This is a genomic window from Acinetobacter legionensis, from assembly GCF_048551735.1.
In the GTDB taxonomy this organism is placed as follows: Bacteria; Pseudomonadota; Gammaproteobacteria; order Pseudomonadales; family Moraxellaceae; genus Acinetobacter.
Window position 1 is genome coordinate 1 of the sequence record NZ_JBIMBV010000026.1, and the last position, 55,194, is coordinate 55,194.

Consider the following 55,194-nt stretch of genomic DNA (forward strand, 5'->3'; position numbering starts at 1 on the left):
ATGCCTTGGAATGAAACTCTTTGAATATTGATATTTGCTCTGCGCTTAAATCAGCTTTAGCCTTTCTTTTTACAGCCTGTGATTGAGCGTCTTTGATTCGTTTACGCTCTTTATCACTCTGTCTTTTTGCTTCAATCTCAGCTTCAGTTTTAGTTCGCTTAGGTTTTAATTCTTTCTTGGCCTTAGCCTCTGCAATTGCCGCGCCCATTATTTGTTTCATGTGCGACTGAGCATTTGATTTATTGAACTCTTGCTTAACCTCATTTGAAACGCCATAAGGCACATGTTCAATCTGACCGCCACTGCTTAGAAAGTCTGACAAATCCCAAGCTGAACGATCTTTGATATAAAGTGATTCGCTGTTGGCTCCTGTTTTCATACCAACTCCCCTTGCATCCGTTGATCTCCCCAATTGCACTCAACCAAAGTCAGTCCGCCCTGTTGGAATCTTGACCACAGACGATCACCCAAGTCTTCTTTGAGTTGTTTGAGAGTGAAATTTGATATCAGCATTGTTGATTTCATTGCGTCATAACGAGCGTACAAAACCTTATGAACAAGCTCTTTACGCTTCTCACGATCATGCAATCCATATTCATCAAGAATGAGTAAATCGTACTGAGTGAACTCATAAATCAATGATTGCTCTGATTGATCTTTAGTGTCTCTATCCCAAGCGTTCATGATCTTTTGAGCCATGATTTCACTTGTGATGTAGCGAACGTAAATACCTTTGTTCAGAAGCGTTCTAGCCGTTGCACAACTCAGATGTGTTTTACCTGTACCTGTTTTGCCCGACATAATGAAATTACGTTTGTCACCAGCAATCATTAACTTGGCAAAAGCCACACTTTGAGATAAAGCATTTTCTTGCCCTGGTAATGCTGGATTCACGTTGTAATTCTTAAATCCTGAATCTCGATGACGATCAGGAATCATTGCACCTGCAAAATGATTATCACGAACCATCTTGTGAACTTCTTTGTGATGATCTTGGTTCACTTGATCAACATAGGCTTTAGCGCAAATAGGGCAAATTTGATTAGGCCCTGCTTGTACCTTTTGAACATTGTGTTCAGCGCAATATGCACTTACTTTTTGAAACTCCATTGAGGTCATAGCGTTCATATGAAGTCCTCTGGTATTTCAACATGCTCTACTTGACCAGTGAATTGAGGGATGTCATCCCAAGCATCGTTGACGTTCAGATTTGATGGTCGAACATTTGAATTTGCTTTTTTGTTTTTAGAAAAATCGCCTTTCACCCATTTCACAAAGTTTGAATACATCTTTGAGTCACTTACTAAATCAGATCGAATTTGTCTTTCGTAGTGAGCATTGACTTCAAGAAGTGTGTTTTCCATTTCAGTATGAGTTAATGATTTTTCACCTGCTCTCTGTAACCAAGAATTCAAAGAATCTAAATTTGGTTTCCAAAGATTTAAGATTTCATCAACTGAGTTTTTTGGCGAATTTTCTATTGTGTGTGTTTCTTTAATATTTTCTTTAAGTGTTTCTTTATTAGGGTACCGTTCAACGGGACTGGTGTAGTCCCCTTTGATGGTACTAGTCCCGTCCCGTTTAGTGGGACTAGTCATGTTTGATGGTACTAGTCCCTTTTGACGGTACTGGTCAGGGGTATAAAAATACTCATTTAAGCATCCCTGACTACGGTCAACTTTGATTAGTCCAATCTCTTCTAAGTCTTTGATACACGCCATCACCGTGTCACGTTTCTTAATGCCACAGTATTTTTGAAATTGTGTAATGGCAATTGTGTGCGATATACGATCAAAACCTACAGTTTGACGTACTATTAACATTAGGCATTTAAAAGCTTTATCACTTAATTGCGCCATAATCTGGTCATCAATTAAAGAGTTAGGCGTTTTTGTAAAGCCCTCTTCTTTCTTCGACATAGCTTGTCGCTCTTTTTTTGGAAACTGAACCAGCTCTCCTTGTAGGATCGGCGGTTCATGTGCTAAATTTGTTTTCATATTCATTGGTCCCAAAATTGATGAATGGAAACCACTCCAGTTACCGCTGGCAGTGGTTTTTTTATTTAAATAAGATCCGCATGTATTCAGGCGAACTAAACGCATTACTCAAATAAACTCGCGTTGCTTCCGCAATTTCTTGAGAACAATAAACATCGTTAGCATTTACAACTTTCAATCCAATAGAACTCAACAAAGATGCAAAAAACTCAATATCCGTCAAGTTGTTGGATTTCTTATCATTTTTCATTCGAGATAATGTACTTGCATCCACTCCAAGTTGTTCCGCAACCTTTCCTTGGTTAGAGGAATTAATTGCTTTCAAAATGAGCGATGCGTTATTGCTAGCGCTTGCGTTCTCTTCAATTGATACTTTGCTCATGGTGGTTCCTAAGCGACATTTGTAGTTTGTTTATGCTGATTCCATAAAGTCTCTAGATTTCTACCCAGATCGTATGAAAGACGTTTTCCGCAAGCTCCTCGCTCCAGATCACTTACATAATTTTGTGAGCAACCAATTTCAGTGGCGATATTTGCTTGTGTTAATCCCTGTTCTTTGAGATCAGAGATCATTTTCTGCCATTGATTCATATGAACCTCCAATATTTTTATTAAATATATAGGTTTTCCGATATTTATACAATAGCCAAACCGATTGAAATATGTATCAGAATTCCGATAAAGCAAGTTGAGATAGATTTATGAGCACTTTGGGTGAAAATTTAAAGAAATTGCGTAAAGCAAAAAAAATGACCCAGAAGGTATTAGCGCAAAAGTCTGGAGTTAAACAGTCAGTAATTTCTGAACTCGAAACAGGCGTTGCTAAATCAACAGGTTCTATCCTTGAGTTAGCTAGTGCCTTAGGTATTACCGCTGAAGAACTTAAAAAAGGAGTGGTTAGTGAGTTTGATAACAACGTTGCGCCTATCACCTCAAAATTAATCCCTGTTTTATCATGGGTTCAAGCTGGCTCCATGACATCCGTAGAGGAAATAAATCCATTAGAAATTGCTGAATGGTTGCCACCTTTAAGTACTGATGATCCTGATGGTTGTTTTTATTTAAAAGTTGTTGGTATTAGCAATTCCCCTACTTACATGGAGGGTGATTGCATTTTGGTTAATCCAAAATTTCAGGTGTGCGACCTCCTGTCTGGGGATTTAATTGTTGTTAGAAACAATACAGATGCAACTTTTAAAAAATTAGTCATAGAGAGTGATGAGCGTAAGTATTTACAGGCGCTTAACCCCAATTTTCATCCAAATATTATTGAGTTTGAAGATGGAATGGAGTTGGTTGGTTTGGTGATCGATGCTTTTAGACCGCTAGGTGGTTCTCGCCCAAAACGCGTAAGAAGAAGCTAAAGAGGAATAACATTATGATTGCAACACTTAATAAATACAAAACTGCGCTAACGATTAATCGTCAAGAATTTAAATTGGCCTTAGGTAAGATTGGCGCAGGAATTGATAAACAAATAGCATCTCTTAAAAAAGCAAAGCAAAGTTATGATGCTGCGGAAATAGCCCGTGAGGTCATTACTGAAGCAAATATATTTGAAGCAATTATTGAAGGCTTTAATGAAGCAGAAGAAACCAATCTAAAGCTGACTGACATAACAAATCTTGAACTGGCACAAGGATGGATAGATGAGTTTTTGGAAAAGTATTCAAATGAATAAGTGTTATATTTGCAATAAAACCTCAAATCACCTATTTTGTGTAAATTTTGAAAATATAATTAAAAGCAACTCATATGTTCTTTAAGTTCAACAAGTTTTTCATTAAATTGCCTTGTGAAAAGCTATATACTATAAGCAATTTTTAATCTAAACAATAAAATAGGCCCATGGAATGGAAGATATAATTTTTAAAAACTTTGAAGAGGCTGGACAAACAGTTTTAAAATTTTTATCTCAGAAATTTGGATTCAATTTATGGATGATTACCCGTACCGAAGGAGATAATTGGATCGTCCTTCAATGTGAAGATAAAGGATATAATGTTTCACCAGGGCAAGTTTTCTCATGGGCGGATTCATTTTGCTCTCATATGGTTTTAGGAAAAGCTCCTAAAATAGCCCCTCATTCAGAAGAAATACCTTTATACTTAAATGCACCAATAGCAAAAAAAATTGATATTAAAGCTTATATTGGTCAACCACTTATAAAAGAAGATGGAACCTTATTTGGTACTCTTTGCGCAATTGATCCTAATCCACAATCCGAAGCACTACTACAGGAAGAAGAATTAATTAATCTTTTAGGTCAAATTTTAAGCTACATCTTACAAGTTGAATTACGGGAAAATGAACAGAAACGTCAAAAAGAGTTTTTTGAAGCCGAGGCATTAAGTGATTCCTTAACAGGCTTATTTAATCGCAGAGGATGGGATCAACTTCTCGTACTAGAAGAAGCCAGATGTAAAAGTTATGGTCACCCTGCTGCAATTTTTATGCTTGATCTTAATAATTTAAAAACTGTAAATGATCAACTTGGACATTTAATCGGAGATGATTTAATAAAAACTACAGCAAATCTACTAAAAAATTGTGTCCGTAATAATGATATTGTGGCTCGAATAGGTGGTGATGAATTTGCAATTCTCAGCATTGAGAATACAAAGGAGGGGGCAAAGCTTTTATTTGATAGAATTCAGGAAATTTTTACAAATGCTAATATCAGTATCGCTGTTGGCTTTGCAATTCGTAATCCCTCTTATAGTTTATTAGATGCTGTCCAAGAAGCTGATGAAAAAATGTATGAAAATAAGCGTCTGATCAAAAATTAAGTTTTAATCACTTTAATAAACTCCACTTATCCTACCCATTGTGAGTTTTCTTTCCCCTAACAAAAACCTAAGAAGAATCTACTTTATGGAAACTGTTTCATTTTTATGCCTATTAACCCTTTCTATACTCGGATGTGACAAACCAGAGCAAATTTCACCTGAACGTGAACAGCTTCTTGATGAATATAAAGAAGTGGATCTAAAAATTACATCGTATCTTGGAACTCTGGCAGCACCAACTACACCGATAGAAGAACGCAAAAAAGTTATTTGTGAGGAATTTCCTATTACCTACAAACAAGAATACCTTCCGATTTATCTAAAGCTAGCTGAGCCTGCAGATGTTGATACAAGTAAAGATATTCTAAAAACAATCGATTCGTATAAAGCTAGATACAATATTCAGTGCTAGTACCAAATTATCAAAAAAAACCCACCTTGCGTGGGTTTTCTTTTGTCTATTAAATCATAAAAAATCCAAATAATATCGGAATAAAAATAAAAATATCGGATTAACTATTGACTAATAATATCGGAAGTGCGATATTTATCTCACACAAACAAAAAAGCCCCTTACTTTCGACGGACAGGGACTTTTACCAAATGGCGAGGTAATTATGTCACACAAAAAACCACAACGTCTACTGACGATAGATCAAATCGTTAAACGAGCATTTATTCAAGATGTATTTCTTGGCTCAATCATCTTCTTTTTAATCGGCGCTATGTTTTATATCGCTTTGGTAAGGGGGTGAGTATGGAAGCTTGTACTTTTGAGCGCTTCAATAAAGATACCGAAAATCACGAACTCACAATCAATTTAGATCAAGGCTTATTTCGTGATTTAACAATCAAGCGCCCTAACTCAGTTAGTTATTACTACAACATCACTACTCGCCCAGGATTATTAATGATTAGTGGTGACATGGGTTGTTATGTGTTTGAACGTCTTTCAGACATGTTTAAGTTTTTCCGTGGTGAATCTGATGAGATTAATCCGTGCTATTGGTCTGAAAAAATAGAGGCTGGCGAATTCAAAAGATACTCACCAGAAAAAGCACGCGATGCCCTTAATCAAGAATTTGAAAACTGGAAAGAATGTACAGATTTTGATGAAGAACAAATAGCCGAAGAAAAAGAATATTTGGATCAAATCGATACAGATGACGAGTTTGAATTTGTAGAAGCAATTCGTAATTGGGTGCCAAACAATGATGGCGTTCAGTTGGACGATTTTTGGGAATACAGCACTAATGATTACACCTTTCATTATATCTGGTGCTGTTACGCAATCGTGCATGCAATCAAATTGTATGACGCAGTTAAGGAGCCACAACAATGAATATGCCCTTTACTCTACCTCAAACAATTAGTGCACCATTCAAGCTTGATGACATCAACCTAGAACATGGTCAAGCAGATTTCTACACATGTGATGACGAATATTGCTTAGAAATTAAATTTAAGGCGCATTACTTCAAGAATAGTGATGATTTTCAATCTTGGAAAGATGCAGATATTGAAGAACTTTGCGACATCAAAGCATACAACGAAGATGGTCCACTCAAGCATTTCTATATCAATCCTTTGAACTTAGAGCTACTCAAAGAGTCAATCGAAAAAGCAGTATGGGAGCGAATGATATGAACATTCAAGTTAACACCCAACTGATTGAGTTAGCACGGCTTAAGGCTGTTGCTACTCGATTGGTAAATGACTTGGTTGAATTGTCTGATGAGCGAGACACTGTGACCAAAGTAGATGGAAATTGGATTCATATTGATTTTGTTGGTCGTGGATCTGAACAGTTTAATTTGGAACTTTCAGATGCTTATTCAATTCAAACAAGAATTAACTATCTGACAGATAACATTAATAATTTGTCAAAAATCAAAAGCTACATCTTGGAATGCTTAGCAGCTTAGGAGAAGAACATGAATGCACCAGTAAATACAAATCCGTTTCTGCCTACATCACCACAAAACAGCGCTGTATCAACGGTTCAATCAGATGTTCAGCGCTCAGTTGCAGAAGTTCAAGCTGCTCTAGTGATTGCTAAACAATTTCCACGTAACCCAATTGAAGCTTATGACCGTGTTATGAATGCATGTCAAAGACCGGGTTTAGCTCAGTCTGCAGTATATTCATATTCTCGTGGTGGATCATCTATTACAGGCCCATCAATTCGTCTTGCTGAAATGTTAGCTCAAAATTGGGGAAATATTCAGTACGGCATTCGCGAGCTATCTTCTGAAAATGGTGAATCGACAGTAGAGGCTTTTGCTTGGGATGTTGAGACAAATACTCGTCAAACTAAAGTTTTCCAAGTGCCTCATAAACGCTATACGCGAAATGGATCTAAAAAATTAGAAGACCCACGCGATATTTATGAACTTGTTGCAAACAATGGCGCTCGTCGTTTACGTGCTTGCATCCTTGGGGTGATACCGGGTGATGTTGTAGATGCAGCAGTTGATCAATGTGAAAAAACAATTCATGCCTCAGCAGATACATCACCTGAGGGAGTTCAAAAATTAGTTGTTGCGTTTGAACAATTTAATGTCACTAAGGTAGACATTGAGGGTTTTATTCAACGTCGAGTTGATGCCATCACCCCTGCTAATGTTGTTTCCTTGCGTAAAATTTTCACAAGCTTACGTGATGGTATTAGCTCACCAAAAGACTGGTTTAAGAATGCAAGTGCTGAAAAATCAGAACAGTCAGTAGCAAAGCCGAAACTTGATGACAAAGCTTTTGACGATGCTTTAGAGCAATTAGCTTTAAACGCAATTGAAAAATCATACTTGTTAGAAGGCTTTGATTTAACAGATGCTCAAAAAATCGCTGTGGAGGCTCAAGGATGAAACTATTCCGTGCGTCAAGCCTTCACAAGCTAATCGGCGATCCTAAAAAGAAAGGTGAAAGCCTTTGTGATACTGCTAAAACTGAAATCCGTTCGATAGTTAAAGAGGATTTATTCACGTTCAAATCGTTCACAGGCAACCAGTACACGCAAAAAGGTAACTGGCTTGAAGAAATGGCAATTGAGTTGTCAGGAAAGATGCGCTTTCGTGCTTATCAAAAACATGTTGGCCGAGTTGATAATGACTTGATCACTGGTGAATGTGATGTGCTTGATCTTAAAAATAAATTGATCATCGACACAAAGTGTTCATGGGATATTGGTACTCACCCATTCTTTCAAGATGAAGCTCAAGACAAAGTAATCAAAGCTGGTTATGACATTCAGATGCAAGCTTATATGTGGCTTTACGAGTGTGAGCGTGCAGAGATTGATTTCTGGTTGTTCCCTTGTCCTGAAGAGTTATTAAAGCCTTACGAAGATCAAGAACAATTAATAAATTTGGTTTCTGAAATTGATATTCGAGAACGTTTAACGACTGTAGTCATTGAGCGTGATGAATCAATCATTCAGAAGTTTAAAAACAAGATTCCCCTCTGCCAAGCTTATTACGAGAAACTTTATGCAGAACGCAAACGAGGGAGATTAGTAGCATGACCCTCCTAAAACTTTACTTTCAACTTTGGCAAATGGCGTGGTGGTTGTGATGGAAAAACAAAATAAGCAAACAAAAATGAAACCTATACGTTTTGATGATACTTGGAATTATTCTGAGAAAAAGCTTGCTGATGGTGTCTTAACTACTAAGGCAATAATGTGTGGTGACTATTCTGAACATGGCCGGAGCTACTACTCTGTTAAATGTGGTTTTTGTTCAGGCTATTTTGATGCCTTCAAATGGTCTTTACGTGGTGGTGGTAAAAGATGTCCACACTGCCAAGCATTAATGGGTTCAACATTTGACATGTATCAATGGGAAAAACTTGTTAATAAGGAAAAGGTGGCGTGATGGAAATTAATAAAGAACGTGAAGCTTTTGAAGCATCTTTAACAAAAATGAAAATTCATAACTTGCGAGTAGGAACAATATTCGACACAGAAAAAAATGAATATTTTGCTTCTGATGTTTTGCATCCAAGTGAAGATCATATTGTTAGGTGGATTAATTTTAGTTGGAAGTTGTGGCAAGAGAAAACCACCCCTGAAGGGTTTGTACTAATGCCAATTAAACCAACTGAAACAATGGTTATGGCTGTTGCTAAAGAACATGAGGGTGATGCTTTTTTACCATACAGCATCTATGACGCTTATGTGAAGCAAGCATTGATCGAAGCACGGGAGCAAAGTCATGACAGCCAAAATACTTGACCCTTGCTGCGGATCTAAAATGTTCCACTTTGATCATCAAAACCCGAATGTAATGTTCGGGGACATTAGATCTGAAAATCATATTTTGTCTGATGGACGCTCAATTGAAGTTAATCCTGATATTAAGATGGATTTTCGAAATATGCCTTTTGATTGTGGCCAATTCAAATTAGTTGTATTTGATCCACCACATTTGATTCGTGCCGGTAAACAATCTTGGTTGGCCATGAAGTATGGAAAGCTTAATCAAGATTGGCGTGAAGATTTACGGAAAGGGTTTGAAGAGTGTTTTCGTGTATTGGCCACAGATGGAGTTTTAATTTTCAAATGGAATGAAACTCAAATCAAAGTCGGTGAAATTTTAGAACTAACAAATCAAAAACCAGTGTTTGGCCACATTAGCGGTAAACGAGCTAACACACATTGGATTTGTTTTATGAAAGATGGAGACAACCATGAATCAAACTAAACAATGCATATGGACAGAAGATCCTGACGGAAATTGGTGGACTGACTGCGACAATGGTTTTGTATTTACTGAAAATTCTTCACCAACTGAACATGAATTTAAGTTTTGCTGCTTCTGTGGTGGTGAATTGATAGAAGAAAAGGAGGAAGGTTGATGACTAAAACTTACGAAATCCGAACCCTTTCAGATTTCTTTAAAGTTCCAAATGATCGGATTGAAGATTGCTTAAAAGAGTTTGCTGTTGGTTTGGAATTTTTAAAAGCAAATCATGAACTCATGGGGCTGGAAAATGGGCAGATGGAATTTTTTAATTGGACCGATGATGGTAAGAAAAACATTACCGCCGATTTTAAGTTTGGCAAAGATGTGATTCGATCTGAAGTGACGGAGGTAGACTGAATGACAATAAGGCTTTTAGATATTAAACAAGTTGAACAAAAAACCAGTTTGTCTAAGCCAACTATATATAACTGGATTAAGTCAGGCTACTTCCCTGCTTCTAAATTGTTTGGACAAGGTAAGAGACAGTTAGCGCGTTGGAAAGAAGAAGAAATTGACGACTGGATTAAACAGCATTACACTTAATTAAAAGCCTCTATATAGAGGCTTTAGTTTTATTGGCACTTTATATTTTAGCGGTATATATAACGGTATTATATTTATGTGCAATTATTATAATCATATAAATCAATATATTAACATATACATTCGATTCCCGCAGGGCGCACTATTGAAAAAGCAAGAAGTGAAGGTCTCTTTTTTATAAAAATTTAATATAAAGCGATTTATATAACCTGATAAATTTATATTTCACTCCAATTAATTGTTTAAATTTCACTAAATCCATCAATTACTTAAATATCTAAATTTTATTGTTTTATATCTATAAATTTGTAATATCCCTCTAAATAATCACATCTTTATATATTTTTCTATATTCTCGCAAATCAAAAAAAACTACATAGTTCATTTTTTTTTTACTAATTCACCCTCTAGAGTATTTACTCTTATTTTTTATATGCTATTTTGTAAATAGAAGTAACTTTGAGTTGATTATTTAAGTATCAAAATTATTTCTCATTCAAAACTTAAGTACTTCAAAGTATTCATTTTATTATATTAGGGAAAAATTAAAATGAAATTAAAAAATTTATCAATCGCGATAATTGCTGCAAGTTTGCCAATGACTGGTGTTTTTGCCGCAGCAATGGATCGCTCAGGCCAATCTATTTCGGCATTCCTTCAACCTAATAATTATTTTGAAGCTGGTATTTCAGTTTTAGACCCGACTGTTGAAGGCCGAGAAGCTGGCGATACACCTAAACCATATCGTGAAATTGATGATATGGGTGGGGATTATTACTTTCCATCTGCCGCTATTAAATTACAACTCACTGATCAAGTATCATTCGGTCTATTGTATGACCAACCATTTGGCGCGGATGCAAAATACTCTGGTGAAAATGCATTTGTCTCTTCTAATGGCGATACGGTATTACCTCAAGATAGATTGACAGCGCTTCGTGCTAGTACTATTGCTAAAAATGTAAATTCACAAGTTGTTGACCGAGCAACACAGCAAGCAATTGCGATGACTGGTTCTCCAACACCACCTCAAGCTGTAATTGATCAAATTGCAACGCAAATTCGAGGAAATGCAAATGCAATGGCTTTGATCACAACAGGCGTAACACAAGCTGTAGATAAAGGTATTGCAGGGGCTAATAGTACACTGGGTAAAGGCAGTACTGAAGTTAAAGTTGACACCCAAAATATTTCAATGATTTTTGGTTTTCAACCTATAGCTAACTTGAACTTCTTTGGTGGTGGTGTATACCAAACCATTAAAGGAAATGTAAGCCTTCGTGGTCAAGCATATAGTTTATACAATGGCTATGATGCTAACATCAAAGAAACTGGCGGTGTAGGTTGGTTAGCAGGTGCTGCTTATCAAATTCCAGATATTGCCTTAAAAGCATCGGTAACTTACCGCTCTGAAATCGATCATGATGTCAATATTAATGAATCGATTCCTACGCTTGGAGCATTAGCATTACTCGGTGATAGCGGAGCTGCTGCTGCACAAGCAATTGCCGCTTCAAATGGTAAAACGACAATTACGACACCACAGTCGGTCAACATTGATTTACAATCAGGGATCATGGCAAATACAGTTGCATTTGCAAATCTTCGTTGGGTGAACTGGAAAGACTTTTCAATCCGCCCATTAAAGTTTGGTCAAGTTTCTGAAGCAGTTGGTCCAATTGTTGGTCGTCCAAACGGATTTAACCTCGTTGAATATTCTGATGATCAATATACAGTGACAGCTGGTCTCGGTCGTAAAATTAATGACCAATGGGCAGGTAATGTCTCAGTGGGTTGGGACTCAGGTGCTGGTAACCCAGTTTCAACTTTAGGCCCAACAGAAGGTTATTGGAATGTAGGTTTAGGTGTTCAATATAGCCCTACACCTGCGACTTTCATTGCTGGTGGTGTTAAATACTTCTGGTTAGGCGATGCTAAAGCACAAACGGGTGCTCAAGCAGGTAGTGATGCCTATGTTGCAGAATTTAAAGATAACAATGCAATCGCTTATGGTTTAAAAATGGGTTATAGATTCTAAGAATCTATACTGATAAAAAATCCCACTCTAAGTGGGATTTTTTATCTTAGAAATTTAAATTTTTAAAAATCATAAAAAGAAACTTCACCTGTTTCTAGAGAATATTCAGCACCAACGACTTTCAATTTACCTTTTGCAATTAAGTTTTCTAAAACAGCTGAACCATGGCGCAATTGATTAACAGAGGCAAAAACATTTGATTTCACTGCATGCATAGATAACTTTTCTAAATCATCTTTCAATTCAGTTTGCATTAAAATTTCAACTGACGGACGTACACGATTCACAATTGACATGAGATTTGCAGAAGGAGGTGTGTTGGGATTCTTAAGTGCTTCAATCGTTGAATGAATCGCACCACAATGGCTATGCCCTAAAACAACAACCAATGGACAACCAAAACTATCTGCGGCAAATTCCACACTCCCCACTTGCGATGGCGCAACAATATTACCTGCAACACGAATCACAAATAAATCGCCAAAACCTTGGTCAAAAACCATTTCTGCTGGGACACGTGAATCCGAACAGCCTAAAATAATTGCAAATGGCTCTTGATTGTCCATCATTTCAGATCGTTGCTGATGCGTCAAAAATTTAGTCAGATTTGTTTCACCATGTGCAAAACGTTCATTACCCTGTTTTAATCGTTCTAAAGCTTCTTGAGCGGTTAGCATGTCTTCGTTCCATTGTGTGGAGATTTGCATTATTTTAATGCCGTAAAATTTGAAAGTCACTGACTAAAAATAAACTCTGTTACAATTTTTGTTATGCATGGTTTATCTACCAAAACTTAAACAATATGTAGACATAACTCACATTTTCAATAAAATTATTTAACCAAACTACAAAATAATCTTTATATTAGTTGAGTTAGAAGCTTAAAGTATGGCAAAAAACTTACAAATAAGACTTTCTCGGCAAATGTTGAAAAAATTATGATCATGAATAATATTTTTACTTTATATAATGCCTAGTCTTTTACTCGGAACCCTATGCATGTCTGAACTGTCCCATAAAAAAACTCTTCATTTTTTAAACAGCATATTGTTAAGTTTGACTGCGATCGGTGTATTGTTTTTAACTAGCCACAATGCAACCGCTAGTACACCAGAATATGTGGATTATTTAAAAATTGTACAAGAAGAACGTGCTTGGGCAGGCTTAAGTTCTAAAACATTGCGTGTAGGTGATGTTATTTGGTCTTATAGTGAAGGTGGGTCTAAAGATAAACCTACTGTTTTACTGATTCATGGCTTAGCCAGCAGCCGTGATACATGGAATGATATTGCGCAGTCATTAACCCCTTATTATCATGTCATTATTCCAGACTTACCTTCTGCTGGAACTACCCAAGTCCCAGCCAATTTTGATTTATCTGTGCCGAATGTAACAGAGCAACTTAGACGCTTTATTGAAGCCGCACATATTCAAGATAATTTAAATATTGCAGGACACTCATTGGGTGGAACCATTGCAATGTTTTATGCTTCGCAGTACCCTTTTGATACTAAAAGCTTATTCTTGATGAGTACTGGCGGTATTTTTAAGTCGACAAACACCAATTATCTAAGAAATCCTATCTATCTAAAACAGTTATTGATCACCCAAAAAGGCGATTTGGATTTTGTAATGAAAAAGGTGATGTTTAATCCACCTTTTACTGCCCGTGTAATTAAAGATGAACAAGAAAAGTTATTTATTGCTAAATCTCAAGACACTGCCAAAATTATCAATCAAATTGATGCCCTCAATCGACTATATACCCCTGCAACCTTTACCACAATGTTAAAAAACATTGAGGCACCCACCATGATTCTTTGGGGTGAACAAGATCAGATTGTAAATGCAGATGTTGCAAATGAATTAAAGTCGGTATTAAAACGTGCTGAAACACCGATTATTCTAAAACATGTTGGACACATGCCCCTACTCGAAGCACCTGAACGAGTTGCAGATCAGTGTTTAAGCTTTTTAAATAAGGTACAGCCCTTGCAAAATCCATTGTCTGATCAAACACATGGACAAATTGAGCTCAAAAAATGAAAAATCAACTTATTGAACAATTGATCGAAGCCCAACTTGGCTTTTTAGACCAAGAGTTTTCACAGATAGATACGCTTAAAATTGAGTTTACTGAATTTTATCACTGGTTTAGAAAACAGCCTTTAAAAAAAATTTGGTCTTTTGCACAAATCCATGATTTATTGTTAAAGCAAATTTTAGCAACGCCTGCAAATAACTTTCTCATTGAGCAAATCGCTGAACATATTCGTTTTGCATTGATTCATCCAAGTAACGATGAAACCTTAATTGAAGATATTATTCCAGTCACCACAATTGATAAAATTGCCCAATATGTCGCAAGTAAATCACGTCATCGTCAAGCCTTGATCAAACGTGTTGTCAATAATCCAGCCTTTTCAAGTATGTTAACCCAACTGATTCATCACTCTATCCAGGATTATATTGATAATTCGGTCATGAATAAAAAAGTCCCGGGGGTGGGACGTTTTATGAAGATGGGGAAATCAGTTTTAGAATCGGTTACCGACACTAATTTAGATGATACGGTTAAGCATTATCTGCAAAAAAATATTATTAAAATTAGCCAGTTGAGTGAACAAGTCATTAATCAACAATTTGATGACAATAAACTTTATCATTTTCAAGCCAATTTATGGCATAAAATTAAAAAAGTACCGATTGCTGTATTGCGTAATTATGTTGAAATTAACGACTTACCTAAAACTGTGGGTATGGGGCATGAGATATGGGAACATATTCGCCAAACAGATTATTTAAAGAAACAAGTACATGATGGTGTACTGACTTGGTATGTACGTAATGAAGAGCGACCTTTTGATTTAATTTTAAGTGATATCAACATTGATGAAGCATTGATTCAAAATCAATTACAACAGTTACTTGAACCTGTTATTCAACAGATGCTTGCTTCTCAACACTTAAAAAGTCGTGCACGGATCTATTTGGAAAAATTTTATTATTCCGATGAAACTTTAAAGATTCTAAATATTGAAAAAGGCGTATAAAGCGCCTTTTTCATAACTAAACAGATTTAATGCAATTTAATCTAGCTTTAGAACTTATAAATTAAACCCAAATTGTAACGGCGGCCATCCAGTACATAATTATAAGTCGCTGTATCTATGCTTTTATCAAATAAGTTATAAATACCAGCATTAAACTGTAAGGCATTAGAAGGTTTATAGTTTAGACCAACATCAATCATTGCATACGCTGGTCTACCATCCCCCATAGATGTGCGACTTAAATAGTCAGAAGTTTTACTTCTTACATTTAAGCGGCTCCACATCCCAACTTGATCATTTGTTTGCCAATCTAATGTGGTATTAAACATATGTTTCGGCATTTCATTTAATGGCTTACCTTTAAATGCACCACTCTTTTGTTCGGTATCTGTAAATGTATAATTTGTTGCCCAACGAACATCTGGCGTGATTGCCCAACCCAGAGTTGCCTCTATACCACGCATATTTGCTTTATCGACATTAATACGTTGACTGATAAAGTCAAAGTTTTGACCTAACCAAGAACATCCCATAGTTCCAGAGTCTCCTTGACAGGTACGAATTTCAGTAATTTTATCTTTAAATTCACTATTAAATACGGTAAAACCTGCATCTAAATTGTCATTATTATCCCAGTTAATTGATGCTTCATAATTAATACTTGTTTCTGGTTTTAAATCTGGATTACCTACAATCATACCACTCGACTGACCACCACCTGTTGCTTGTCCCCACCCTGCAACAGTGGCACGTAAGGCCGGAGTTTTATAACCTGTTGATACCCCACCTTTGACAATCCAATTATCATTTAAGGTCCAAACACCATAGACTTTCGGGCTAAAATGATCACCAAAATTTTCATCTTTGTCATAGCGTAATGAAGCCGTTACCGTGAATGGCTCTACAATATTCCACGCATCCTCAGCAAATAATGCCCAGCTATAGCGGTCTAAATTGGTTAATTTTGAGCCACCAATGACTAACTGATTGCCAAAATCCTCAAGCTCTTCTTTTAAATAACTTCCCCCAAAGCTTAAAGCATGGGAACCCAGATTGATTTGGTTCAAAGTATTAAATGTTGTATTGATTGCTTCCATGCTACGTGATGGATTTTCATTTTCCTCACGTTGAATATAAGAATGTGTCTTTAAATCGCCAATTTCACCACGATGAGTCAAACTATATTCGGTACGATAATAATCTGTATATGAGTCTGTTGGGAGCTTACCATTTCGCCCTGGTACATTTGCAATTGTTTTACCTACAGTTTGATCACGGTTTTGAATTGATCGCTGATATTCGAGGTCAATGGTATGCTCAGTACTTGGCGTCAAACTCAGTGTTGCGCCACCTGCACGTATACGTTGCTTATTATAGCCACCAATGATGTCATCTTCATTGCGTTGTGAGAATGTTCCATTCGCCTTTAAACCAAGTAAATTACGGATTAAAGGACCAGAAACATACAGATTTGCTTGATGGATATCCCCAGAATCTCTATTTTCTTGTAGTGTCGTATCTAACTTAACCGAACTTGTCCAAGTATCTGCGACTTTTTTGGTAATAATATTAATCACACCGCCCATGGCATCTGAACCATATAAACCAGACATCGGGCCACGGATCACTTCAATACGTTCAATACTTTCAATACTGGGCATCCAACCTTGCTCAATACCCGAGTTATCACTATTTGGTCGAACTGAACGTGTATTGACCTTTTTACCATCAATCAAAAAAACCGTATAAGCACTTCCCATACCACGAATACTGATATCACTTGAACTGCCACCACCTGTTACGACAACCCCAGGAACGTCTTTGAGTGCATCAGTTATATCTCTATACGCTTTTTTATTAATGTCTTCTTGAGTCAATACAGAAATAGATGCGGCAGCTTGTTTCACCTCTTGCTCAAAACCACTTGCTGTCACAACAATTGTTTCTAATTTAGTTGACTCTGTAGACTGAGAATTAGTTTTATTAGAAGGTTCTTGTGAATCTGCTGCATAGGCAGTACCCATCATAACGGTGATAATGGAGAGAGATAACGCAGATTGGATGATACGGTTAGTAGACATAAGGTATTCCAAAGAGGCTCAGCAATGAATAGACAATGAAGATTTAGATACAATGTGTAATAAAACACCACAGCATTATAAACAATATTAATAACTATTCTCATTTTTATTAACCATTCGGTTAATATTTGGACGTTTATGAGTATATCTTTAAGTTTTTATTCTATTTTTTAAGATTCATTTAAGCTTATCAATATTTAAAAATACAAAAATAAAATTTAGCTATGTGACAACCATAAAAAAACCTCCGAAATCCGGAGGTTTTGAACAACAGTAAAATATCTACATTGATATACAGACTATTTGAAATAAGCACCTTCTGCTTGACTGTGATCAGTCTGATCGACCACACGACCTAGTTCAGGAATATGCTCTTTAAGCGTAGTTTCTACACCTTGTTTTAACGTTACATCAATCGCAGAACAGCCTTGACAACCCCCACCGAATTTTAATACCGCAGTTAAACCATGTTCTTCATCTTCTACTACTTCTACTAGTGCACAGTTTCCGCCATGCCCTGCCAATCCAGGATTAATCTCTGCCTGAAGAATATAAGTAATTCGTTCTTCCATAGACGCATCTGGACCAACACGTGGTACTTTCGAGTTAGGTGCACGGAAAGTAAGCTGCCCACCAAAACGGTCTTTGTTGTAATCAATTACAGCATCTTTCAGATATGGAATCGACGGTGTATCAATAAATGCAGGGAAATCAGGATAATCTTGTTTGTAATCTGTTGGAGCAATTTCATCAGGTGCACTATATGCCATACAACATTCAGCACGTGGAGTACCTGGATTTTCAACAAATACACGAACGCCAATTCCTGGAGTATTTTGCTTCTCCAAAAGATCTTTTAAATACTCTTGCGCATTGGGAGTAATCAATAAATTTGGAATTTCTTCTGCAACCGCAGTATTGGTGTTCTCAGTCGACATAACTCTATCCTCAAGCTGAAGTCGGTATTTTAACTGAAGATGAGGCTGAATGAGTGAAAATCAACTAAAATTGTCGGAATTAACTTAAAAAGATGTAAAAAATATAATCTATGCAAATTTTAAAATAAAATATGTGTGTAATAAATGAATATAAATCATACACAAATTGATATTTACTACATTTTAGCTTATCAATAAATTGCGTTTTAAAACGCACAAAATGACACCAATGAAACTTTTTATAAATGAAATAATAAGCTTAATTTTAGATGTTTTCAGCACTGATTTATTTAATTTATACGACCAATTTATCTAAATTTTGTCAGAAAATGCCACCCAAATATTGAATATGGCATGGATAATGTATACATCTGTATATTAATGATGAAATAAAACGAGATATTTTGCATGTCCAGTTCAATTGATGGTTTACAGTTTCCAGTTCATCCAAAGACTCAAAAAAGTAGCAGCTCGCAAGTCGGTAAAGAAATCATTGCAGAAGCACTTTCCTTGGTTGATCATCTCAGCGCACAGCAAGCTTTAGATGAAAAAAACTGGCGTAAAAATTATCCAGTTTATTTTAAGGCATTGGTCGAACATGGCATTCGTTCAAGTCATAACGCCATCACTATTGCCAAACAAGGCTTGCACAAAGCCCAACATAGCTTTGATTTCTTTAGAGATGGACAACGCTATTCTTTAAAAGATATTGGTACAGTTCCAGTATTAGATAAGATTCAAAGCGTTAGTTTTAAAGGTCATTCAGATGCTGAAGTTGAATGGTTTGTACCCTATCACGGGCAAAAACTACAAGGCGAAGCGTTATATCAGCAAATTCAAAAGTGGCAAGATACTGGCATTATTGAAGCAAGTCATGCAGACGCACTGAGAAACGTGATTGCACATCCTGAATGGTTTGATTTATCGGATCGTACCTTAGTTTTATTTGGCGCAGCTTCAGAGGCAGGCCCATTAACATGGTTATCAAAATGGAAAGCCAATATTGTTGCCGTTGATCTACCCAATGAACGCGTTTGGGAGAGAATTCTTAAAACCATTGAAAATGGCAATGCCACACTGTACGCACCTAGTTTTCAAAAAATCGTCAACACCCATAATATTGACGAATTAAAAAGCAAACTTGGGGCAAATTTACTGACCCAAATTCCAGAAATTACACAATGGCTTTGTGATAATCCACACAAGTTAGATTTGGCCTCAATTGCTTATTTGGATGGTGAAAAACATGTGCGTGTGTCGATGGCAATGGACACGATTATGAGTCATGTCAGTGAACACAAGAATGATTCATCACTGATGTATATGTGTACGCCTACAGATGTCTATGCAGTACCTGAAGAAGTGATTGAAGGTTCAAACAAAAAGTTCAAACATAGATCAAAATTTGAAACTGTATTCAGCAAAGGGATTGCAACCCTTTCCTTAAAGCAATTCTTTAAGCACAATGATCAACAACTGATTGCCTCTGACAATGGTAAATTCTATGGGATTGCTGATTGTCTTGTGATTGAACAAGGCCCTAATTATGCCTTGGCAAAACGCATTCAACAGTGGCGTGCAACTTTAGCACGACATCAAGGGCAACATGTCAGTATCAATATTGCACCATCCACGACGACACATTCGGTCACCAAGAATCCTTTGCTTAAAGCAGCGTTTAACGGTGCAAGTTTGTTTGATGTAGAAGCATTCCGCCCTGAAACAACCAATTCAATTATGGCAGCGCTTTGGATCCATGACTTAAGAAATCCGAAGTCTATTGCAAATCCAGAAACTAAGATGGGACATCCATTAGAATTGATGATGGAGGGTGCCAATCATGGTGGTTTATGGCGTGTCGCCTATCTTGCTCGCACAGCCTTACCTTTTGCTGCAATTTATGGGTATGCAAGTGATAAATTGCCGATCCAAAAGCTTTTAACCAAGTTTAAAAAGTAATCCTTCAGGTTTAAATCTCTTTAAATTAAATGCCTAGTGATAAATTTAGCTAGGCATTTAAGCTTATGAGCAGATTTTTATGTCTAGTTAAATTTCTTATAAAAACTATAGGTACTCCCCCCAAAGCGCCAAATAACATACACAATGCAGCGATCCTTCAACGCCTTAAATAGGCTATACCGATGTAAACGGTTTAGTCACTCTAAAATCATTGACAGTTTTCTAACGATCGTTTAAGAACTTATAAAACAACCAATGAGAGAATAACAAATGTCAAATCTACAAGGAAAAGTCAGTCGTGAAATCCGTGGTCATATTTTTTTAGTTGGCCTAGACCGTGCAGATAAACGCAATGCTTTTGATAGTCATATGATTCACGACCTATCACTGGCTTTAACTGAATATGAAAATAATCCAGAACTACGCTGTGCGGTGGTCTTTGCCCATGGGGATCATTTTACTGCAGGATTGGACTTGGTTGAGTTACAACCAAAATTAGCCGATGGTGTTTTTAATTTTAGCAATGATATTGTGAACCCTTGGGGAACTGTTGGGCGTCAAAGAACAAAGCCATTGGTAACCGCGGTACAGGGTTATTGTTATACCGCTGGTATAGAATTAATGTTGAATTCTGACATTGTTATTGCCAACAAAAATACTCAATTTACCCAAATTGAGGTACAGCGCGGTATTTTACCTTTTGGTGGTGCAACGGTACGTTTCATCCAAGCTGCTGGCTGGGTAAAAGCTATGAAATATGTGTTAACTGGTGATTTATTTTATGCACAAACAGCCTATGAAATGAATTTAGTGACTGAAGTTGTTGAGGATAACCAACAGTTAACGCGTGCCATAGAATTGGCTGAACGTATTGCCAATGCTGCACCACTTGCCGTCAAAGCGGCACTGCATTCGGCTCATCAAGCCTTTTTACAAAGTCCTGAAGTCGCATTTGCAAACCTACAAAATCTACTTAGCCCTTTACTTGCCTCTGAGGATGCGCAAGAAGGTGTAAGAGCAATGATTGAACGTCGAGCACCACAGTTTAAAGGTAAGTAAACCAATCATAGCGATATACGGCGATAATCTAATAACTGTGGGAACAATCATGCAAAATTTAAAGTACTCAACTGAGGTCCAACACTTGAATGGCAATAGTTTTACCAGTCAGGCCATTAGTTTTAAGGCACTGGATGGTTATATATTGGCTGGCATACTTTACACGCCAGTCAATACAATCAAAGCAAAAATTGTTGTTTCCAGTGCAACAGGAGTCCCTCAAGCATTTTATCGCCGCTTCTCTGAATATGCTGCACAATTGGGCTATCAGGTACTCACTTTTGATTATCGTGGGGTGGCCAACTCTGCTCCACGGCAATTAAAAGGTTTTAAAATGTCATACCTCGATTGGGGAAAATTAGATTTAGCAGGTGCAATTGACTACAGTTTTAAACAAGACATGCCCCTATTTTTAGTTGGACATTCTTACGGTGGACAAGCTTTAGGGCTAACACCGAATCATACCAAAGTAAGCGCAATGTATTGTTTTGGCACAGGTGCTGGCTGGCATGGCTATATGCCATTGAAAGAAAAAATTAAAGTTCAGGTAGTTTGGAATATTATCTTTCCACCTATGGTGGCGATTACAGGTTACTTGCCTTGGAGTAAACTCAATATGGGTGCAGATTTACCTAAAGGGGTCTATCAACAATGGCGTAGATGGTGTAAAAATCCCACTTATTTTTTTGCAGATCCTGAGCAAAAAAATTTGCATGAGCAATATGCCCAAATTAAAACGCCAATTTATGCAGTAGCTGCTTTAGATGATGATTGGGCATTGCCAAATTCTCGTTATGCTTTTATGCAACATTATAAAAATGCGCCCATGCACTATATCAACATATCAGCTGATGAGTTTGGTTTAAAACAGATTGGACATATGGGATATTTTCGTCAAGGTTCAGAGCCAATTTGGGATAAAATGTTAAATATTTTTGAGACATTCATCCACAATTAATTTTAAGCCCATAAGCAGCAAGGTCATCTATGCGCCCACAAAAACTTACACCTGAACACATGTTAAATACCTGTGCTTTGCAATTTAAAGCACATGGTTATGCAGGGACAAGTATGGAGATGTTGGCAAAAGCATGTGGACTCAGTAAAGCATCGTTTTATTATTATTATCCCAACAAACAAGCCTTATTGATGCAGATCTTAGCGCACACTCATCTTTATTTAAATCAATCGTTGTTTAAACTCGAAGATTTTGCTGTAGTGGATGCAAATCAACAATTTCAAATCATCCATGATAAAGCTGTTCATTTTTTTAGTTATGAAATAAAAGGCTGTTTAGTTGGGATGCTGTCCTTAGAGGCCAGCCATATTTCTTTAGAAGTCTTGGAAAAAATCCGTGAAATTTTCCAAGATTGGCAAAATGCCTTGTATCAATTATTTCAACAAAAAATGAATCAAACCGATGCACAAATTTTGGCAAAAATAAGCGTGGCCGATTATGAGGGTGCTATTTTAATGTATCGACTGAACGATGACCTGTTCTATTTAAATCAAGTGAAGCAACGAATTTCTCAACTACTCTCTATATAATACTCGACTGATTTGCAACTTCTTGGTGAAAATTAAATGATAAAAAAGATCAAATATAGTTTTTTAGCTTTGCTTTTTATAAGCCTATTCAATACAGCTCATGCGCAATGTAATCAACAAGATCAACAAGATCAACAACAAGCTTATCAATGTATGCAGCAGCAATTAAAAACAGATAAAGCGAAAATGATAGGGTCTGTTGACAATTCGTCTACGTTTGCGACTACGAGTGTTTTTTAGGCGATACTAGGCACAAAATATGAAATTTAGTCATTCTAAATGATGAGAAACATCGTTTCGCAAGGTAACACGTAGCGGCAAAAAACACGCTAGTCCCGAAGGCTTGGCTTAATTATCGTGATGCTCAATGTAATGAACTTACGGGAAGTCTTACTTATGGCGCTTTGGGATTAGCTTCAGGATTTGCACATTTAGATTGTGAAATCAATTCCACAATATTTCGACTAAAAGAGTTAAGCAGCCTAATAGAAAATCAATAACGATCTTTAAATTCGGCTTTATGTTCTATACCTTGATGATCAACATGCGCATAGAATACCCCATAACGTCCGACATAGTATTCAAGTGATTGTTCATGATAGCTCCAAAAAATAGACCATTCACCAAAATCAAAAGAACCAATCTGACTTTGTGTATTCATAGGCATTTTACTGAGTACATCATGTTGAATATGCCCTGCTTGAGAAAAGTCTTTGGTCTGTAAAGCTTGTTCAAAAAAAAGTTGCGCAGCTGAATCAAATAAACGTTGGTCTTCATCAGTGATCTGCTTGGCGAGTGCATATTGGTCTTCGACTAAACTCTGCTGCTCTACTTGAACTGTAGCGCTTAATGCCTCTTTTACTTGGGTTAAACCCGCCTTTTGTCGCTCTTCTGCAATCATCTGTTTAATCAGTTTGGTTTTTTCGGGTAGATCATGCTCTTCTTGAGGATTCTGAACCAATTCAGATAACGCTTGTCGTTGTTCTTCAAAAGCTGCATTAATTTTTTGTTTAGCAACCCATCGCCATAACACATATAACGTGATCAAAAATAACACGACTAGGATAAATTTCAACATAGCGTAATCTCAAGCATATAATACGCCCCAGTTCAGACTCATGAGCTAAGTTTAAAGCTGAGTATTTTGATTGTTTTTTTAATAGTTTACCCTATAAATTGTATAACTATCTCACTAGAGATACCCAGCTTAAACGTAACAATTGTTTTCTCTATATCGATAAACTAGATCTCTTATTTTAATTTTGTAATGCTTTTAGATCACCTGAAGCAAATACGATCCCTTTGCCTGGCACCTTTTTGAATATTATGGGTTTTCCTATATTTTCATATATCGGCTGATCATCTTTAAGCGCTTTTAAATCAATTTTTTGAATAAAATCTGATTATTTTTACTATACAACTTTACCGCGCCTTCATCTGAAGCCATATAATGAACTTTCACATGATAGATATTTTTTAAATCTTGCATCTACATAATCACTAAATCGCCGCCACGTTCATACATACTGTCAAACACAATGGTATCTGCATCTACTTGCTCTAATTTAACACTAACATAACCACTTGCATCCGCCAGTTGATCGACTAAATATAATGATTTTTTAGCACCCAGCTGTATCCCATACGCTGAAAAATATTGCTCTCGAACTTGCTTTTTACCAATACAGGAATAAGTTTTTAATACGACTTTTATCGAGCCCAATTGATAGTTTTGAGGTGAAAATATGTCTTCGTCATCTTTATGGCATTGTTTTGCAAGCTTCGTTTGAGTATTGAGTTGTTGAAATTCTTGTGCATATATAGATGAAGTGAGCACGACACTACAAATGAATAATAACTGTTTGAAATATTGTATTTTCAATATTTTAGTATAAGCCGTTATCTGTTATATATCATTCAAAATAAATGATCAGTTTTACCTGAATTATAGCAATATTTAAAATAAAACACGCCATATAATACATAAAGCATGTTTTATTTTAAATTAATTATTGCAATGTTTTAAACTGCGCTAAGCGTTGTTGCTGTTGTAATTCTTGTTCAAATTCAACTCTCCCCTTTGCTACATAATTTTGTAAACCCGTCTGATCAATAAATGCTTTTTTATTACCCATATTCAATTTGGCTAATTTCTGCTTCATATAGAAACGATCAGCTTTATTGGCAAGGAAAATATCTGCATGGATTGCATCCAAAGTTTTAAATGTATGTCGTATGTCTGAAACTAGATTTGGATAGTTGATATTGTTTACCAAATAATAACCGCCAGTAAATAAACTGTCGGCATAGATGACTTTATAGTTTTTAAAGTAGTAACGGATATCTGTCGTCCAAGAGGTTGCGCCTGGTAAATGGCCGGGCGTCGCATGTGCTGTAAAGATTTGACGACCGAGCTTTAATTGTTGCCCATCTTTAATGATGATATCTACAGCTACAGAAGGAAAAGGCAATTGCTTACCTAGAGCAAAATCAGTCACGCCCCCATTTTCTAGCATTTCGGCATTTGCAGCACTTGCGACCAATTGAGCACCACTCCATTGTTTTAACTTAGCAAAACCACCAGCTTGATCTAAACGGGCATGACTATTGAGTAGATATTTTACATCTGTAATTTTAAAACCTAATTTTTCAATATTGGCTTTAATCTGCACTGCCGATTGATCAATCCCACTATCAATTAAAACCAAACCATCACCCGTATCAAACAGTACTGAAGATAAATTTTCAGTACCAACATAATAGACATGATTAAAAATTTTAAAGGGCTCAATGGGTGTATTCCACGATTCAAATAAACTCATTGGCGGTGCATCGGTCAGTGCTTGCTGAGCATTTAATGGTGCTGCTTGAGCAAATTGAAGACTCATTGCAATCAATGAAATAACAATGGATTTGAACAGATGCATATAAGCGATCCATGCTAAAAATGAGTCGCCCATACTTGATTAAATCACGATATTTATCAATTTTTTAATGTCTAAAAAACAACTCAATACATCTTAAATTGTAAACAATATTTGCAAATTGTATCCGAGTCTTGAAGTACTAATTTAAAACCTTGTCGGCAATTTTATTACTGACCTTAATAGCGAACTGATCGACATAATCACTATAAAAATTTGCAGCAATCAAAGTGACTGCAATCGCAGTTAATCCTGAGCAGATTACAGCGAAAGAATAACTCCAATGCCAACTTAAAAATAAGTTAAATAGCGGAATACAGATTAAATACAACATCATTAGATGTAATAGATAAATGGAAAAAGATAACTTTCCTAACCAGACTAAAATCGGGTGGTCTAAGCCTTTAGACAATAATGGACTCATCAAAACACTGTAAACAATTAAAATCCCAGCAATGAAATTACTATAATCATAAGTATTCTCCCCTAAAATATGATGCACCCAGCTATAGGCTGCGCTGGTATTATGTGCACCCGCTAAATATAGGCCAATCAATAACATAGAAATGGCTACAACATTCGAAAGTGGTTTGGCATACAGATAGATATAGATACCAATAATAAAGCTGGAAATCCCAAAGCTGAAACCTTGCCCACGCCAAAGAAATGCAAAACAAGGAATTAAAAGTGAACCTAGCCAAAAGGCACTATGTTTATAATGATACAAATAGAGTAGAAAAAATAATGCAAATGAGCCCATAAGCTCAATCGTCATCGTCCATAACACCCAGTTTATATCACTTTCCGAGAATAAAAATGCACCAATAGTTCCTTCATATAATGCATGTTTAAAACTAAAATCTTGTATCGTAAATGCATGTAACCAAGCACCCACATGACTACTATCAATATGAATGACTTTAAAGACCAACCAAATGATGACGCATGAAGTCAGCGCTGGGATCATTAAACGTGGATAGCGTTTAATCATCATATTGTTAATTTTTGCATGAAATTTTTGAGGGCTTTTTAAGATCGCATAACTGAGTACAAAGCCACTTAAGACAAAGAATACAAAAACAGCCGCATCACCTGAGTAGAGAAAACCAAAAGGCAAATGATGTATGGCATACACCCAAGCCAAGTCTGTTTTCTCATTGGGATCAAAATGATGTAAATATGGAAAAAAACTCATTGCAAGATGAGAAAATACGACAGCTAAACAAGCTAAACCTCGAATACTTTCTGCCGAGTTTATTTTTGCGGACATCTAAGTTTCCCTTTGAAAACAAAAGCCCCAACCTGTGGGACTTTTGCCGACTAAACCATTAGTCAATATATGTGATTCGACCATCAGCATCATGATGAACTGTAGCGATTTTTTGCTGACGAGAATGTAAAAGATCATCCATATCCAAATTGAAATGATCAGCATATTCTTGTGTAGATTTAGCTTCTGCTTCCTTTTTGGTCTTTGCTGGAACAAAGTTACTCCATAGCCACAAAGAAATTGCACAAGCAATCAACGCAAACAATCCGCTTTCTAATGCTTTTGCAAAAGCATTAAAAAAGTAATGTACTAGTTGTGGTTTCTCAAGTGAAAGATATCCCACCAAGATAACAATAGGTCTCCAAAGCAACAACCAAAATGCCCATAGCATTGCCGTCATTGTCGTGGAGAAATAACGACGATGCCACGGTAACTGCTTACGTAAATCAATAATCAAAGAATTTGTTTTCATATTCGTATCTCAAAACTTATTTTGACTAACATCTTAGTCATCATGTCGCATACCACGATCGGGACTGACCCAACGTGCCCTTTTACTTTCTCCACGTAAAAGAACTTTTGGAAATGCAACAATACTTGCCGTTACTGTAATCAACCAAAATACAAAGGGATACCAAATCATCCAATAATAGTTTTTCACTAAACTCGATTCGTAACGACTATCCATCCACTTACTGATTGCGAACTGCAGTAAACAAGTTGTACCGAGTAAAATACCTGTTCCCATAGGTAATAATGGAGAACTCATTGCAGGGAATCCCGCATAAGGTAACACCAAATGCAAAATCCAGAAAATCACCATAATCAGCATTAAATATGACCAAACTAAGGTGAGGATCAGCTCAATAATCAAAGGCCATAGAAAATTAAGTTTCGGTTTAAATAATACATCAAAATTCTTAATTAAAACTTGAGCGCCACCCATGGCCCAACGTAAGCGCTGCTTCCATAGACCATCAAAGGTTTCTGGCATTAAAATCCACACCAAGGCATTGGGTTCAAACTTTACATCCCAACCCGCACGATGTAATTTCCATGTAATATCAATATCTTCTGTTAACATGTTCGGTGACCAATAGCCTACCTCATGTACAGCACTTTTACGAAAAGCAGTAATTACACCAGAAACTGTAAATAAACGCCCGAAAGTACGTTGTGCGCGTTTAATCATACCAACAATTGATGAAAATTCACCAACTTGAATCCGTCCAAGTAAAGTAGAACGGGTACGAATACGTGGATTTCCTGTCACAGCTGCAACTGTAGGATTATTGAGAAAATGACGAATCATCCACTGTGCAGCATATGGATCAAGTAACGCATCGCCATCAATACCAATTAAAAATTCAGCATCGGTAAGCAGACTACCTGCTTGTAAAGCCATGGCTTTACCCTGATTTTCAGCCAAGTGTACGACGCGCAGCTTGTCATACTTCAAAGCCAACTCATTTAAGATTTCTGCGGTATTGTCAGAACTCCCATCATTAATCGCAATGACTTCAAAGTTTGGATAATTCAACTTTAATGCATGACTAATGGTCTCATCCGCATTATCTTGCTCATTGAAACATGGCACAAGCACAGCAACTAAAGGATATTCTTCCAATGTTGGCGGTTGAGTATATGGGGGCTCTTTACGTTCTTTCCAATAGAAAATTAAAGCACCTATCATCCATAAATACGACATAAATAATGGATAATAGAAGATAAAGTTTAATACTGATTGCCACAGGTGTTGAAATGCGCTCATATCAGACCTTAAGGAACCAATCGTTGTGGTTTAGAATCAAATACTTTACGCATTTCAGCAGTATTTGGGTGATCCTCAATTGGATCGTCGGGGTAGTACCCCACATGCATCACACCTTGTTGGTATAAAGACTGGATCGTTTGAGCAATTTCTGATGTTGGAATCTTTTGATTATTACGCCAGTTCACTGCTTGTAATTCAAAAATCGTCTTTTTAATCCCATTTGGTTGTTTCTTCACGTTTTGTACTAAATCTTTATAAAACTTAGTTGCATCTGGTGCCTGTTCCATATACGGCATTGCCATAATTGCAGTAAAGTCATAATTTTTAATCGATTGCTCTAAAGACTGGGCATACCAGTTTTCCGAATATGCTGAAAGTGCAACTTGGGCATATAAGTTACGTGCAGTCAGTAAGAATGGTTGGTAATAACGCGCCTTTTGCGCTAAATCCATTGCAAAGTTATCAATGGTCTTGGTTTTAAAATCAGTCCATTTTTGCAATTTTGCATCATCATTACGAATTTCTTCTAAATCCGCTGGTAAACCAATTTTTTGATAAGCTTTAATCGCTTCTGGACTAGCATCTTCATAATCTGAAAGTGTTGCATCATCATGGAACAAGATGCCATCAAACGTCGTCGATTTTGCTAAATCCTGATATAAACCTTCAATTACTTTACGTGCTTCTGGTGAATATGGACTTAAACGATGATATCCCATATTTAAATGATCACTGTCTTTGGCTTGCTGAGTCACCACCACATCTTTAGACGCAGGATTTGAAGTTGGTAAGTCCCAAGCCAATAACGGCATCCACGCATATAAACGACTCACATGGGTCCGAGTTTGAATCTGCCATGCAACACGGTTAAACAAATCTGCACGCATTGGTAGATAACGATTTGGGAAATACACCATATCAGCTGACCCATTCGCATCTGGATCAGCGAATGCCTGTAAGAATACCGTAGTGACATTCATTTCACGAATACGGTCTAACAGATGTCCTAAGTTTTTCTCTTGCTGCGCTTCATCTGGATCATAGATATAGTCTAAATCCACATGCATGACTTTTTGTGGACGGTTATTGTCAGTAAAATTCATCTGACGACTTTGGATTTCTTGTGCTAGAGAATCCGTAGTCATATTGCCTTCGACAAGAATGCGGTTCAAATGGCCTAACGATTTCTCAATATGGTCTGGACCATCATCTAAGCTAATGGTGATGGGCATACCCACCTTTTTAGCCAAAGCAACCGCTTCCATATTATAACGACCATATGGCCACACCATCACACGTGGTGCTTTTAAACCATGTGATTGCAATAATTTATTATTTTTTTTCAAATCACTAAAAATACGATCTGCATAGACTTTATCAGATTCATAGGTTTTACTTTTTGGATCGTATTCGCGTGTGACGGCGGCAGGCTCAGAATTGCCCTGAGGATTGCCTAAAATACCACGATGTAAATTATAACTGTGGCTACCAATTTCTACATAGCCACTTTTTTGCATGGTTTTAAGTTCATCCCAAGTCAAAAGTTTTTTACGTGCTAATTTTTCATCACCAAATTGAACCATTTCATTGGCTTTAGGTTCTAACCATGAGCCAACGACAGCGAGTACAACAGGAATTTTACGTTGTTTAATGACAGGATATGCATATTGATAAAAAGATTGATAACCATCATCTACAGTCAACAATACAGGTTTGGTGGGTAGTTTATATTTACCTTCGTTGGCTTTAATAATTTGGTCGACATTGACAAAATTATAGCCATTTTTTTGCAGCCAATCTAAATGCAGCTCAAACTGTTTCGTGGTGACAGCATAATCTGGAATCACTGCATCATGGTTCGGCGTAATTTCATGATAACCAATAATAGTCAGCGTATTTAAATCAATTTTAGGTAATTCGTGCTCTATTGGAGTTTCAGTAGCAACTTGGTCTACTTCTGCCATTGCACTATTATAAAAGGACGAAAACAATAGTGTTACGCATATCATCGCTGAAGGAGAAAAGTAACGGCTTAGCATATATTTAAATACTCGATCATCATTGTTTTTAAATCTGAATCCGTCCGTAGTACATCAATATTGAAATACTAAAATCCTTTTTCAAGACGAATTAAGCCAGAGGTTTTACAACGATGATTTAAAAGAATAAAACTGAAACGAACCTTAAAAAATAACTCTGAGCAGAATTATTTATTTGTGATATTTAAACACTTTTAAGACAAAAGTATTGTAGATGATTGTTAAGCATTGAGCAAATAATAAACAAAAAAATAAAACTATTGTGTTTAAAATCACACTATTAGATAAATAATAAACTTATAAAGTCGAATTCGGGTTATATTTTATCTGAGTAAAATATACAGAAGTCAAAAAGCCCCTCTCAACATTTTTAGTACAACATCGTGTAGTCAATAGATGCTGCATTAAACATAAAAAATAGAGATCAATTGACCTCTATTTTTATGTTTGAAGAGTGATGGCTGAGTCAATCCAGACATTTAGCAGATTTAATCACGCGTTTTGACATCAAACAGTTCAATTTCAAAAATCAGATTAGAATTTGCTGGAATAATTTTGCCCATTTTACGCTCTCCATAAGCCAAGTGTGCAGGAACGATCAATTTACGTTTACCGCCCACTTTCATTCCCATAATACCTTGATCCCAGCCCTTGATTACACGCCCTGTTCCAATCACTGTTTCAAAGTAATTGCCGCGATCAATTGAAGAATCGAATTTGGTTCCGTCTTCCAACCAGCCAGTATAATGGGTTGTAATCAAAGCACCTTTTACTGCTTCTTTACCTTCACCAACTTTTAAGTCAATAATTTCTAATTCATTTGACATACATTATTCCTATTCATCATTCGGGTTTATGCAAAGCTTTACTCATCACTGTCTTTTGTTCAGTACGATATTCAGCATAACTTTTACAAAAACTTTGATAATCTTGCTCAACTTGTTGGGCGTAATTATACGTGTATTTCAACAACTGCGTTTTCCAAAGTTCTGCTTGTTCTGCAAAAATGATTAATTCATCTGCTGTTGAAGAACCTTTACGCCCTGTTGAACGTAATTGAGCATAAGCAATTAATCGAGCCATGTTATAACAGGCATCGGTAAATTTTTTAGGTTTATCTACACATTGTTTAAAATCAATTTTATCTTGTTCAGGTTGTAATGCTTTGACAATATACGCTTGTCCTTGAAAGTCTAGCCGTGATAACTGAGCCGGTATTTGATACTGCATGAGTGTTTGAATGAATTGAATGCGTTGCGCATGATCATCCCATTTTGGTTGTTGTATTTTTAGAAATGGAGACAAGCTCAAAGAGGAAGCTTGAGCCTGTTTCATATCGAATAAAGTATGGGTTTTATTTTCACTATCATAGACTAAGAATACATAGCGATTTAAGCCAATACTTCCTGTCCCAGCAATACGGAATGCGACATCTAATACTTGAAAATTTGATTGATTTTTCGCCTTGAGTGTTTTTAAATCCTCAGAAAATGTTTTTATGAGTGCTGTATATAAGCTTTTGGACTCTATTTTAAAATATTTTTTCTGATCAATCACCAAATAACGCCGCTCACTTGTTTTATCTAAAGAACAACGCGATTCAATAAATGCCACAGGATCACGCTCAGAAACTGTTGTAATATATTTCTTTAAAATACCATCGACGGTTTCTTTTTCTACTGCATAAGCTTTCCCTATTCGAAGTGCATTTAAATACTCATCTACCAGTTGTTCCGCGATAGATTTTAAATCATCGTCTCCGATATTCAGCTCTTTGCCAGCCAGAAATATACTGCAAATAAAACGGGACACATCCCACGTTGGATAGGCCAAAATTGCCTCGTCAAAATCATTTAAATCAAAATAAACCACTTGATGTCGACTACGATAACTACCAAAATTCTCGATATGTAAATCACCACAGATCCAAGTGATGGTTTGATCTTTCCATGTTTGTTGGCTTGCTAAATCTTCATAATATAAATGACATGAACCACGAAAAAAGCGGAAAGCACTGCTCGCCATTAATTTATATTTAATTGCTAGAAATTTCTCATCTCGCGACTGATTAAAATGAATAACTCGCTCATAAGGATCTCGCATCGGTTTACTCCAATACTTATACATTTCGTTAGATTAAATCGCTAAGCTGAAAATTTGATGAATAAAAAATTGAATAAATCAAGCACACTTTTTCTTGTTTTAAAAGCTTAACTCTTTAATCTCTTGATCTAAAAGCAAATAGTTTGTGAGTTTTTTGTGATTTTGAGCAGATCCTATTAACACCCAGCGCCCAACAATCTGTTTTTCAGTTTTATTTTGCACGCCACGTAAAATTTTCATATGGTATTGTTTAAATAATTCCTCATATTTATCTAAAGTTTCTTGTTGATAATCACATAAAATTCTATAGTTACGCGATTGGTGAATGGCTTCAATTCTCTCTTGAAAATAGACAAGAAATACGAGAACAACCAATACCAGTACTGTACCAACACATGCTAAATATTCATAACCAGCACCTGCGGCCATACCTAAAGCTGCCACCATCCAAATCGTTGTTGCTGTAGTAATCCCAGAAATTCTATTATCATCTTTAAAAATAACCCCCGCACCTAAAAAGCCCAAGCCAGTCAGAATATTTGCAGCCAAACGATCAGGATTTTGCACTCCAATTTTAATTGAAAGTATGGTGAATAAACAGGATGCTAAACTCACCATAATCATAGTTCGCAATCCTGCCGACTTACTGCGATACTCACGCTCTGCTCCAATAATTGCACCAATCGCCAAAGCCATAAGTAAGTGGTAGATGTCATTATTCATTGATTTTCTACATAGCTATTTTTATCACTCTAGGTATACGAAATTTGAGTAAAAAAAAGCAAGCGATTCGCTTGCTTTTCTTGTCAATTTTTATTGAATAACAATGCTTACTGTAACTGTGTCCATTCAATCACAGCTTGAGCATCATCACCAATCAAGGTCCACTCACCATCCATAACATTTAATTGCAATTGCATGGTACGTTGACATAAAGCTTGAATTGCTGTTGTCGTCGCCTCAGACAATTGCCATACCTGAACATTTGACAATGTTTTGAGTTTAGAACTTCTTTTATACCATTCTGCAACGGCTGAACCATAGGCGATCACAGCCACTTCTTTACAACGCGCTGCCGCTTTTTTAACTTTGTCTTCGTCAGGCAAACCAACTTCAATCCATTTAATCAACTGTCCGGTTAAATCCTTCTCCCATAAAGCAGGTTCATCAGTTTCAAATAAATCTTTGGTAAATTCCAAACGTTCATCTGCAAAGCGAGCATATGCCAATACACGTACCATCAAACGTTCAATCGTTTCAGACGGATGTAATGCCATCGTGAATTGATAATCACCATATTGATGCACATCCATATTGGCAATATTCAGATCAGCCTTATAAATTGTTGCTTTTAATGCCATGAAAGTTCCAAAAAGTTCTTAAATATGGCGCACAGTCTATAAGATTTTCAAAAGGATTACTGCGTTTTTTCCGCCTGATCAATTCGACAATTCAACAAAGCCGTTTCTAAACTTTCCCAATCACGATTGTGCTGGCTAATGAGTTCAATCCGATTATCCAAGCTTTCTTCACCCGATTTATAATTCAAATTTTCAGGATTAAAATTAAATGTCATCCAACCTTGATTGGTATTGAATATCCCTTTGATGCGCAACCAGTCTTTTTGCTCACACAAGACATCTAACAAGTCATAAAAATCGAATTGCCAACGCTTTGAAAATTTCCAACCAGCAACAGTATACCCATTAGCCGTTTCAACATAGTGATAAGGTAATTGTTTAACCACAGGCAGTACTTCATCGGGGTTAAATTGCTTTTGCACTTGAATCAGCGGTACAACTTTTCTCTCCCCCCCTTGATGTGAAAGATCCAGCTGTTGAATATCAAGATTACCCTGCTCTGCCAATACCCAAGTTTGAATATAAGCAAAGTAATCATTCTTAAACTGGTTTAATACCTCATGATCAGACGCAGACATGCTATCTGCATGCGAAACCACAACAATTTGTGCTGCTTTTAACTGATCTTGATAATGCGCTTGATTCACCCATTCAGAATCCTGTAAGCGACTCCCATCGATTACTGTCACCAACGCACGCATATCAATTTGCGCTTGCCATTGCGGTTCAGTCAATTGTGCCAAAAGTTGGGCGGGATGACCTAAGCCTGTAGGTTCTATAAATAGTCGATCGGGTTGTTTATCATAAATCAATCGAGAAAAGGCAATTTGCATAGGCAATTGTCCTGCACAACATAAACAACCACCGAGTAATTCTTTTACTTCATAACCTGAGTCTTGTGGTAACAATTGCTGATCCACACCAATCTGTCCAAACTCATTCATAAGAACCGCCCAAGTTTCATTTTCTGGCTTCTGTTGAAGCAAATGCTGTAATAAGGTGGTCTTTCCAGCCCCTAAAAAACCAGAAATAATATGAGTTTTGACTGTTTTTTGGCTTAAAATCTTCAAAGGATCGACCCAGCATATTAAATGAAAGAAATAGATAGATATTGCGACTCTTCTTATTATTACTGAAAAATTGCCAATAGTTTCAGGTTTAACATCTATTTTTTAAATTAAATTTACAAAAACAATCCAAAACTCCAATACCACATTCATAAAGATTGCATAATGAATGTTAAGTGTAAGTAACAATGCAGTGTGTTTTTTAATCAACTTTTCATATTTCCATACACTTTTACCTATGGGTAAAAGTAAATAGATCACAAAAAAACAACATAATACAATGATTTGTTTTAAACATGTAACCCAGCCTGTTACGCTTTGTTGCTTAGGTTGCCCATTTTTTCATCTGCACTTAGCATGACATTACTCCCTGTGATCAGCAACGCATTTAACAACTGACGCTCTCACAGGTCGTTATACGATCAATTCAATGAATTAAGGATGCCAAAATGAAACTCGTTAAAACACTTTTAGCTACTACACTTGCTTTCACAGCTTTCTCAACTTTTGCTGCTACTGATACAGCTGCAACTGAAGCTGAACAAGTTGTTGTATCAACTCAAGAACAACCAGCTGCAACTGAAGATACTCAAGCTGCAGGTCAACCTACAGCTCAACCTGCGACTGAAAGCGCTGCTGAAGTTCCAGCGACTTCTGCTCCTCAAGCAGGTCAATAAGATTTAACTCTCCTCCCGAGTTAGCAATTGGGTTGTCTAAAAAGACAATCTGAATAAAAAGACTAGATCATGCTGCGATTTAATCTTTTTATTTTTCTAATGTCTTTTACTTGATCTTTGCTGTCTTTAAACAATTAGACCCAACATATCGAAATCTGGCTTTCTTATTATTAGAAAAGAAATTTGATAACTTTATATTCTTTCTGATTTGTAATTTTTGATCGTAAAAAGAATTAATTTTTTTATTTCATATAAATAGATTCCATATTTTAAGATTTCAAAAAATATTAACCTAAAGTTTAAAAACTCAATGCCTGTATCGCTTCATTTTGCTCAACTCTAGTATAGAGAGGATTTTTGAATAATTCATATATACTCTTTTGCACTTAAATCAGTTTGTAAATTTATAATTAAAACCTGACATATCCAGACTTACGAGGAATTTAAAATGTTAAAAAAACTGATCGGTTTAGGCGTCATCAGCACCCTACTTGTTGCATGTAGCAAACCATTACCGACAGACAAACAAAACTACTCAGGCACATGGCAAAGTGAGGATGGCAGTGTAAATTTGATGATTACGCCTGAAGGACGCGTTGAATATAGCAATAAACAACCTAATTCAAGCTCATCTGTATCTGCACCAATTTCTAAATTTGAAGGCAATAACTTTAGTGCTGGCATTGGACCACTTTCAACTGAGTTTAAAGTTTCTCAAGCACCGCAACAAACTGCCAATGGGATGTGGAGCATGACGGTAGATGGACGTGTTCTTAACAAAGTCAATTAAAAGTGTGGAACTGTTTTTATCAAATTTTTATCGTTTGAATTTATTGTCAAAGCCACCTAATTATTCATATAAGTGATTTGCATCAAGTCATTGATCATAAATGAAGCTTATGTTTTTGTATGAAATTTTGAAACTGTTGGTTATCAATTCGTTTTTTTACTTTTGAATCGTAGATGGTGATCCTACCGTGGGACGACAGGGATGTCGCCGTTCGGCGGTATAGCCCTCTTCCATGAGCAAAAACAAAGCAATGCTTTATTTGCAGCGCAAGGTCTGGCATCTCCTACATAAGTGAGGCATCGCCTACTCAAAGGTATTTAAACTTTGAATGTAGTGTGGGTCATTGTAAGCTTTTTTAAAATCAAACAATTTATTCCGCTATACAGTTGATTTGATTTAAATATTAATTAAAAGAAATTATATTCTTGTGTTTGATTTTTTTGACAGGTTAACCATTTGTTTAAATGTCAATCGCTTAGTGCTGGCAAATATAGCGCATCAAGCTGACTACATTTCATTTTAATTTTGAGATTACCTAAAGCGCCCCCTCATTGGCAACGAGGGGGGAAACTTAATCAATTAACTATTTGAAGCTTTTTTATAAATACTACAAGAAGGATGATGATTTTCTTGTAAACGTGCCACTTTACGCTGCTCAGCCGCTTCAAAACGACAGCGTTTCCAATCATTATCCAGATTTAAAGCTGGAATTTGTTGTGGTTTACCATTTTCATCTACAGCCACCATGGTGAAATAGCAACTGTTAGTATGACGTACTGTACGTTTTTGAATATTTTGTGCTTCAACACGAATCCCGATTTCCATTGAAGTACGACCAACATGGTTTACACTGGCAAGAAAGCTGACCATTTCACCCACATGAATTGGTTCTTTGAAATTCACTTTATCGACTGAAAGTGTTACCACATAACTACCTGAATAACGACTTGCACATGCATAAGCGACCTGATCAAGCAGCTTAAGGATGGTTCCACCGTGTACATTACCTGAAAAGTTTGCCATATCTGGGGTCATCAAAACGGACATGGTTAATTCTGACTGGTCATCTGTAGCTGGGATCATTTGATCTAATGGAGACATCGTATTCTAGACTCTATTTTGGCAGGAGATTTAAGTCTATTATTATATATCTTTTCAACTAAAAAACATGTTTAATTCGGCAATTGACCATTCTCTCAATTTATGATTATGAACACTGTCATTTATTTGAAGTATATCTTATTGGTTTATCAATCATTTTCTATTTATTCAACATGTTTGCTACAATATTTCTATATTTAGGTTTTTCTGATCCGAATACTTGGTGTTGGATTTTAAAGTACTTCTAACTGTTGATCTTAGTTCTGGACTTGAAATTGCTGTTGGGCAGTTTCAATACTTTTCTTACTGGCAATAACCACGTCTAGATCATGCATACGTTGATTAGCTGCATCCATTCCAGCTTGCATAGTATCCTGACGACCTTTTACATCAAAAATATGTGCTTTTTCACGCAAATCTGGCTGAATCACAATATCTGCATTTTTTAATTCTTCAGCCGCTAATCTATTTTGCATGATATTGATATTTTGGTTAAATAGCCCCCAGACATTACTCGTTTCAGTATTGACAGGTTGTGCCAATATATCCACCGCAATCACGATATCTGCACCTAATTCTTTGGCAATATTCACAGGTACAGGGCTTACTAAACCACCGTCAACATATTCCTTACCTTTAATTTTGGTAGGAATAAACATGCTTGGAATAGATACAGAAGCTCTCACAGCCTGACCTGTATTACCATAATTAAAAATCGTCTTTTCACCATTTTGTAATTCTGTAGCAACAACATACATAGGTATTTTCATTTTTTCCAAAGGCATTTGATTGATTTGCTTATTGACATAATCTTCAACTTTTTGCCCATCAAAAAAACCTTTCATGCCAATTTTAAAATCGCGTACATCACCCACTTTCATATTGAGTGCAATTTGGCGTAGTTGTTCAGGCGATTTTCCACTGGCATAAATTGAACCAACAATACTTCCCGCACTTGTTCCAACAATAAAATCAGGTTTAATACCATGTTGCTCCAACACTTCAATTACACCAATGTGTGCATATCCACGCGCGCCTCCACTGCCCAAGACCAAGGCAATCACAGGTTTTTTCTTTGATAATTGTTTGTATTGATAAAAAGTATAGTCCAATCGCGAAGAGGCTTCCAAAACCTGTTGTGATGCCAATATACCAGCTTGCGATTTTTTTTCGGGTGAGTGTGCACATGCAGTTAGTAACAAACCACAAAACAAAGAAGCAAAGATTTTCTTTAACAATGACATATACTCTCAGATCATGGCACAATCTAAATTCGCCTGTATCTAAGCATAATTTGCAATGATTTGCTGTTGTATTTATTTATTCTGTCATGATTTTCGATTAGATTTTAAAAATCAATGTCTAAAATAATCCTAAAAATATGCCCACACTTTTTGAAATTTTTTGGATTTTTTTAAAATTAGGCTGTAGTAGTTTTGGCGGTCCAGCGGCGCATTTAGTGTTCTTTAAACAAGCTTTTGTAGAGAAAAGAAATTGGTTAAATGAGCAGCAATATGATCAACTGCTTGCACTCACCCAAATGCTCCCTGGCCCAAGTAGTAGTCAAATGGGCATGGCTATAGGTTGTTTACAACATCGATATTTAGGCGCAATTGTCGCTTGGATTGGATTTACTCTCCCATCAGCACTGCTAATGTTTGGCTTAGCAAGATTCATTCAGCAGCATCCAGTTTTTAATCTAGCCTTATTTTCAACAATTCACTCAATCATCTTAGCAATTATAGTCTTTGCTTTTTTACAGATGTTTAAAAGCTATTGTAAAACCAAACTACAATTTACCTTAATGCTGGTCAGTACTGTGTTGCTACTCTTATTTTCAAATGCATGGCTACAACTTGCGATTATCCTTGGTAGTGCTATTTTAGCCATTTTAATGACACGATTTAAATACATTCAAAAGGATTCAAATGTTTTTGCTAGTGGTAATCAGCAGGCAAATTTTAATGTATTACCGAGCTCTTATGATCACAAATCAATCTGGTTGATTGGATTTGTTTCAATTTTTTTTGCCCTGTGCGTAGCAATGCTTTTTTCCAACAAGCTACTATTTCAAGCCAGTTTTAGTTTCTATAAAACAGGTGCTTTAGTCTTTGGTGGTGGCCATGTGGTTCTTCCCATGCTTCAGCAAGATTTTGTCGATACAGGCCTAATCAGCAAACAAGATTTTGAATTAGGCTACACACTTGCGCAATTTATGCCAGGACCACTCTTTAGCTTTGCCAGTTATCTTGGTGCATATTTGCCCCTTACAACTTTTCCCATTGTAAATGCTGTCATAACAACACTGTTGATCTTTTTACCTTCTTTTTTCTTTGTTTTTTTAGCTTTGCCTTACTGGTCTAAGCAACTTGTGAATCCTTATATTCAAAATTCTGTGATACTCATCAATGCTGCAGTTGTTGGATTTGTCCTGTCTGTGATTATCCCTATGCTACAAAAAAGCATGGAAAATCCATTAGATATCATCACCACCTGTTTAATGCTGTTGAGTTTAGAACTTAAAATTTCAATTTTTATCAGTATTCCTAGTCTTTTATTTATTCATTATGCCTTGCTAAATGTCATTTAAAAAGCCAGTGATATCACTGGCTTTTTAAATCTAAACATAAATTAAGCGATAAATTTTAGAATCAATTGAATCACTGTTGCATTAATTAAGTCGACAAAAAATGCACCACAAAGTGGAACAATCAAAAATGCTTTATGTGAAGGGCCATACATATTGGTAATGGCTTGCATATTTGCAACAGCTGTTGGTGTAGCACCCATACCAAAACCACAATGCCCTGCTGCCAATACAGCTGCATCGTAATTTTTTCCCATTACACGGAATGTCACGAAGGCGGCATATAAAGCCATCGTTAATGTTTGTGCACTCAGAATAATCACCAATGGCCCTGCTAAATCTGCTAACTGCCAAAGTTTTAATGAAAGTAAAGCCATCGCAAGGTAGAGTGAGAGTGCTGCATTACCAAATACATCGATCGCGCGATCAAACATTTTAACTCTTAAAATGCCTTCAAGTACATTACGAAGAATAACGCCCCCAGCCAATGCCCAAACAAATGTTGGTAGCTCAAACCATTGCCCTTTACTGTAACCGGTCATGAATTCAGCAAAAGCCAGACATGCTGCAAAAAGTCCCAATGTTGTAATCGCATTATCTGCAGTAATCAAACGGACTTGGTGTGGATACTCAAATGGAACATATTCCCCAAGATCAGAAACGGCTTGTTGATTGGTCTCATCCACTTCTTTTTGTGTTTTTGGGTTCGATAGCTGATAACGGTTAATCAGCAACTTGGCTAATGGACCACCGATGATCCCACCAATAATTAAACCAAACGTTGCGCTCGCCATACCCAACGCTAAAGCACCTTGTATACCATGCTGGGTTTCTAAAATCTCACCCCAAGCACCTGCTGTACCATGTCCACCTGTGAGCGTAATTGAACCTGCAATCAGACCAATCAGTGGGTCTAGCCCCATGACTGTTGCCAACCCAATCCCAACAAAGTCTTGTACGACAATAAATGAAGCAACACAAATTAAAAAAATGACTAAACCAAAACCGCCTTCTTTTAATTTTGCAAAATTTGCACTTAAACCAATCGAAGCGAAAAATACCAACATGAAACTGGTTTGTAATTCACTACTCGTGGTAATGCTATAGCCCCAGAAATTATGGATGAGTAAAGACAAAATTGCGGCAACAAGTCCCCCAGCAACAGGTTCTGGAATATTATATTTACGGAGAAAATCAATCTTATTGACCAGGAAACGACCTAATAATAATACGATGACTGCTGCAATCAACGTATAGAAGGCATTAAAAGAAAATTCCATAAGTAATTGTCCATTCTTTGGCTAGATTTTTTGTTGTATAGGTATAGAAATGCTATTCCATAATAGTAGCAGACTTAAAATCACTCAGAATTAGTGATTACCTAATTGCCTGATATATACAACAAAAAATTAAAATAAAAAGCAGATTTTCAACATTGAAAATCAAAAAGGCTCATCGCGATAAATACATTAGCGATTAGATATAAACAGAATTGCAATGCTGCAAAAATTTAGAAAAGAAAATGGTCATGATGTTACTCCTATTATTGATAAAAGATCATTTCATCAAACAATGAGAAATACAGTTCTCATAAGTCATTCACTTTACAAGAACAGGCCAAAACAGGTCATTTATCTATACGATAATATGAACATAGAAAAAAAGTGGGTTAATTATGCATTTTTTTTAGCAAATGTCTTACGTTTTTACAATTTTAGCTATCATTTTAAATTATATTTTTTTCTTATCTATTTCTTTTATAAATACTCATGCATAAAAAACCGAGGAGCATTCCTCGGTTTTTGGGATTAATAAATTTCTAAGCTGGAATTAGAAATTGTATTTCGCCATTAAACCTACACGGTTATCTTTATAAGATTGACCCGCGAAAGTTTCACGCTTACCGTTGATATACTCGATACCTAAATCAATCGGTTTCGCTGGAGAATAGATCACGTTTAACCAAGCTTGTTGAATTTTTTCATTCGCGTTTTGGTTTGCTTTCGCAAAATCTGTACCGTTGTCAGCAAACAATGCGCCATATGCTAAAGTCGAACGCAAATTAGGTAAGATTTTATATGTACCACCCACTTGAAGTGCAGTGAACTCATTCTGCTCAATATCGCCATTTACAATAGCATAAGCATTGTTACTGCCGTATAGGTAATTGCTATTGCCCACCACATAAGATGCATCAGCAAAAAGTTTTAAAGGATCCGCAACTTTAAAGTCTGTGCCAAGTGCAACACCCCATCCCGTCTTATCTTTGCCAGCATTGTTATCTTTATAGTTTTCCACTAAAACACGTGCAGACGCATTACCGTTGCCATCAGCATATGATTGTGTAATTTTACCTGTTAACACAGGAAGACTATATTTAACTGCTGTACCTGTAGCCCCAGCACTATTACCTTCTTCAGCAGCAACCAATAATTTTGTAGTTGGTGCCAGATTGTATGCATAACGTACTTGTGGAATACGTGTAGTACCGCCACCTGCGTTAGTTGCAAAGTCAATCATTTCTGGCGCATGGCTAGACAGGAAGTTAGATGTTGTTTGACCGAATAACCAGTTGTTATAGGTTAAATAAGCATGACGAATACGAAGGTTTTCATTTACACCGTTACCTGCAAAGTCAACTTCAACTTTACCACCAACTTTAGCATCACCTACTGGCGTATTAAAATCTAAACCAATACGTGTTGTTTTTGCTGTCGCGCGGAGTTTGTCTTTCGCTTCTCCAGTAGTTGAACTAATTTTGTTGAAGTCGTCATCACCGCCTTCAATGATATAGTTGGCATCACCACGAACAAAACCATAAATATTGATATCTGCACCAGACTTAGACTTTAAGCCAACTGATGAAGAAGATGGTGCTGCTTGAACTTTAGATTCAACTAATCTCACTTGCTGTTGTTGTTGCTGAAGAAGTGCTTTTAATTCTTGAACTTCATTGCGTAATTGTTGAATCTCTTGACTGTCAGTAGCAGCTTGAGCTGTATTTACCATCAAAGCTGTTACTGTTAATGCTAAACTTTTGACGATCAATGACTTGCGATTTGTGAATAGACTCATTAAATACTCCTAGCCTTATTTATGATGTGCATCCGTACAATTTGATCTTTTAACCCCAATACTTTGCTAAAAAATCAATTTTTCTTGTTTTCTTCAGTAGTTTCTCAGACACCACATAAAAAAAACTTTGCACATATATGCTTGCTATTAAATTATGAAAGCGTTGAAACTAAGTTAAAACCCAAAAGTAACAATTTGTGTATAATTCTTACACCTTTGTAATCTAGCGTAACTCAACCCCTTTATTAAATCAGTTTTATCGAATAAGACTTTAATTTCAATTCTTTTTTCAGATTAGTATTTCTATAATCATTATATAATCTAAGGCTTAGCTAAAATTTCAAAAAATGAATATAACCCCTCTACGACTATCGTATATAGTTTATTTGATTGAAAACTAGACCAATAAAGGATTTTTATGTTTTTCGAACAGGTTCAAGTAATAGATCAAGTAATTACAAGCCGTCATTCAGTGCGTGCTTTTTTGGATAAACCTATCGATTTAGCCATTATTAAAGATATTTTAAATGTCGCATGTCGTGCACCATCTGGAGCAAATACCCAACCGTGGAAAGTATATGTAGTTACTGATAATAAGCGCCAAGAAATGATTGACCGTGTATGTGCTGCACAAATCGAATTATTTACCCGACCAGAACTCGCCGAACAGCATACAGCAAGTTTTTCATACTACCCGACCACTTGGATTTCACCGTTTATTGATCGTCGTCGTGAAAATGGTTGGGGGCTGTATGGACTTTTGGCGATTCAAAAAAGCGAAAAAGAAAAAATGGCGGCGCAACATTTAAGGAATTATCAGCTTTTTGATGCACCTATTGTGTTGTATTTTACTGTAAATAAAATTATGGGAACAGGCGCTAAAATGGACATTTCCATGATGGTGCAAAATGTCATGATTGCAGCAAAAGCACGTGGTATAGACAGTTGTCCTCAAGCTGCATGGAATCATTTTCATCGTATAGTCTTAGAGGTACTCAATGCACCTGATGATGAGGAGTTAGTCTGTGCTGTTGTGTTGGGTTATGCCGATCCAGACCATATTGTAAATACATTTATTACCCCGCGTGAATCTGTTGAAAACTTTAGCGTGTTCTTGGATTAGAGCGACTTTATTTAACAGCCTTCAATAATTTAAATCATTTTAAAATATTTTTATTCGGCTTCTTTCAAAAGCCCTTTTAAAAACTGAGTTCAACATAAAAGTTCCTCATCCTAACCTTCTCGAAAGGTGGAGAAGGAACTTTCAATACCAATATGATTTACTCCACATGAGCATTTTTTGATTTTTAAAAGATTTATTGTTCTGTATCAGTTGAACATGAATATTTCAACGAATGAATCATCCCTCCTGACTTTTTAAAGTACATGTTTTCTTATAGTAAGGGCTTTTTATCGTAGCTGTCTTTTATATAGCTATCGTCTTTTAGCGATCCCCTGCTTTTTCTTACATAATAAATGTCTAGGGATTAAAACCTGTTAAATCTCGAATAACAGACAGCATTAAAAATCAGCACGCTCTCACACACCAAATATTACAAAATAAAACAATGACTTAAATAAAAATCCAATCAAAAAGCATCTAATACCCAGGTTTGTAATCTTTTGTAAAGTAATATTGATAATTAAATAGGCTTTATGACACTATATATGTATTGGCAATAAGCCACCTTATAGGTATAAGCAACATGTCTATCCAAGTCAAAGATTCAAACAACAATATTATCCCTATTCAAAATATCCAGTTTGCGGGTGGTGAACGACATGTTCAAATTTCAGCAGATACGTTAAAAACGTTGAAAGGGCAAATTCAGATTCAAGCCAAAATCAGTAACACGCAAGATTTGATGGATTACTTGTTAATTGAAAATGTATTACTCAATCAAGGTTTAGAAATTGATTTGGAAATCCCTTATTTTCCATACGCACGCCAAGATCGAATCTGTGCGATGGGACAGGCATTCTCATTAGAACTAATGACAAAATTATTAAATATCAATGCTGAACAATTTCCACAACAACGTAAATCAATCAAAGTTTGGGATGCACATAGTTGTGTTACTGAAAAACTTTTAAATGAAAATACCCATTTTTTTGAGATTGAGAATGTTCAACCCAGTGAAATCATTCTGCAAAATTCAAAGTTACAAGACATTTTAATTGCTCAAGACACCGTTTTAATCTGTCCAGATGCAGGTGCAAAACAACGGACCAAAATGATTGCCAAAGTCATCAATAGCTTACGAGATCACGAAATCGAAATGGTCTACTGTGAAAAAAAACGTGATGCCGTCACAGGAAAAATTCAGAATGCTCAAGTCAACGCAACTGATTTAACGGGCAAAACAGCTGTGATCACGGACGATATTTGTGATGGTGGTGCAACTTTTATTGGTATTGCACAAGAGTTAAAAAAATTAAATTGCCAACATGTGATTTTATATGTGACTCACGGGATCTTTAGTAAAGGTATGCACGTATTTGAAGGCTTGGTTGACCAAATTTTTACGACATCGAGCTTTCCTCAAACTGAACATCCAAATCTAAACGTCATTTCATTTAGTCGTTTCAATTCATTTTAATTATTTTGGAGAATAACAATGAGCTTAAAAATCAATCCACTGAATGCAATTGACTTTTATAAAGCAGATCACAGACGTCAGTATCCTGTTGGCACAGAATATGTTTATGCCAATTTCACGCCACGCTCTTCTCGTTTAGCGAAAATGTTGCCTGACTTCGACGATAAAATCGTGTTCTTTGGCTTACAAGGCTTTATCAAACACTTTTTGATTGAAACTTGGAATGAAGGTTTTTTCCAACAAGATAAGGCAAAAGTCATTGCTAGATATAAACGTAGAATGGATAACGCATTGGGCGAAGGTGCAGTTCCTGTCGATCATATTGAAGCTTTATATGACTTAGGCTATTTACCGATTCGGATAAAAGCATTAGAAGAAGGCAGTCGTGTCAATATAAAAGTACCTGTCCTCACTATTGTAAATACCCTGCCTGAGTTCTTTTGGTTAACCAACTACTTAGAAACAGTACTCAGCGCTGAATTATGGAAAAGTTGTACTACAGCAACGATTGCATTTGAATACAAACGCTTACTGACAACATATGCGATTAAAACAGGTGTACCTTTAGACTTCGTTGCTGTACAAGGGCATGATTTTAGTAGTCGCGGAATGAGTGGGATTTATGATGCCACACAAAATGGTGTAGGACATTTAACCAGCTTTATCGGTACAGACGCGGTTTCAGCGATTGATTATGCAGAAGAATATTACGATGCGGAAGGCATTGTAGGTGTTTCGGTTCCCGCAACCGAACATAGTGTGATGTGTATGGGCAGTGAAGACAATGAAATTGAAACTTTTAGACGTTTAATCACTGAGCTTTATCCATCAGGTATGGTCAGTATCGTATCGGATACTTGGGATTTTTGGCGAGTAATTACAGAATTTACTGTGGAGTTAAAAGACGAAATTCTAGCTCGCCAGCCAAATGCTTTAGGTTTGGCTAAATTGGTTTTTCGTCCTGACTCTGGTGATCCTGTAAAAATCATTTGCGGTGACTCAGAAGCTGAAATGGGTAGTCCAGCTTATAAAGGCGCTGTGCAATGTTTATGGGAAATCTTTGGCGGAACCGAAACAGATCAAGGCTATAAAGTTTTAAATGAGCGTGTTGGTTTGATTTATGGTGACTCGATTACTTTGGAACGTGCTTTAAATATTCTTCAAGGGCTAGAAGCTAAGGGCTATGCTTCAAATAATCTGGTATTTGGTATCGGTAGTTATACTTATAACTATTTAACGCGTGACACATTTGGTTTTGCAGTTAAAGCCACTTGGGGACAAGTCAATGGTGTTCCACGTGAATTGTTTAAAGATCCAATCACTGATTCTGGTATAAAGAAATCCGCTAAAGGTTTACTTCGTGTAGAAAAAACTGAAGACGGATTTGTGTTATTTGATCAGCAAACCATGGAACAAGAGCAACAAGGTGAGTTAAAAACAGTGTTTGAAAATGGGCAATTGATTCGAGCGTGTCGTTTGAATGAAATTCGGGAGCGATTGGCAAATCAGTTATAACAATCATTTTCAGAAACCTTGCTTTTTTATTGCAAGGTTTCTGTGCTTAGGCTGCACCATTGCCAATCTCATTTTACTCAACATATTTTCTACTTGGCGAATCTCTTCCACCCTGTAATAATCCAAGACAATCCGTTACTTTAATAAAATTAAGCGAGCCTTACAGTGACCTTTAACTCCGAACAGGAATTTCTCTCCAACTATAATAAAAAGGATTATGAATCCCCATTACTTACAGTAGATATGGCGATTTTTTCTGTTAATGCAGGTCAGCTACAAGTTTTATTGATTAAACGTTCCAATTTCCCACAAAAAGATAAATGGGCACTCCCAGGTGGTTTTGTCGATTTGTCTAAAGATCAAGATTTGATGACAACAGCACATCGTAAATTGGTTGAAAAAACTGGACTTCAATCACCGCATTTGGAACAAGTTGCGACGGTTGGCAATGCAACACGTGATCCTCGTGGGTGGGCTGTAACAGCTTTATATTTTGCCCTGATCGATTTCAAAGCGTTTCAACAGATTGCCACTGAACAAAATGAATATAGTGAATGGATTTCAATTGCTGAGGCAAAAAAATTAGACTTGGCTTTTGATCATTTAGAGCTTTTAGATATGGCTGTTGACCGTTTAAGTAGTAAGGCACGTTATACAGCCTTACCCGTCAGTTTAATGCCTCAACTGTTTACTTTGACTGAGTTACAGCAGATTTATGAAATTATTTTGGGACAAAGTTTAGAGAAGAAGTCATTTAGACGGCGTATGATTGAAGCTGGCGCAGTTGAGGAAACAGATCAATCTAAGATTGCGGGCAAACGCCCTGCTCAATTGTATAAGTTTGCACTACAAAGTTATGATTTCCATTTTCCTCGAATTTTAGAGTATCCAAGGGAAACCACTTAAGCGCTTTGTATTACTTGGATAACAGCAAACAATGAAAACTTTAGAAAGATTAATCAAAGGGATTTACGCAATAAGCTTAAAAGCTTTGTCTTCACTTATCGACATCACTAAATTACTTCAGATTGCGGAATAAAATAAGTTCTATTGCCTTTATTTTGTATCCTCTCTAAATTTTCATCTTCTGCCCAAATAAAGAAACCCACTTTATCAACATATTTTGGATTTTCATCTATACTCAATTTGATTGTACGTTGATTAAATTCATTAATTTTTTGAATGATTTTTTCAAGATTGGGATGATATCTAGGATCATCATAATATTCTCGTGCAAGCTCCACTTTACAATCTGTTGCTGCACAAATTTTTTCAATATTCTGCTCATGATAAACTTGTATGCAATGTGCTATCTCATCATATTGTTTTAATAAAGCGCAAGCATCTGCGATTGAAATGGTAATTTTTGCGCGTAATTCATGTAATTTTTCTTTATCCATAACACATCACTTTTAACTGCCTCATTCTTTCATTTTCAATATTTATACATCACAACTTTGCAAATTCTATTATCTTAATCAAAACATTTAAAATTGGATAATAACGATGAACGCACTAAGCTACTTTGAAATTCAATCTTCAAATCCTGAACGTGAAGTTAAATTTTATCATGAAGTTTTTGGTTGGAAATTTAGCAAAGTTGAAGGTCTACCCATTCAATATTTTCAAATTGAAACAGCCAATCTACATGGTGGCTTATTGGAGCGTCCAGCTCAAACACCACCTACCCATTGCGGAACCAATGCCTTTACCTGTTCTTTTGAAGTTGAAGATTTTGATACAACTGCTGAAAAGATTTTAGCTTTGGGTGGACAAGTAGCAATGGAGAAATTTGCTATTCCCAATAAATGTTGGCAAGGATATTTTTTAGATGCAGATCATAATACCTTTGGATTAGTCCAAGTTGATCCCAATGCAAAATAACATTCAATAATTAAAAATCTAAATAAATGTTCGAAAAAACCTGTCTATATTCGGCTGCATGAAACAGTTGAGAAAAAGATAGCGAGTATTTTTTAAGAATTTTTATAAAAAATACAGATCATATTAAGTGATTAAGGCCTTACAGCTGATTTAAGCATTCAATTTGTGCTACCTTCATTTTAAATTCTGTAAGGCTTATCCAACTAATGACTGTACGCTTTCTTCATACTTCAGACTGGCATCTGGGACAATTCTTCTATAACCATTCTCGCCAGTATGAACATGAGCAATTTTTAGCGTGGTTATTAGCTCAAATCAAAGAAAAGCAACCCCATGCCCTATTAATTGCAGGCGATATATTCGATGTCATCAATCCTGCATCTGCTGCGCAGAAACAACTCTATCAATTCCTAGCCAATGCACATCAGCTTGCTCCACATATGCAAACCTTAATGATTGCAGGTAATCATGATTCAGGTTATCGCATTGAACAAGTTGAGCCCCTGCTTGAAAAATATCACGCCAAAACCGTCGGTGTGATTCATAAAAACGAGCTTGGTCAAATTGATTTGGATCGTTTACTGATTCCAATTTATGATGAACAAAAAAATATTATTGCTTGGTGCCTAAGCTTACCGTTTCTGCGCCCAGCCGAAATTACAGGTTTTAACGAACAAACCAATAACAGTCAAAATGCCATTGCCTATTTACATCAACAGGTGATTTCTGAAGCACGAAAAAGAAAAACAGATAATCAAGCACTCATTCTAATGTCACATGCCCATATGCAAGGTGGAGAAACCTCTGATTCTGAACGGCCTATTATCATTGGCAATGAGGAAGCACTTTCAACCACATTGTTTGAAGATAGCATTGATTATGTTGCACTCGGGCATTTACATAAACCGCAAAAAGTTGGTCAGGAACATATCCGTTATAGTGGTTCACCTATTCCCTTATCCTTTAGTGAAATCAACTATAAACACCAAATTGTCGACGTGAATATTGACCCGCTTAAAATAGATGAGTCACGGGTTTCATTTGAAAGTGTATTTATTCCCCGTAGTGTACAACTACATAAAATTAAAGGGGAATTGAACGAAGTTTTAGCCAAATTAAAGGCATTAGCAAGCGGTGAAATTGAAAATATTGATCAGCGTGAATATGTCGATATTGAATACCATACCGATGTTCCACCTCCGCCCAATTTGCGCCAACAATTTGAAGATGCTTTACCCAAAAACCGTTACCGCTTAGTTCGCATCTCAAGACAATACTTCGCATCAGAAAAAAATAGTGATGAAATTACTTCAATCAATTTAGAACCACCGACACCAGAAAAACTCTTTCAACAACTTTGGGAAAAAAATGGCTATACCAATGATGATGCTGTCTTGAAAGACTTTTTAAGCTTATTACAAGAAGCCGAAAAAACGCTTGAAAATGAAAATGACGCATAGGAGTTTGCCGTGAAAATTTTATCTATACGACTCAAAAATCTCGCGTCTCTTTCGGGTGAACATTTTATAGATTTTGAATCTGAACCTTTAGCTTCAGCAGGTTTAGTGGCGATTGTTGGAAAAACAGGAGCAGGAAAATCAACCATTTTGGATGCCATGTGCCTTGCTCTATTTAATAAAATCCCACGTTTAAAAGACAGTGATGGTAAATTACAGGATATTGATGGCTCTGAACTTTTAACCAACTCACCACTGACTGTACTCCGCCGTGGTACCGCACACGGCTTTGCTGAATTATGTTTTGTGGCACAAGATCAAAAGCATTATTTGGCACGCTGGGAACTTAAACGTTCCCGTGAAAAAGTAGATGGAAAACTACAAAGTGTCCAACGCTATTTAAAATGCTTAACTGATGGAACGGTAGTCGCAGATAAAGCCAAAGCCGTTGAATCAGCGATCTATAAAATTACCCAACTGAGTTTTGAGCAATTTACTCGTGCAGTTCTTTTGGCACAGTCCGAAGTTACAGCCTTCTTAAAAGCACGTGACAATGAACGTGGTGAATTACTTGAGTATTTAACCAATTCATCCATTTTTGGAAAAGTCGGTCAATTGGCCTACGAAAAAACCAAATTGGTGGCATCAAAACGTAAGGATTTGGAAAACCTTCTCGGTCATATTGAACTCCTCGCTGAGGAAGATGCCGCTGAATTACAGATGCAATTCCAACACATCAATCAAGACTATAAAAAACTTGAAGATGAAAAATCGCAACTTGAAAAACAACAGCAATGGTTTGAGCGTAAACAAAAACTGAATAATGAAATTGTCGTTAAGCAACAGTTGCTTAATACACAGTTACAAGCGCAACAAGGCTTAATCCCTGAGCGTGAACGTTTAAATCGTTTAGAAATATTCTCAGAGATTCGTTCTAGTATTTTTCAAAAGCAACAACTGATAAAAACCCAACAGCAACTCGCACCACAAACTCAAAAACAACAACAGCTTTTTGATGCATTACAAGTTCAATTTGACACTGAAAAGACCCGTTTCCTCCAAACTGAAACGGCTTTAACTGTTCAGCAAAATTTCGAAAATACCCATCGTGGATCTTTGAGTGAAGTACGGAAATGTATTCAGGAGCGGGATTTTATTGGGGTCGAATTTAAGAAAATTCAGACCAGATTAAATGATTTAGAATCGTCTAAAACCCCACTACTCAATCAACAACAACAACTTGAACATCATATTCAGCAGATTACAGAAAAACGAAATCTTTTAAAACAGCAACTTGCAGACTCTCAGCAGTTCTCAAGTTTGGATAAAGGTTTAACTGCACATGTGCAACAGTTAACCCAATTTATTCAGCACTATCAATCTATTGAAAATCAATTAGGGAACCTGTCTCAGGCTGAAACGAAATTAATTGAGCAAAAAACACAATTACAAGACTCAATTCATCAATTTGGAACTGCGGAGCAACTTGAAACTCAGCTTGAACAAACGCGCCAACAACGTGAATTTAAACTGAGCCAACTCAACCAATTGGCTACCTTACAGCAAAAATTAGCCCAGTTTTTTGAATTAAAGATTGAATCTCAGCAGCTTAATGACCGATTGAAACGTTGCTCGGAACAATTTCAACAACTAGAAAAAACCACAATACAGGCTGAACAAGATTTCCAAACGGCGAAACAAGCCCGTTTAAAACTGCAAGAGGTTTTACAACAACAACGCTTATTACATGCTGAAAATGTGGAACATTTAAGAGCTGAATTAATAGATGGTCAACCTTGTGTTGTTTGTGGAAGCACAACCCATCCCTATCACCTTGATGATTCTGCTATATCTAAAGTACTATTTGAGCTACAACAGCAACAGGAACAACAAGCCACGCTCAAAGAACAACAAACCTTTAACCTTTGGCAAGCGGCTCAACAAAACTTGACCAAATTGAGTGTCGAACAGCAACAGCTTAAGACTACTCTTCAAAATGTGACTGAAAAAATAACCGTCATACAACAGCTATGTATTGAACAAGGTCAATCAGCCCAAATCCCGCTGAACGTAACTCATACACAATCTGAAATTAAGCAACAATTGGAGCAACTTACCCAGCAATATCAGTTTGATATTCAACAATTGGAAGCACAATCTAAGCAATGGATTCAAAGCATCAAAATTCAGCAACAATTAAGTCAAAGCATTCAACACACTGAACATTTATTGCAAAATGCCAATAACCTACACAATCAGGTACAACATATTGTCAGTTGCTTAGCTGATCGTGAAAAAAATGCATGGCAACAGTACAGTATCACCACAGCACAATATATCTTGAGCCAATTAAATACGCGTACACAACAGCTTGAACAGCTTGAGTTATTGTCGAAACAGCATGATCAATATCTACAGCAACTCAATACAACTCAACTCAATATAGCGAATACAGCCAAACACATTTCTGAAACTGCTCACAGCTTGAACGAGATAAAACTGAAAGGGCAACAAAACACAGAATTGGCAAATCAACTCATTCAAAATATGACGGGATTAACCGAAGTTAAGCCAAATGAATGGTTAACGCAGTATGACCATGAATACCAAAAAATTCAGACGCTTTACCAACAACAAAAGCAAAGTTTTAATCAATTACGCAATCAATTTGAGCAAGAAAAAAGTCAGCTCGAACAACTCAACGCTCAGCAACAACACAATCAGAATAACCTCAATCTAGTGAATCAGGATATTCAGCAATGGCTTACTCAGCATCCAGCTTTTCAGCCTGATGATTTAGAGCTTTTGGCTCAAATCACAGCGGTACAAGAACAACAGATTCGCCAACAACTGCAACATGCTGAACGAATGTTAAATGAGGCCAATTCAGCACTTAACACCATACAAGAGCAATTAACTGAACATACGCTTCATCAACCCGAAATTGATTTTGAACAGTTACAACAATTGATTTTGAATAATGCGAATACGCTAAAAACCCAATTTGAAATCCGCGATCAGTTAAAACTCAAACTTGAATTGCATCAACAAAATGTTGCTAAGCAAAAGCAATTTGCTGATCAGATTCAACAAGTACAACAGGAAGAACATCGCTGGGGCAAAATTTCAGACTTAATGGGAGATGCGACGGGTAAGAAATTCCGTGATTATGCACAACAGTATAATCTGGATATTTTACTCGAACATGCCAACCAACAATTGGCGATGTTGTCTCAACGTTATACCTTAAAACGATTAGATAATTCACTCAGCCTTGCCATCATTGACCATGATATGGATGGTGAAACCCGTTCGGTTGCCTCACTTTCAGGAGGTGAGTCATTCTTGACTGCCCTTGCCTTATCTTTGGCAATTGCCAATATGGCATCAGGTTCAATGAAAATTGAATCTCTCTTTATCGATGAAGGTTTTGGTACATTGGATGCATCTTCATTACATATGGTCATGAATGCATTAGATCAACTGCAAAATCAAGGGCGTAAAGTTGTATTGATTTCACATATACAGGAAATGCATGAACGTATTCCTGTGCAAATTCAGGTACGCCCTTTAGGGGCGGGTGCAAGTACGCTTGAAGTGGTGAGTTAGAATAAATGAGGAGGCCACCCTCCTCTAAAACATAAACTCATCGTATTTATTTATGTTCTAAATACGCTTGTTTAGCTTGATCACAAATTTCTTTTTTATCACTCAAGCCTTGTGTGGCTTCTGCTAAAGTTTCATCAAATGTCGTATCAAACTGCTTATAGTCACGATCATATTGAGCCTTATATTTTTGATTATTTTTCATAGCAGTGATTGAGCTTTGTATTGCAACACACATAGGATAAAGCTCAGATTTGTCCTGTATTTGAGTTACACGTTCCGTTATTTCTTCAATTTTACCAAGGATCGTATCAAAGTTTTCTTGAAATTTGGCATAACTGGGCTGAGGTTTAATAAGGACTTTATATTGATCTTCAATAGGATTTGCAAATACTTGCGTAGACACCATGCCCATTAAGATTACAGTGTATATTTTTAGTAATTTCATTGGATTAAAACTCTTTATAGTTTTCATTTAATTTCATTAAGTTTAATAATAGGCATTCTTTATTTTAAGAATGGGCAGAGTAAAACTTGAAGTGCGACATAAACCACCTAATTAATTTAAAGGGTTTATGGAGTATATAAAATTGTCATACCATCATCTTAACTTTGAA

General features: G+C 36.4%; 57 protein-coding genes and 3 pseudogenes. 34 read left to right on the top strand and 26 right to left on the bottom strand.

Going from position 1 to position 55,194, the window contains the following annotated elements:
• The 5 genes and pseudogenes from ACG9ZL_RS18620 to ACG9ZL_RS18640 form a co-directional block, all read right to left on the bottom strand.
• Positions 1–379 (bottom strand): annotated as a pseudogene (locus ACG9ZL_RS18620) (hypothetical protein); the annotation flags it as partial.
• Entirely contained in the window at positions 376–1,128 is a 753-nt protein-coding gene (locus tag ACG9ZL_RS18625; RefSeq protein WP_419361126.1) for an ATP-binding protein, read from the bottom strand. The gene ACG9ZL_RS18625 and the pseudogene ACG9ZL_RS18620, both read right to left, overlap by 4 nt.
• The gene (locus ACG9ZL_RS18630; protein ID WP_419361129.1) at positions 1,125–1,997 is read right to left on the bottom strand and encodes a replication protein; all 873 of its coding nucleotides are present in this window, start codon (positions 1,995–1,997) and stop codon (positions 1,125–1,127) included. Before ACG9ZL_RS18630 ends, ACG9ZL_RS18625 begins: the two co-directional genes overlap by 4 nt.
• A gap of 61 nt (positions 1,998–2,058) precedes the next feature.
• On the bottom strand, positions 2,059–2,379 hold the full coding sequence (locus tag ACG9ZL_RS18635; RefSeq protein ID WP_004725023.1) for a hypothetical protein: 321 nt from the start codon (positions 2,377–2,379) through the stop codon (positions 2,059–2,061).
• 8 nt (positions 2,380–2,387) lie between these two features.
• A complete protein-coding gene (locus tag ACG9ZL_RS18640) occupies positions 2,388–2,588 on the bottom strand; it encodes a helix-turn-helix domain-containing protein (protein ID WP_180644783.1) in 201 nt (66 codons plus the stop codon).
• Between the two features lie 110 nt (positions 2,589–2,698).
• On the opposite strand from ACG9ZL_RS18640, the gene ACG9ZL_RS18645 reads away from it, so the two are divergent.
• From ACG9ZL_RS18645 to ACG9ZL_RS18725, 17 genes are all read left to right on the top strand, one after another.
• Positions 2,699–3,361, top strand: a complete 663-nt coding sequence (locus ACG9ZL_RS18645) for a LexA family protein (protein WP_419361132.1) — start codon at positions 2,699–2,701, stop codon at positions 3,359–3,361.
• A gap of 14 nt (positions 3,362–3,375) precedes the next feature.
• On the top strand, positions 3,376–3,678 hold the full coding sequence (locus ACG9ZL_RS18650; protein WP_419361135.1) for a hypothetical protein: 303 nt from the start codon (positions 3,376–3,378) through the stop codon (positions 3,676–3,678).
• Positions 3,679–3,850: 172 nt separating this feature from the next.
• Positions 3,851–4,786 (top strand): sensor domain-containing diguanylate cyclase, encoded by a 936-nt coding sequence (locus tag ACG9ZL_RS18655; protein ID WP_419327526.1) that lies wholly within the window; start codon positions 3,851–3,853, stop codon positions 4,784–4,786.
• A gap of 85 nt (positions 4,787–4,871) precedes the next feature.
• A complete protein-coding gene (locus ACG9ZL_RS18660) occupies positions 4,872–5,198 on the top strand; it encodes a hypothetical protein (protein ID WP_419361137.1) in 327 nt (108 codons plus the stop codon).
• A gap of 205 nt (positions 5,199–5,403) precedes the next feature.
• Positions 5,404–5,541 (top strand): hypothetical protein, encoded by a 138-nt coding sequence (locus ACG9ZL_RS18665; RefSeq protein ID WP_419361140.1) that lies wholly within the window; start codon positions 5,404–5,406, stop codon positions 5,539–5,541.
• 2 nt (positions 5,542–5,543) lie between these two features.
• Positions 5,544–6,128: a hypothetical protein gene (locus ACG9ZL_RS18670; protein ID WP_419361143.1), complete on the top strand. Its 585-nt coding sequence runs from the start codon at positions 5,544–5,546 to the stop codon at positions 6,126–6,128.
• Positions 6,125–6,433, top strand: coding sequence for a hypothetical protein (locus ACG9ZL_RS18675; protein ID WP_419361146.1), 309 nt, complete (start codon positions 6,125–6,127; stop codon positions 6,431–6,433). The genes ACG9ZL_RS18670 and ACG9ZL_RS18675 overlap by 4 nt, the downstream gene beginning before the upstream one ends.
• On the top strand, positions 6,430–6,711 hold the full coding sequence (locus ACG9ZL_RS18680) for a hypothetical protein (RefSeq protein ID WP_419361149.1): 282 nt from the start codon (positions 6,430–6,432) through the stop codon (positions 6,709–6,711). The genes ACG9ZL_RS18675 and ACG9ZL_RS18680 overlap by 4 nt, the downstream gene beginning before the upstream one ends.
• Positions 6,712–6,720: 9 nt before the next feature.
• Complete coding sequence (locus ACG9ZL_RS18685) at positions 6,721–7,650, top strand: hypothetical protein (RefSeq protein ID WP_419361152.1); 930 nt, start codon at positions 6,721–6,723, stop codon at positions 7,648–7,650.
• The gene (locus ACG9ZL_RS18690) at positions 7,647–8,306 is read left to right on the top strand and encodes a hypothetical protein (RefSeq protein WP_419361154.1); all 660 of its coding nucleotides are present in this window, start codon (positions 7,647–7,649) and stop codon (positions 8,304–8,306) included. The genes ACG9ZL_RS18685 and ACG9ZL_RS18690 overlap by 4 nt, the downstream gene beginning before the upstream one ends.
• A 49-nt stretch (positions 8,307–8,355) precedes the next feature.
• Positions 8,356–8,658: a hypothetical protein gene (locus tag ACG9ZL_RS18695; protein WP_419361157.1), complete on the top strand. Its 303-nt coding sequence runs from the start codon at positions 8,356–8,358 to the stop codon at positions 8,656–8,658.
• The gene (locus ACG9ZL_RS18700) at positions 8,658–9,017 is read left to right on the top strand and encodes a hypothetical protein (protein ID WP_419361160.1); all 360 of its coding nucleotides are present in this window, start codon (positions 8,658–8,660) and stop codon (positions 9,015–9,017) included. Before ACG9ZL_RS18695 ends, ACG9ZL_RS18700 begins: the two co-directional genes overlap by 1 nt.
• Positions 8,998–9,486 (top strand): class I SAM-dependent methyltransferase, encoded by a 489-nt coding sequence (locus tag ACG9ZL_RS18705; RefSeq protein ID WP_419361163.1) that lies wholly within the window; start codon positions 8,998–9,000, stop codon positions 9,484–9,486. Before ACG9ZL_RS18700 ends, ACG9ZL_RS18705 begins: the two co-directional genes overlap by 20 nt.
• Positions 9,473–9,640: a hypothetical protein gene (locus tag ACG9ZL_RS18710; RefSeq protein ID WP_419361164.1), complete on the top strand. Its 168-nt coding sequence runs from the start codon at positions 9,473–9,475 to the stop codon at positions 9,638–9,640. The genes ACG9ZL_RS18705 and ACG9ZL_RS18710 overlap by 14 nt, the downstream gene beginning before the upstream one ends.
• Positions 9,640–9,885 (top strand): hypothetical protein, encoded by a 246-nt coding sequence (locus ACG9ZL_RS18715; RefSeq protein ID WP_419335452.1) that lies wholly within the window; start codon positions 9,640–9,642, stop codon positions 9,883–9,885. Before ACG9ZL_RS18710 ends, ACG9ZL_RS18715 begins: the two co-directional genes overlap by 1 nt.
• Entirely contained in the window at positions 9,886–10,071 is a 186-nt protein-coding gene (locus ACG9ZL_RS18720; protein WP_105713195.1) for a helix-turn-helix transcriptional regulator, read from the top strand.
• A 550-nt stretch (positions 10,072–10,621) separates the two neighbouring features.
• On the top strand, positions 10,622–12,109 hold the full coding sequence (locus tag ACG9ZL_RS18725) for a long-chain fatty acid transporter (protein ID WP_336952833.1): 1,488 nt from the start codon (positions 10,622–10,624) through the stop codon (positions 12,107–12,109).
• A 62-nt stretch (positions 12,110–12,171) separates the two neighbouring features.
• Here the strand turns inward: ACG9ZL_RS18725 and ACG9ZL_RS18730 are convergent, their stop codons facing one another.
• Complete coding sequence (locus ACG9ZL_RS18730) at positions 12,172–12,786, bottom strand: carbonic anhydrase (RefSeq protein WP_336952987.1); 615 nt, start codon at positions 12,784–12,786, stop codon at positions 12,172–12,174.
• A gap of 322 nt (positions 12,787–13,108) precedes the next feature.
• Between ACG9ZL_RS18730 and ACG9ZL_RS18735 the strand changes: the two genes are divergently transcribed.
• Complete coding sequence (locus tag ACG9ZL_RS18735; RefSeq protein ID WP_419361168.1) at positions 13,109–14,155, top strand: alpha/beta fold hydrolase; 1,047 nt, start codon at positions 13,109–13,111, stop codon at positions 14,153–14,155.
• Positions 14,152–15,162 (top strand): hypothetical protein, encoded by a 1,011-nt coding sequence (locus ACG9ZL_RS18740; RefSeq protein WP_419361170.1) that lies wholly within the window; start codon positions 14,152–14,154, stop codon positions 15,160–15,162. The genes ACG9ZL_RS18735 and ACG9ZL_RS18740 overlap by 4 nt, the downstream gene beginning before the upstream one ends.
• Positions 15,163–15,209: 47 nt before the next feature.
• Here the strand turns inward: ACG9ZL_RS18740 and ACG9ZL_RS18745 are convergent, their stop codons facing one another.
• Entirely contained in the window at positions 15,210–17,243 is a 2,034-nt protein-coding gene (locus ACG9ZL_RS18745; protein WP_419327592.1) for a ligand-gated channel protein, read from the bottom strand.
• Between the two features lie 299 nt (positions 17,244–17,542).
• On the bottom strand, positions 17,543–18,181 hold the full coding sequence (gene nfuA / locus ACG9ZL_RS18750) for a Fe-S biogenesis protein NfuA (RefSeq protein ID WP_004819478.1): 639 nt from the start codon (positions 18,179–18,181) through the stop codon (positions 17,543–17,545).
• Positions 18,182–18,589: 408 nt separating this feature from the next.
• Here nfuA and ACG9ZL_RS18755 point away from each other — a divergent pair, with 408 nt between their 5' ends.
• The 5 genes and pseudogenes from ACG9ZL_RS18755 to ACG9ZL_RS18775 form a co-directional block, all read left to right on the top strand.
• Complete coding sequence (locus ACG9ZL_RS18755) at positions 18,590–20,140, top strand: hypothetical protein (protein WP_419361173.1); 1,551 nt, start codon at positions 18,590–18,592, stop codon at positions 20,138–20,140.
• A 270-nt stretch (positions 20,141–20,410) separates the two neighbouring features.
• Positions 20,411–21,199, top strand: coding sequence for a crotonase/enoyl-CoA hydratase family protein (locus tag ACG9ZL_RS18760; protein ID WP_419361175.1), 789 nt, complete (start codon positions 20,411–20,413; stop codon positions 21,197–21,199).
• Positions 21,200–21,248: 49 nt separating this feature from the next.
• Positions 21,249–22,157, top strand: coding sequence for an alpha/beta hydrolase family protein (locus tag ACG9ZL_RS18765; protein ID WP_419361177.1), 909 nt, complete (start codon positions 21,249–21,251; stop codon positions 22,155–22,157).
• Positions 22,158–22,186: 29 nt separating this feature from the next.
• Complete coding sequence (locus ACG9ZL_RS18770) at positions 22,187–22,747, top strand: TetR/AcrR family transcriptional regulator (protein WP_336952847.1); 561 nt, start codon at positions 22,187–22,189, stop codon at positions 22,745–22,747.
• Positions 22,748–23,097: 350 nt separating this feature from the next.
• Positions 23,098–23,247: pseudogene (locus ACG9ZL_RS18775) on the top strand (lysozyme inhibitor LprI family protein); the annotation flags it as partial.
• On the opposite strand, the gene ACG9ZL_RS18780 reads toward ACG9ZL_RS18775, so the two are convergent.
• The 12 genes from ACG9ZL_RS18780 to ACG9ZL_RS18835 form a co-directional block, all read right to left on the bottom strand.
• Positions 23,241–23,825 (bottom strand): hypothetical protein, encoded by a 585-nt coding sequence (locus tag ACG9ZL_RS18780; RefSeq protein WP_336952851.1) that lies wholly within the window; start codon positions 23,823–23,825, stop codon positions 23,241–23,243. The pseudogene ACG9ZL_RS18775 and the gene ACG9ZL_RS18780 sit on opposite strands and share 7 nt — an antisense overlap.
• 411 nt (positions 23,826–24,236) lie before the next feature.
• Complete coding sequence (locus tag ACG9ZL_RS18785; RefSeq protein WP_336952853.1) at positions 24,237–24,584, bottom strand: hypothetical protein; 348 nt, start codon at positions 24,582–24,584, stop codon at positions 24,237–24,239.
• A 172-nt stretch (positions 24,585–24,756) separates the two neighbouring features.
• A complete protein-coding gene (locus ACG9ZL_RS18790) occupies positions 24,757–25,674 on the bottom strand; it encodes an HARLDQ motif MBL-fold protein (protein WP_419361180.1) in 918 nt (305 codons plus the stop codon).
• Between the two features lie 139 nt (positions 25,675–25,813).
• Positions 25,814–26,941, bottom strand: coding sequence for an acyltransferase family protein (locus ACG9ZL_RS18795; RefSeq protein ID WP_419361183.1), 1,128 nt, complete (start codon positions 26,939–26,941; stop codon positions 25,814–25,816).
• 58 nt (positions 26,942–26,999) lie between these two features.
• Positions 27,000–27,413 carry a poly-beta-1,6-N-acetyl-D-glucosamine biosynthesis protein PgaD gene (gene pgaD / locus ACG9ZL_RS18800; protein WP_336952859.1) on the bottom strand — a complete coding sequence of 138 codons (414 nt, stop codon included), beginning with the start codon at positions 27,411–27,413 and terminating at the stop codon, positions 27,000–27,002.
• Positions 27,414–27,446: 33 nt separating this feature from the next.
• On the bottom strand, positions 27,447–28,712 hold the full coding sequence (gene pgaC / locus ACG9ZL_RS18805) for a poly-beta-1,6-N-acetyl-D-glucosamine synthase (RefSeq protein WP_336952860.1): 1,266 nt from the start codon (positions 28,710–28,712) through the stop codon (positions 27,447–27,449).
• 8 nt (positions 28,713–28,720) lie between these two features.
• Positions 28,721–30,754: a poly-beta-1,6-N-acetyl-D-glucosamine N-deacetylase PgaB gene (pgaB, locus tag ACG9ZL_RS18810; RefSeq protein ID WP_419361185.1), complete on the bottom strand. Its 2,034-nt coding sequence runs from the start codon at positions 30,752–30,754 to the stop codon at positions 28,721–28,723.
• A gap of 488 nt (positions 30,755–31,242) precedes the next feature.
• Complete coding sequence (locus ACG9ZL_RS18815; RefSeq protein ID WP_004722677.1) at positions 31,243–31,581, bottom strand: FKBP-type peptidyl-prolyl cis-trans isomerase; 339 nt, start codon at positions 31,579–31,581, stop codon at positions 31,243–31,245.
• A gap of 16 nt (positions 31,582–31,597) precedes the next feature.
• Positions 31,598–32,857 carry a DUF2252 domain-containing protein gene (locus ACG9ZL_RS18820; protein ID WP_419361188.1) on the bottom strand — a complete coding sequence of 420 codons (1,260 nt, stop codon included), beginning with the start codon at positions 32,855–32,857 and terminating at the stop codon, positions 31,598–31,600.
• Between the two features lie 99 nt (positions 32,858–32,956).
• On the bottom strand, positions 32,957–33,580 hold the full coding sequence (locus ACG9ZL_RS18825; RefSeq protein WP_419327583.1) for an MgtC/SapB family protein: 624 nt from the start codon (positions 33,578–33,580) through the stop codon (positions 32,957–32,959).
• A 107-nt stretch (positions 33,581–33,687) separates the two neighbouring features.
• Entirely contained in the window at positions 33,688–34,218 is a 531-nt protein-coding gene (locus ACG9ZL_RS18830) for a YaeQ family protein (RefSeq protein WP_004722682.1), read from the bottom strand.
• Between the two features lie 56 nt (positions 34,219–34,274).
• Positions 34,275–35,288, bottom strand: coding sequence for a CobW family GTP-binding protein (locus ACG9ZL_RS18835; protein ID WP_419361190.1), 1,014 nt, complete (start codon positions 35,286–35,288; stop codon positions 34,275–34,277).
• Positions 35,289–35,734: 446 nt separating this feature from the next.
• On the opposite strand from ACG9ZL_RS18835, the gene ACG9ZL_RS18840 reads away from it, so the two are divergent.
• Together ACG9ZL_RS18840 and ACG9ZL_RS18845 are read left to right on the top strand one after the other, a co-directional pair.
• Positions 35,735–35,962: a hypothetical protein gene (locus ACG9ZL_RS18840; RefSeq protein ID WP_419361193.1), complete on the top strand. Its 228-nt coding sequence runs from the start codon at positions 35,735–35,737 to the stop codon at positions 35,960–35,962.
• A 448-nt stretch (positions 35,963–36,410) separates the two neighbouring features.
• Complete coding sequence (locus ACG9ZL_RS18845; RefSeq protein WP_336952871.1) at positions 36,411–36,752, top strand: hypothetical protein; 342 nt, start codon at positions 36,411–36,413, stop codon at positions 36,750–36,752.
• Positions 36,753–37,331: 579 nt separating this feature from the next.
• Here ACG9ZL_RS18845 and ACG9ZL_RS18850 read toward each other — a convergent pair.
• Together ACG9ZL_RS18850 and ACG9ZL_RS18855 are read right to left on the bottom strand one after the other, a co-directional pair.
• On the bottom strand, positions 37,332–37,853 hold the full coding sequence (locus ACG9ZL_RS18850) for an acyl-CoA thioesterase (RefSeq protein WP_336952872.1): 522 nt from the start codon (positions 37,851–37,853) through the stop codon (positions 37,332–37,334).
• Between the two features lie 257 nt (positions 37,854–38,110).
• Positions 38,111–38,989 (bottom strand): annotated as a pseudogene (locus ACG9ZL_RS18855) (patatin-like phospholipase family protein); the annotation flags it as partial.
• Between the two features lie 245 nt (positions 38,990–39,234).
• Here ACG9ZL_RS18855 and chrA point away from each other — a divergent pair.
• Positions 39,235–40,443 (top strand): chromate efflux transporter, encoded by a 1,209-nt coding sequence (gene chrA / locus ACG9ZL_RS18860; RefSeq protein WP_419361196.1) that lies wholly within the window; start codon positions 39,235–39,237, stop codon positions 40,441–40,443.
• Between the two features lie 41 nt (positions 40,444–40,484).
• Here the strand turns inward: chrA and gltS are convergent, their stop codons facing one another.
• Both gltS and ACG9ZL_RS18870 read right to left on the bottom strand, forming a co-directional pair.
• On the bottom strand, positions 40,485–41,720 hold the full coding sequence (gene gltS / locus ACG9ZL_RS18865) for a sodium/glutamate symporter (protein ID WP_336952874.1): 1,236 nt from the start codon (positions 41,718–41,720) through the stop codon (positions 40,485–40,487).
• 550 nt (positions 41,721–42,270) lie between these two features.
• On the bottom strand, positions 42,271–43,515 hold the full coding sequence (locus ACG9ZL_RS18870; RefSeq protein WP_336952875.1) for a DcaP family trimeric outer membrane transporter: 1,245 nt from the start codon (positions 43,513–43,515) through the stop codon (positions 42,271–42,273).
• 418 nt (positions 43,516–43,933) lie between these two features.
• Between ACG9ZL_RS18870 and ACG9ZL_RS18875 the strand changes: the two genes are divergently transcribed.
• The 4 genes from ACG9ZL_RS18875 (at position 43,934) to ntrR (ending at position 48,536) form a co-directional block, all read left to right on the top strand.
• Positions 43,934–44,638: a nitroreductase gene (locus ACG9ZL_RS18875; RefSeq protein ID WP_419361199.1), complete on the top strand. Its 705-nt coding sequence runs from the start codon at positions 43,934–43,936 to the stop codon at positions 44,636–44,638.
• Between the two features lie 583 nt (positions 44,639–45,221).
• The gene (locus ACG9ZL_RS18880; protein WP_419361202.1) at positions 45,222–46,115 is read left to right on the top strand and encodes a phosphoribosyltransferase family protein; all 894 of its coding nucleotides are present in this window, start codon (positions 45,222–45,224) and stop codon (positions 46,113–46,115) included.
• Between the two features lie 18 nt (positions 46,116–46,133).
• Positions 46,134–47,630 (top strand): nicotinate phosphoribosyltransferase, encoded by a 1,497-nt coding sequence (locus tag ACG9ZL_RS18885; protein WP_419361205.1) that lies wholly within the window; start codon positions 46,134–46,136, stop codon positions 47,628–47,630.
• A gap of 165 nt (positions 47,631–47,795) precedes the next feature.
• A complete protein-coding gene (ntrR, locus tag ACG9ZL_RS18890; protein ID WP_419327577.1) occupies positions 47,796–48,536 on the top strand; it encodes an ADPR responsive transcriptional repressor NtrR in 741 nt (246 codons plus the stop codon).
• A 107-nt stretch (positions 48,537–48,643) separates the two neighbouring features.
• Here ntrR and ACG9ZL_RS18895 read toward each other — a convergent pair whose 3' ends face one another.
• Positions 48,644–49,030, bottom strand: a complete 387-nt coding sequence (locus ACG9ZL_RS18895) for a hypothetical protein (protein WP_419361207.1) — start codon at positions 49,028–49,030, stop codon at positions 48,644–48,646.
• Positions 49,031–49,136: 106 nt separating this feature from the next.
• Between ACG9ZL_RS18895 and ACG9ZL_RS18900 the strand changes: the two genes are divergently transcribed.
• The 3 genes from ACG9ZL_RS18900 (at position 49,137) to ACG9ZL_RS18910 (ending at position 54,580) form a co-directional block, all read left to right on the top strand.
• Complete coding sequence (locus ACG9ZL_RS18900; protein WP_419361210.1) at positions 49,137–49,514, top strand: VOC family protein; 378 nt, start codon at positions 49,137–49,139, stop codon at positions 49,512–49,514.
• 206 nt (positions 49,515–49,720) lie between these two features.
• Positions 49,721–50,974: an exonuclease SbcCD subunit D gene (gene sbcD / locus ACG9ZL_RS18905; protein WP_419361211.1), complete on the top strand. Its 1,254-nt coding sequence runs from the start codon at positions 49,721–49,723 to the stop codon at positions 50,972–50,974.
• Between the two features lie 9 nt (positions 50,975–50,983).
• Positions 50,984–54,580: an AAA family ATPase gene (locus tag ACG9ZL_RS18910; protein ID WP_419361213.1), complete on the top strand. Its 3,597-nt coding sequence runs from the start codon at positions 50,984–50,986 to the stop codon at positions 54,578–54,580.
• Between the two features lie 46 nt (positions 54,581–54,626).
• On the opposite strand, the gene ACG9ZL_RS18915 is transcribed toward ACG9ZL_RS18910, so the two are convergent.
• Positions 54,627–55,052, bottom strand: a complete 426-nt coding sequence (locus tag ACG9ZL_RS18915; RefSeq protein WP_336952885.1) for a hypothetical protein — start codon at positions 55,050–55,052, stop codon at positions 54,627–54,629.
• Between the last annotated feature and the right edge of the window lie 142 nt (positions 55,053–55,194).

Bases quoted from the DNA above. Each gene is read 5' to 3' on its own strand.
- ACG9ZL_RS18755 (WP_419361173.1), top strand. From the start codon at position 18,590: ATGTCCAGTTCAATTGATGGTTTACAGTTTCCAGTTCATCCAAAGACT.
- ACG9ZL_RS18625 (WP_419361126.1), bottom strand. From the start codon at position 1,128: ATGAACGCTATGACCTCAATGGAGTTTCAAAAAGTAAGTGCATATTGC.
- ACG9ZL_RS18690 (WP_419361154.1), top strand. From the start codon at position 7,647: ATGAAACTATTCCGTGCGTCAAGCCTTCACAAGCTAATCGGCGATCCT.
- ACG9ZL_RS18725 (WP_336952833.1), top strand. From the start codon at position 10,622: ATGAAATTAAAAAATTTATCAATCGCGATAATTGCTGCAAGTTTGCCA.
- ACG9ZL_RS18630 (WP_419361129.1), bottom strand. From the start codon at position 1,997: ATGAAAACAAATTTAGCACATGAACCGCCGATCCTACAAGGAGAGCTG.
- ACG9ZL_RS18820 (WP_419361188.1), bottom strand. From the start codon at position 32,857: ATGCGAGATCCTTATGAGCGAGTTATTCATTTTAATCAGTCGCGAGAT.
- ACG9ZL_RS18840 (WP_419361193.1), top strand. From the start codon at position 35,735: ATGAAACTCGTTAAAACACTTTTAGCTACTACACTTGCTTTCACAGCT.
- ACG9ZL_RS18655 (WP_419327526.1), top strand. From the start codon at position 3,851: ATGGAAGATATAATTTTTAAAAACTTTGAAGAGGCTGGACAAACAGTT.
- sbcD (WP_419361211.1), top strand. From the start codon at position 49,721: ATGACTGTACGCTTTCTTCATACTTCAGACTGGCATCTGGGACAATTC.
- ACG9ZL_RS18680 (WP_419361149.1), top strand. From the start codon at position 6,430: ATGAACATTCAAGTTAACACCCAACTGATTGAGTTAGCACGGCTTAAG.
- ACG9ZL_RS18635 (WP_004725023.1), bottom strand. From the start codon at position 2,379: ATGAGCAAAGTATCAATTGAAGAGAACGCAAGCGCTAGCAATAACGCA.
- chrA (WP_419361196.1), top strand. From the start codon at position 39,235: ATGCCCACACTTTTTGAAATTTTTTGGATTTTTTTAAAATTAGGCTGT.
- ACG9ZL_RS18670 (WP_419361143.1), top strand. From the start codon at position 5,544: ATGGAAGCTTGTACTTTTGAGCGCTTCAATAAAGATACCGAAAATCAC.
- pgaB (WP_419361185.1), bottom strand. From the start codon at position 30,754: ATGCTAAGCCGTTACTTTTCTCCTTCAGCGATGATATGCGTAACACTA.
- ACG9ZL_RS18730 (WP_336952987.1), bottom strand. From the start codon at position 12,786: ATGCTAACCGCTCAAGAAGCTTTAGAACGATTAAAACAGGGTAATGAA.
- ACG9ZL_RS18665 (WP_419361140.1), top strand. From the start codon at position 5,404: ATGTCACACAAAAAACCACAACGTCTACTGACGATAGATCAAATCGTT.
- ACG9ZL_RS18710 (WP_419361164.1), top strand. From the start codon at position 9,473: ATGAATCAAACTAAACAATGCATATGGACAGAAGATCCTGACGGAAAT.
- ACG9ZL_RS18765 (WP_419361177.1), top strand. From the start codon at position 21,249: ATGCAAAATTTAAAGTACTCAACTGAGGTCCAACACTTGAATGGCAAT.
- ACG9ZL_RS18735 (WP_419361168.1), top strand. From the start codon at position 13,109: ATGTCTGAACTGTCCCATAAAAAAACTCTTCATTTTTTAAACAGCATA.
- ACG9ZL_RS18705 (WP_419361163.1), top strand. From the start codon at position 8,998: ATGACAGCCAAAATACTTGACCCTTGCTGCGGATCTAAAATGTTCCAC.
- ACG9ZL_RS18900 (WP_419361210.1), top strand. From the start codon at position 49,137: ATGAACGCACTAAGCTACTTTGAAATTCAATCTTCAAATCCTGAACGT.
- ACG9ZL_RS18850 (WP_336952872.1), bottom strand. From the start codon at position 37,853: ATGTCTCCATTAGATCAAATGATCCCAGCTACAGATGACCAGTCAGAA.
- pgaC (WP_336952860.1), bottom strand. From the start codon at position 28,712: ATGAGCGCATTTCAACACCTGTGGCAATCAGTATTAAACTTTATCTTC.
- ACG9ZL_RS18845 (WP_336952871.1), top strand. From the start codon at position 36,411: ATGTTAAAAAAACTGATCGGTTTAGGCGTCATCAGCACCCTACTTGTT.
- ACG9ZL_RS18675 (WP_419361146.1), top strand. From the start codon at position 6,125: ATGAATATGCCCTTTACTCTACCTCAAACAATTAGTGCACCATTCAAG.
- ACG9ZL_RS18880 (WP_419361202.1), top strand. From the start codon at position 45,222: ATGTCTATCCAAGTCAAAGATTCAAACAACAATATTATCCCTATTCAA.
- ACG9ZL_RS18885 (WP_419361205.1), top strand. From the start codon at position 46,134: ATGAGCTTAAAAATCAATCCACTGAATGCAATTGACTTTTATAAAGCA.
- ACG9ZL_RS18760 (WP_419361175.1), top strand. From the start codon at position 20,411: ATGTCAAATCTACAAGGAAAAGTCAGTCGTGAAATCCGTGGTCATATT.
- ACG9ZL_RS18660 (WP_419361137.1), top strand. From the start codon at position 4,872: ATGGAAACTGTTTCATTTTTATGCCTATTAACCCTTTCTATACTCGGA.
- ACG9ZL_RS18815 (WP_004722677.1), bottom strand. From the start codon at position 31,581: ATGTCAAATGAATTAGAAATTATTGACTTAAAAGTTGGTGAAGGTAAA.
- ACG9ZL_RS18875 (WP_419361199.1), top strand. From the start codon at position 43,934: ATGTTTTTCGAACAGGTTCAAGTAATAGATCAAGTAATTACAAGCCGT.
- pgaD (WP_336952859.1), bottom strand. From the start codon at position 27,413: ATGAAAACAAATTCTTTGATTATTGATTTACGTAAGCAGTTACCGTGG.
- ACG9ZL_RS18895 (WP_419361207.1), bottom strand. From the start codon at position 49,030: ATGGATAAAGAAAAATTACATGAATTACGCGCAAAAATTACCATTTCA.
- ACG9ZL_RS18870 (WP_336952875.1), bottom strand. From the start codon at position 43,515: ATGAGTCTATTCACAAATCGCAAGTCATTGATCGTCAAAAGTTTAGCA.
- ACG9ZL_RS18720 (WP_105713195.1), top strand. From the start codon at position 9,886: ATGACAATAAGGCTTTTAGATATTAAACAAGTTGAACAAAAAACCAGT.
- ACG9ZL_RS18740 (WP_419361170.1), top strand. From the start codon at position 14,152: ATGAAAAATCAACTTATTGAACAATTGATCGAAGCCCAACTTGGCTTT.
- ACG9ZL_RS18825 (WP_419327583.1), bottom strand. From the start codon at position 33,580: ATGAATAATGACATCTACCACTTACTTATGGCTTTGGCGATTGGTGCA.
- ACG9ZL_RS18715 (WP_419335452.1), top strand. From the start codon at position 9,640: ATGACTAAAACTTACGAAATCCGAACCCTTTCAGATTTCTTTAAAGTT.
- ACG9ZL_RS18745 (WP_419327592.1), bottom strand. From the start codon at position 17,243: ATGTCTACTAACCGTATCATCCAATCTGCGTTATCTCTCTCCATTATC.
- ACG9ZL_RS18695 (WP_419361157.1), top strand. From the start codon at position 8,356: ATGGAAAAACAAAATAAGCAAACAAAAATGAAACCTATACGTTTTGAT.
- ACG9ZL_RS18770 (WP_336952847.1), top strand. From the start codon at position 22,187: ATGCGCCCACAAAAACTTACACCTGAACACATGTTAAATACCTGTGCT.
- ACG9ZL_RS18790 (WP_419361180.1), bottom strand. From the start codon at position 25,674: ATGCATCTGTTCAAATCCATTGTTATTTCATTGATTGCAATGAGTCTT.
- ACG9ZL_RS18795 (WP_419361183.1), bottom strand. From the start codon at position 26,941: ATGTCCGCAAAAATAAACTCGGCAGAAAGTATTCGAGGTTTAGCTTGT.
- ACG9ZL_RS18915 (WP_336952885.1), bottom strand. From the start codon at position 55,052: ATGAAAACTATAAAGAGTTTTAATCCAATGAAATTACTAAAAATATAC.
- ACG9ZL_RS18650 (WP_419361135.1), top strand. From the start codon at position 3,376: ATGATTGCAACACTTAATAAATACAAAACTGCGCTAACGATTAATCGT.
- ACG9ZL_RS18700 (WP_419361160.1), top strand. From the start codon at position 8,658: ATGGAAATTAATAAAGAACGTGAAGCTTTTGAAGCATCTTTAACAAAA.
- ACG9ZL_RS18780 (WP_336952851.1), bottom strand. From the start codon at position 23,825: ATGTTGAAATTTATCCTAGTCGTGTTATTTTTGATCACGTTATATGTG.
- ACG9ZL_RS18640 (WP_180644783.1), bottom strand. From the start codon at position 2,588: ATGAATCAATGGCAGAAAATGATCTCTGATCTCAAAGAACAGGGATTA.
- ACG9ZL_RS18830 (WP_004722682.1), bottom strand. From the start codon at position 34,218: ATGGCATTAAAAGCAACAATTTATAAGGCTGATCTGAATATTGCCAAT.
- ACG9ZL_RS18645 (WP_419361132.1), top strand. From the start codon at position 2,699: ATGAGCACTTTGGGTGAAAATTTAAAGAAATTGCGTAAAGCAAAAAAA.
- nfuA (WP_004819478.1), bottom strand. From the start codon at position 18,181: ATGTCGACTGAGAACACCAATACTGCGGTTGCAGAAGAAATTCCAAAT.
- gltS (WP_336952874.1), bottom strand. From the start codon at position 41,720: ATGGAATTTTCTTTTAATGCCTTCTATACGTTGATTGCAGCAGTCATC.
- ACG9ZL_RS18685 (WP_419361152.1), top strand. From the start codon at position 6,721: ATGAATGCACCAGTAAATACAAATCCGTTTCTGCCTACATCACCACAA.